Below are 55,062 nucleotides of genomic sequence, written 5' to 3'. Positions count from 1 at the left end.
GGCGTGATCATCCCCAGCGTCAGGTTGACGATGACGACGATCGCGAAATGCAGCGGGTCCACGCCCATCAGGGTGGCCATCGGCGCCAGGATCGGCACCAGGATCATCACGCCGGGCAGCGGCTCCATGAAGATGCCGAACAGCAGCAGGAAGAGGTTCACCGCCAGCAGGAACATCAGCGCCGACAGGCCCAGCGAGCCCAGCCATTCCCCGGCCGCCTGCGGCACCTGCAGCACGGTCAGCACATAGCCGAAGATGTTGCTCATGCCGATGATCATCATGACGCTGGCGGTCATCACGCAGGTCCGCACCAGGATCGTCGGCACGGCCGACCATTCCAGCGTGCGGTACAGGTAGCGGCCCACCAGCAGCGCATAGACGGTGGCGACCGCGGAGGCCTCGGTGGGCGTGAAGACGCCGCCATGGATGCCGCCGATGATGATGACGGGCATCAGCAGCGCCGGCGCCGCGTGCAGCGTGATGCGGGCGAAGGCGGCCGGCCCCGGCCGCGCCTCCAGCCCCGCATAGCCACGGCGGGTGCTGATGGCGTGGTTGGTCAGCATCATGGCGCCGGAGATCAGGATGCCCGGCACGATGCCGGCCATGAACAGCCCGCTGACCGTCACCGAATTATCCGTCAGCGCATAGACCACCATGATGATGGAAGGCGGGATGATCGGACCGACGATGGCCGCCGAGGCGGTCAGCGCCGCCGCATAGCCGGCCGGGTAGCCGGCTTCGCGCATCATCCGCGTCACCACCGCGCCGGGCCCCGCCGCATCGGCCAGCGCGCTGCCCGAGATGCCGGAGAACAGGGTGGAGGTGATGACATTGGCATGGCCCAGCCCGCCGCGGGTGCGGCCGACGCAGGCGCCGGCGAAGCGCAGCAGCACATCGGTGATGCGCCCGCCGGTCATCAGCTCCGCCGCCAGGATGAAGAAGGGGATCGCCAGCAGCGGGAAGCTGTCCAGGCCGGAGAAGATCTGCTGCGGCACCAGCAGCAGGTCGGCCAAATCCTCCCACCAGATCACCGCGGCGCCGGCCATGCCCATGGTGAAGGCGATCGGGATGCCGAGCGCCATGGTGCCGAAGAAGACAAGGGCGAGCAGCGTCATAGGGACCCCATCTCCGCCGCGCGCACCTGCGCCGCCTCGTCCCGGGGGCGCAGCACGAAGCGCGGCGCCATCAGCGCCAGGTGCAGCAGCATCAGCGCCGTGCCGACCGGGATCGCCAGGTAGACCAGCCCCATGGACAGCCGCAGCACCGGGCTGCGCTGCATCATGGCGAAGTCGGCATAGTTGATGCCCAGCACCAGCAGCAGCCCCAGGAAGCCGGCGATGGCGGCCAGGATGAGGGCGCGCAGCCACCGCGCCGCCGGCTCCGGCAGCGCCTCCGGCAGCAGGTCCACGGCGATGTGCGCGCCCTCGCGCAGCGCCAGCCCGGCGGCCAGGAAGGCCAGCCAGATCATCATGTAGCGGCTGGCCTCCTCGGCCCAGGCGAGCGAGACGCCGAAGCCGTAGCGCAGCACCACATTGGCGAAGACCAGGGCGCAGGCGGCCACCAGCAGCGCCGCGCAGAGGAAGCGGTTCAGCCACAGCAGCCCGGATTCGAACCGCCTCATGGGTCGGTCCGCCGCAGCCGCAGCGCCGCCTTCATGCGGCCCAGCCTTTCCTCCGCCGCCGGCGGCGAGAGCAGCGCGGCGGCGACCGCCAGCGCATCGCCCAGCACCAGGTGCACGAGTCGGGAGACCATGGGGGTGTGCAATTCCGTGTTCTCCTCCACCGCGCAGGGGATGAGCAGGGTGGCCTGGGCGGCGAGCGGCGAGGCCGGGCGGGTGATGGCGATGACGGTGGCCCCCGACGCGGCAGCCAGCGCCGCCACCTCCACCAATTCGCGGGACCGCCCGGTGTGGGAGACGCAGAGCGCCACGGCATCGCCATCCAGCGTGGCGGCGGCCATGGCCTGCATGTGCGGGTCGTGCCGGGCGACCACGCCGCGGCAGACGCGGAACAGCTTGTGCGCCAGATCCTCTGCCACCGCGGCGGAGGCGCCGAAGCCCCAGATCTCCACCCGCGCGGCGCGCACCAGGGCCAGCGCGGCGCGCTCGATGGCGGCGGCATCGAGCGCGGCGCGGGCTTCCGTCAGGGCGGCGATGGCGGTGTCGAAGACGGCGCCGGCGGCCTCCGGCACGGGCGTTCCGGGGCCGATTCGCCGGTGCATCCGCGCACCGCCGCCTTCGGAGCGGGCCAGCGCCAGGCGAAGATCGGCGAATCCCTCAAGGCCGAGGGAGCGGCAGAAGCGGACGACGGTGGGCTCGGAGACCCCGGCGCTGCGGGCCAGGGTGGCGAGGGTCGCGTTCATGGTGCCGCCGGGATCGGCGGACACCAGCTCCGCAACCTTGCGCTCGGCCGGGCTCAGCCGGTCCAGCAGGTGGGCGATCCGCTCGCGCACCGTTCCCTCCGCTTTGTTGTAGCTTTACTACAACAGCGGGCGGGCGGGGCGCAAGATGGTGGCGCGGATCAGGCCAGGCGCGTCATCGCCTCGGCCGTCGCCTGCAGGCGCAGCGCTGCCTCCCGCGCCAAGGCAGTGTCCTCGGCGGCGTCGCTCAGCCGTTCCTGCAGGGTGCGGCTGCTGGCGCCGAGCCCGGCGACCGCGGTGCCGAGGGCCGCCATCTCGGCGCGGAAGGCGGCGATGGCCTCGCGCTGCTCGGCCAGGGCGGCGTCGAGATTGCGTAGTGCGACGCGCAAGCGGCGTTCCTGGCTGTTGGGGAAGGTGAGGATGTCCGCGCCCGCTTCGGCCGGAGCCTGTTCATCTTCCTGCATGGTCTGCCTCCGGCGTGGTGATGTGTTGCCGAGAGCTTAACAAGTCCAGAATTTGATACAAGCCAATTCTTTTGCACAATCGCGCGCGCTCACCCCGCCAGCAGCGCCCCCGCCAGCAGGCAGAAGCCGGCCCCGCCGGAAAGCCACCAGCGCAGCCGCATGTAGGGCTGCGGCAGCAGGCCGGCCCGCATCCCGCGCTGTTCCACCGCGGCGGTGGCCAGGATGCCGGCGGCCAGCAGCGCAAGGCCAGGTTGCAGCGGCAGCAGCAGCGCCAGCCAGGCCAGCAGGGCGGGCACCACGCCGAGCACGAGCCGCGCCGGGTCCGCCGGCCCCGGCGCCGCCAGCGCCAGCCCCCAATGCACCGCGCCGAGGAAGGCCAGGATGGTCGCGCCATAGGCGGCCAGCGCCGGCCCGGCCTGGGGAAAGCCCGCCGCCAGCGCCAGCGCCAGCAGCAGGAAGGGCAGCAGCCCGGCGGCGCCGAGCGGCCGGGCGAGGGGGTGCAGGGTCTGGGTCATCGCCCGCATGTGCGGCCGATCCCTGCGCTGCAAAGCCCTTTCCGGTTTGCGCAGCCCCAGCCAGTCGCTACATCCGGGCCTCCACCGGAAGAAGGAGCCCATCCGCGATGGCCATCGGCCTCGAATTGCTGCTGATCCTTTTGCTGGTGCTGCTGAACGGCGTCTTCGCGATGAGCGAGCTGGCGATCGTCTCCTCGCGCCGGGTCAGGCTGGCGGCCATGCACCGGCGCGGCCATGCCGGGGCCGTGGCGGCCCAGGCCCTGGCGGATGATCCGCAGCGCTTCCTGCCGACGGTCCAGGTGGGCATCACCATGGTGGGCGTGCTGGCCGGCGCCTTCGGCGGCGCCCGGCTGTCGGAAACCCTGGCCCGCGGAATCGCCGCCATCCCCGGCCTGGCCAGCGCCGCCAGCGAGATCGCCTTCACCCTGGTGGTGGTGCTGATCACCTATCTCAGCCTGATCCTGGGCGAGCTGGTGCCGAAGCAGATCGCGCTGCGCAATCCGGAACGCGTGGCCGTGCTGGTGGCGCGCCCGCTTTCCGCGCTGTCGCGCATCACCGCGCCGATCATCTGGCTGCTCTCCACCTCCTCCGCCCTGGTGCTGCGGCTGTTCGGCAAGCACGAGGCCAGCCGCAACCAGGTGACGGAGGAGGAGGTGAAGGCGGTGGTGGCCGAGGGCGCCACCTCCGGCGCCATCGAGACGGAGGAGCGGCACATGATCGAGCGCGTGCTGCGCCTGGCGGACAAGCCGGTGCGCGCGCTGATGACGCCGCGGACGGAGCTGGAATGGCTGGACCGCACGGCGGGGCCGGAGGACATCGCGGCCCGGCTGCGCGCTTCCTCCGTCACGCGCTTCGTGGTGGCGGATGGACGGGTGGACAATGTGGTGGGCGTGGTCGCCGCGAAGGATCTGCTCGACCAGCTGCTGGAGGGCGCGCCGATGTCCGTGGCCCGCGCGCTGCGCCAGGCGACGGTGCTGCCGGACACGCTGAGCGCACTCGATGCGCTGGAACGCCTGCGCGGCGACCCGATCGGCATGGCGCTGGTGATGGACGAATATGGCAGCTTCGAGGGCGTGGTCACCGCCTCCGACCTGCTGGAGGCGATCGTCGGCGAACTGGGCGCGCCGCAGGCCGATCCCGGCCACCCGGCCGTGGTGCGCCATGATGGCAGCCTGCTGCTGGAAGGCATGATGCCCTCCGATGAGCTGAAGGCGCGGCTGGACCTGCCGGACCTGCCGCAGGAGGGCACCTACCACACCGTGGCCGGCCTGATGCTCGCCCTGCTGCAGCGCGTGCCGAAGGAAGGGGACCGGATTTCCTGGGCCGGCTGGCGCTTCGAGATCATCGACATGGATGGGCGTCGCGTGGACAAGGTGCTGGCGGCGAGGGAGGAAATTCCCTCCTTCTAGGCCCCCAGGCTTTCTAGGCCCTCAGGCGCCGGGCGCATCGGGGCAGTGCCCCGACCCGGCGGCTTGGCTCGCCGTAGCGGCGGCGGCGGCCCTTCGGCCGCTCGCCCGCCTCCGGTGGGCGCGGGTTCAGCCGGTCTCGGCTGGAAGCTACTTCGCGCCGGCCCGCCCCTTGGCGATCGGCGCGATGAATTGCGGCTCCGTGTCCCAGGGGAACAGGATCCAGGTGTCCTGCGACACCTCCGTGATGAAGGTATCCACCGTCGGCTTGCCGTTCGGCTTGGCGTAGACGGTCGCGAAATGCGCCTTCGGCAGCAGCGCGCGGACCAGCCGCGCCGTGGTGCCGGTATCCACCAGGTCGTCCACCAGCAGCCAGCCTTCGCCGCCCGATTCCAGGGCCGCGGCGGCGGGCTTCACCACGCGGGGATCGCCGCGCTGCTCCTCGTCATAGGTCACCACGGACACGGTCTCGATCAGCCGGCAATCCAGCTCGCGCGCGATGATCGCGGCCGGGATCAGCCCGCCGCGGGTGATGGCGACCATGCCCTTCCACGGGCCGCGTTCCACCAGCCGCCAGGCCAGCGCCTTGGCGTCGCGGTGCAGCTGGTCCCAGGTCACCGTGTAGTAGCGCGGCGCCATGATGCTCGGTCCTTGGTCAGGCGGGGTCACGGGGTGGGGATCAGAACAGCTTGCCGCCGTCCGGCACCTTCAGGTCCGGCCGCAGCAGCACCACCGCGCCATTGTCGTCCGGCAGGCCGAGCACGAGGATCTGGCTCTCGAACCCGGCGATGCGGCGCGGCGGGAAGTTCACCACGGCCACCACCTGGCGGCCGATCAGCCGGTCCGGCGTGTAGTGCACGGTGAGCTGGGCGGAGGATTGCTTCACCCCGATCTCGCCGCCGAATTCCACCCAGAGGCGGATCGCGGGCTTCCGCGCCTCCGGGAAGGGCTGGGCGTCGATGATGGTGCCGACCCGAATGTCGACCTTTTCGAAATCGGCGAAGGCGATCTGGTCCATGGGCCTTCCTAGACCGCCCGCGCGCCGCCGAAAAGTGTGCGCCTGAAACCCGGCCGCCACCCCCTTGCCTCCGCCGGCGGGTCAGCGCATGGGCAAAAGGGCCGCAACGGAGGAGGAAACCCATGCTGCCCGTGACCCCGAGCTTCCGCCTGGACGGCCTGCGCGCCCTGGTCACCGGCGCCAGCAAGGGCATCGGCCGCGCCGGCGCCGTGGCGCTGGCCACCGCCGGGGCCGATGTGGTGGCCGCCGCCCGCAGCCTGGAGGAGCTGGAGGAATTGTCTGCCGCACTCGGCGCCGCCGGCCTCGCCTGCCGCGCCGCGCAGCTGGATGTCACGGACCGCACCGCGGTGCGCGCCCTGGTGGAGGCCGCCGGCCCCTTCGACATCCTGCTGAACAATGCCGGCACCAATATCCGCCAGCCCTTCCTGGAGGTCCCGGACGAGTCGCTGGACCGGCTGCTGGACCTCAACATCCGCGCCATGTTCACGGTCGCCCAGGCGGTGGCGCAGGGCATGGTGGAACAGGGCCGGGGCGGCGCGATCATCAACCTGTCCTCGGTCAACGGCCATGTCGCCGGCGCCAACCGCAGCGTCTACACCGCCACCAAGCACGCCATCGAGGGCCTGACCAAGGCCATGGCCTTCGAGATGGGGCCGCACGCCATCCGCGTGAACGCCATCGCCCCCGGCTTCGTGGAAACCCCCCTGACGCGGGACTTCCTGGCCGACGAGAAGATCCGCACCAGCCAGATCCGCCGCATGCCGCTGGGCCGGATCATGACGGTGGAGGACATCATGGGCGCCATCGTCTTCCTTGCCGCCCCCGCCAGCGCCATGGTCACCGGCACCTCCCTGGTCATCGACGGCGGTTTTCTCACCCAGTAGGACAATCCGCCCGGCGCATCCGCTTGCGCCGGCCCGGCGGCCAGGACATGCCTATCCACTCCCAGAGGGTTCCCGATCGATGAAGCGCGACTTCCACGCCCCCGGCCGCAGCGCCGTCTATGCCGCCAACGGCATGGCCGCCACCTCCATGCCGCAGGCGACGCTGGCCGCGCTGGATATCCTGCGGTCTGGCGGCAATGCGCTGGACGCGGCGATCGCCGCCGTCGCGGTGCTGGGCGTGGTGGAGCCGCAATCGACCGGCATCGGCGGCGACTGTTTTTGCCTCTATGCCCCGGCCGGGACCGGCCAGGTCATCGCGCTGAACGGCTCGGGCCGCGCGCCGATGGGGGCGACGCCGGAGGCGCTGCGCGCGGCGGGGCTGACGGCGATGGTGCCGACCTCCGCCCATTCCGTCACCGTCCCGGGCGCCATCTCGGCCTGGGAGACGCTGAACAAGGCGCATGGCCGCAAAGGGCTGGACGAGCTGCTGGCACCGGCCATCCGCTATGCGGAGGAGGGTTTTTTCGTGTCCGGCCGCGTGGCGTCGGACTGGGAGTCGTCCGTCGGCAAGCTGGCGAAGCACGCCGGCGCGGCCAGGTATTTCCTGAAGGACGGCGCGGCGCCCAAGCTCGGCGACAAGTTCGTCAACCCGGCGCTGGGCGCCACCATGCGCGCCATCGGCCAGCACGGCGCGAAGGCCTTCTATGAGGGCGCGATCGCGGCCGACATGGTCGCCACGCTGCGCGCCGCCGGCGGCACCCATACCGAGGCCGATTTCGCCCGCGGCGCCACGGTCGCCGAATTCGTCGACCCGATCAGCCGGGCCTGGCGCGGCATGGAGGTCTTCCAGTGCCCGCCGAACGGGTCGGGCCTGCTGGTGCTGATGATCCTGGGCATGATCGAGAAGCTCGGCACGGCGGAACAGGGCTTCCTGAGCCCGGAGCGCTTCCACCGCCATATCGAAGCCGCGCGCCTCGCCTATCGCGACCGCGACGCCTTCCTGGCCGACCCGTCCCAGGTCGAGGTGCCGCTGCAAAAACTGCTGTCGGAGAACTACATCACCGACCTCGCAAAGCTCATCGGCGACGACAAGGCGATGGCCGAGCTGCCGGAGGCCGGCCATGCCGACTGGCAGAAGCACAAGGACACGGTCTACCTCTCGGTCGTCGATAAGGACGGCAATGCCTGCTCCTTCATCAACTCGCTCTTCGAGGGTTTCGGCTCCGGCATCTATGCCGAGAAGGCCGGCGTGATGCTCCAGAATCGCGGCTTCGGCTTCCGCCTGCAGGAAGGCCACCCGAATTGCATCGCGCCCAACAAGCGCCCGATGCACACCATCATCCCCGGCATGGTGATGAATAACGGGGAAGCCATCATGCCCTACGGCGTCATGGGCGGGCATTACCAGCCGATGGGCCAGTCCATGTTCCTGGCCAACCATTTCGAGTATGGCCTGGACGTGCAGGAGGCGCTCGATGCGCCGCGGCTGTTCCCCTACCAGGGCAAGGTGCAGGTGGAGCGCGGCATCCCCGCCAGCGTCATCGACCGGCTGGCCCGGCTGGGCCATGCGGTGGCGCTGATCGACAAGCCCCATGGCGGCGGCCAGGCCATCCTGATCGACCGCGCCAGGGGCTGCCTGGTCGGCGGCTCCGACCCGCGCAAGGATGGCTGCGCCCTGGGCTACTGAACCGGCTTCCCTGCCTGATTTCGCGCCGCACGCTGCACAGGAACCGACCCGTGACCGAACCCTGCGATCTCTCCGCCGTCGAGGCCCGCCGCCTGATCGGCACCCGCAAGCTTTCCCCGGTGGAGTTGCTGGACAGCTGCCTCGGCCGCATCGCCGCGGTGAACCATGCGGTGAACGCGATGGTGGCCCTCGATGAGGACCGCGCCCGGGCGGCGGCGAAGAACGCCGAGGCGGCGGTGATGAGCGGACAGAAACTCGGCCCGCTGCATGGCCTGCCGATCGGCATCAAGGACCTGGAGGAAACGGCGGGGCTGCGCACCACCTGGGGCAGCCCGATCTTCAAGGACCACGTGCCCACCAAGGACGAGGCGATGGTCGCCAACATCCGCAAGGCGGGTGCCATCGTCATCGGCAAGACCAACACGCCGGAATTCGGCGCCGGCGCGAACACCCGCAACACGGTCTACGGCGCCACCGGCAACCCCTTCGACTCGACGCGCTCCGCCGCCGGGTCCTCCGGCGGGTCCGCCGTGGCGCTGGCCTGCGGGATGGCGCCGATCTGCTCCGGCAGCGACACCGGCGGTTCGCTGCGCAACCCGGCGGCCTTCAACGGAATCGTCGGCTACCGGCCGTCGCCCGGCCTGGTGCCAGCGGAACGCCGCGGCCATGGCTGGTCCGCCCTGCCGGTGCTGGGGCCGATGGCGCGCAATGCCACCGATGCGGCGCTGCTGCTGTCCGCCATGGCGGATGACGATGCGGTGGACCCGCTGGCCTATACCCTGCCGGGCCGGCGGGTGCGTGGCGGGGATCGCGACCTGTTCCCGCCTATGGCGCTGGACCTCGGCACCCTGCGCGTCGCCGCCACGCCGGATTTCGGCATCGCGCCGACGGAACGCCACATCCGGGACGTCTTCGCCAGCCGCGTCGCCGCGCTGACCCCGCTGTTCGGCCGTGTGGAGGCGGCAACCCCCGACTGCCGCGGCACCGACGAGGCCTTCGAGGTGCTGCGCGCCGCCAGCTTCCTGTCCGCCCATGCCGAGAAGGTGCGCACGCGGCCGCAGGATTGCGGGCCGAACATCATCGCCAATGTCGAGGAAGGGCTGCGCTACAGCCTGGCCGATTATGCCCGCGCGGCCAGCGAGCAGACGCGCCTGTACCGCGGCTGGCAGCACTTCTTCCGCGATCACGACATCCTCATCAGCCCGGCCATCACGATCAGCCCGCGCCCCTGGACCGAGCTGTACCCGGCCGAGATCGACGGCCAGCCGACCCGCACCTATTTCCACTGGCTGTCGCTGGCCTATGCGGTGACGCTGGTGGGCCACCCGGCCATCAGCCTGCCGCTGGGCCTGGACAAGGCCGGCATGCCCTTCGGCCTGCAGATCGTCGGCCCGCGCGGCGGCGATGCGCTGGTGATGGCCGTCGCCGCGGCGATCGAGGCGGCGGTGGCCGGCGATCCGGCGCTGCGCCGGCCGGTGCCGGACATCGCGGCGCTGCGGGCTGCCCCGCCGATCTCCGGCATGGCGCATTTCCGCACCTGGGGCTGAGCGGGGGCAGCACCCGGCCCCGGCCCGCTGCCCCGGCTTCTACCAGCGACGATAGCCACGGTTGTAGCCATAGCCGTGGCCGTAATAGGGCCGCGCATGGCCGTAGGATGGCCGGCCGTGATAGCCGCGGTTGTAGTGGCCGTGATTGTCGCTGGCGGAGGCCAGGGCCGCCACGCCGAGCGCGGCGCCGGCGCCCAGCGCGATGGAGGCCGGGACGTTCACCGAGCCATCCGGATTCTGGCAGGCGCCCAGCAGCAGGGCAGCGGTGAGGGCAAGGGCGGGCAGCACGCGCATGGTCTGGTTCCTCCGTCAGCCTCCACTATGGCGACGGGGCGGGGCGCCGGCAGGGCGGCTTTGTGACCCTGGCGAGGCGCCTGTTGCGCGGCATTGCAGCCCCCGGCCCCGCCGCCCTGTCGCGCGCGGCGTCAGCCCTTGGCGCTGGAGAAGGCGTTGAAGGTCTGCAGCGTGTAGGTGTCCTTCACCCCCGGCACGCTCTGCACCCGCTCCACCACGAACAGGCCGATATCCTGGTCCGGCTCCAGGTAGAACTTGCCCAGCAGGTCGTACTGGCCGCTGGTGGAATGCATCTCGGACAGTTCCGGGATGCCGTCCGCCATCTCCCGCGCCACGCGGTAGGCCTGGCCCATCTCGCACTTCACCATGACGAAGATGGCTCGCATCGCCGCTCACTCCCGCGCTGATCCAGGCGGCAGATTGGCGCGGCCGGGCGGTGGCGGGAAGGGGGCTCCGCCGCTGTCCCGCACCATGCCCGCTGGGCAGGCATGGCATTTGCATGTCACCCTCGCATCTTCCCCGGTCCCTGCTTGCGGAATCCCGCATCGCGGGTCATTTGCGGAACACCGTCGCCGCCTTCCCGTGGCGGCGCGACCGGTGACGAACGGTAACAGTATCTTGCCCGGCGATGGTGCCGCGGCGAGAAGACGGCGGGCAGAACTGGGGTTGCATGCGCACATCCTCCCAACTTGCCGTAATGGCCCTGATCGTCGGGCTCGGCACGGCATGGCACGTTTTCGGCGAGAAGGTCGGCCTGCCGCGTCCGCTGGCGCTGGTCGGGCTGGAGGCCGCGGCGCCCGGCCCAGCCCAGCGCGGCGGCGCGGGCGGCCCGGTGGGCGTGGCCGTGGCCCCGGTTCGGGTCGCCGCGGTGGTGGACCGGACGGAGGCGGTGGGCACGGTGCGCGCCCGCAATGCCGTGACCGTCACCGCCAAGGTGACCGGCATCGTCACCCGGATCCGCTTCGAGGAAGGCCAGATGGTGCGCGAAGGCGACCAGCTGGTGGATCTGGAAGCCGCCGCCCTGCGGGCCGAGCTGGACCAGGCCCGCGCCCTGCATGACGACGCCCGCAGCCAGGCGCAGCGCGCCCGGCAGCTGCAGCCCGGCCAGTCCATCGCCGCGCAGCGGCTGGAAACGCTGGAAGCCCTGGCGCGCCAGGCCGAGGGCCGGGTCCGCCAGACCGCGGCGCGGCTGGAGGAACTGCGTGTCGCCGCCCCCTTCGCCGGCCGTGTCGGCCTGCGCCAGGTCTCGGTCGGCGCGCTGTTGCAGCCGGGTACGGTGGTGACCACGCTGGACGATATCGAGAAGGTGCGCGTGGAATTCGCCGTGCCGGAGGTGTTCCTGGCGCGCGTGCGCGTCGGCAGCCAGGTGACCGCGCGCAGCAGTGCCTTCGGCGATCGCCGCTTCACCGGCACCGTCGCGGTGGTGGACACCCGCATCGACACCAGCACCCGCACCGTCCGCGTGATCAGCGAGTTCGACAACACGGATGAGGCGCTGAAGCCCGGCCTGTTCATGACCGTGGAACTGGTGCTCGCCACCCGGCCCAACGCCCTGCTGATCCCGGAGGAGGCGATCGACCCGCTGGGCGGCCGCGCCTTCGTCTACGCCATCCGCGACAACCGCGCCCGGCGCCTGGAGGTCCGGCTGGGCCAGCGGCTGAGCGGGGAGGTGGAGGTGGTCTCGGGCATCGAGGCCGGCGATGTCGTCGTGGTCCGCGGCCTGCAGCGCCTGCGCAACGACGTCCCGGTGCGGGTGACCGAGACGCTGACGCGGCCGACCTCCTGATATCCGCCCCGTGACCCTTGGCCGGGGCATGACCCGGCCGGATTGAACCTTGCGACCGCCCCCGCCGCGATCCCGGCCGGGGTTCCAGACAGGGATGCGCGCCATGGTGCTCTCGGACGTTTCCATCAAGCGACCCGTCTTCGCCATGGTGATCAGCCTGCTGCTGATCGTCCTCGGCATGGCCTCCCTCGCCAAGCTGCCGATCCGCGAATACCCGGCCATCGACCCGCCCATCGTCTCCGTCACCACCACCTATCTCGGCGCCTCCGCCGCCGTGGTGGACACGCAGATCACCGAGATCATCGAGGCCGCGGTGGCCGGGATCGAGGGCATCAAGCTGATGTCCTCCACCTCCCGCGACGAGCGCAGCCAGGTGACGATGGAGTTCCAGCTCTCGCGCGACATCGACGCCGCCTCGAACGATGTGCGCGACCGCGTGGCCCGCGCCCTGGCGCGGCTGCCGGAGCAGGCGGATGCGCCGATCGTGCAGAAGGTGGATGGCGATGCCCGGCCCATCCTGTGGGTGGCGCTGGTGTCGGACCAGCTGAGCGGCATGGAGCTGACCGAACTGGCCCGCACCCGCTTCGCCGACCGGCTGGCGACGGTGGAGGGCGTGGCGCAGGTGCTCGTCTCCGGCGAGCGCAAGCCCTCCATGCGCATCTGGCTCGACCGCCAGGCGCTGGCCGCGCGCGGCCTGACGGTGCAGGACGTGGAGGATGCGATCCGGCGCGAGAATGTGGAGCTGCCCGGCGGCCGCATCGAGGGCCAGGCGCGGGAGCTGACGGTCCGCACCGACACGCGCATCGGCACGCCGGACCAGTTCCAGCAGGTGGTGCTGGCGCGTAACGCCAATGGCCAGGTGCTGCTGGGCGACGTGGCGCGGGTGGAGGTGGCGCCGGAGAACACGCGCGGCGAGTACCGCATCAACGGCAAGCCCGGCGTCGGCCTGGGAATCCAGCGGCAATCCACCGCCAACACGCTCTCGGTCGCCGATGCGGTGAAGGCGGAGGTGGAACTGATCCGCGCCTCCATCCCCGGGGGGGTGGAGGTGGTGATCGGCTACGACGAGAGCACCTTCATCGCGCAGTCGATCTACGAGGTGGAGCACGCGCTGATGATCGCGCTGATCCTCGTCGTCGTCGTGATCTTCTTCTTCCTGCGCTCCTTCCGCGCCACGATCATCCCGGTGGTCGCCATCCCGGTGTCGATCATCGCCTCCTTCATCGCGCTGTCGGCGCTGGGCTTCTCGCTCAATGTGCTGACGCTGCTGGGGCTGGTGCTGGCGATCGGCCTGGTGGTGGACGACGCCATCGTGGTGCTGGAGAACATCCACCGCCGCATCGAGGAGGGGGAGGCGCCCCTGCTGGCCGCCCTGCGCGGGGCGCGGGAGATTGCCTTCGCGGTCATCGCGACGACGCTGGTGCTGATCGCGGTGTTCGTGCCGCTGTCCTTCATGGGCGGCAATACCGGGCGGCTGTTCACCGAATTCGGCTTCGCGCTGGCCGCTTCCGTGGTGTTCTCCGGCCTGGTGGCGCTGACCCTGACACCGATGATGTGCTCCAAGCTGCTGAAGCCGCATGAGGGCGATTCGCGGCTGATCCGCTGGACCGAGCCCTTCTTCCTGGGCATGAACTGGCTGCTGCGCAGCAGCCTGTCCCGCGCCCTGGCCGCGCCGGTGCTGACGCTGGGCGCCGTGGTGGCGCTGACCGGCCTCGGCGCGGTGCTGTTCCTGGCGCTGCCGAAGGAATTCGCGCCGACCGAGGATCGCGGCGTCATCATCATCCCGACGACCGGGCCGGAAGGCGCCTCCTTCGCCTATACCCGCGAACATGTGCAGCGCATCGAACGCGTGGTGCAGCCCTTCGTCGAGAGCGGGGAGGTGGCTTCCCTGTTCGCGACGGTGGGCGGCTTCCAGCGGCCGGCGCAGGCGAATGTGGCCAACATCTTCATGCGCCTCGCGCCCTGGGACCAGCGGTCGCGCAAGCAGCAGGCGATCGTGGCGCAGGTGATGCCCGGCCTGCTGGCGATTCCCGGCGTGCGCGCCTTCGCGCTGAACCCGGGTTCGCTCGGCCAGCGCGGCTTCCAGCCGCCGGTGCAGTTCGTCATCGGCGGGTCCGACTACGCGACCCTGGTGGCGTGGCGCGACGCCTTCCTGCAGGCGGCGCGGCAGAACCCGCGGCTGCTGAACCTGAACAGCAACTACATCGAGACCAAGCCGGAAATCCGGGTGGAAATCGACCGGCGCAAGGCCGCCGAGCTCGGCGTTTCCATCCAGTCCATGGGCCGTACCATCGAGACGATGCTCGGCTCCCGCCAGGTCGGCACCTATGTCGAGGGCGGGCAGGAATACCAGGTGCTGCTGCAGGCGCGGGAGGAAGACCGCGCCAGCCCCTACGATCTGCAGAACATCTTCATCCGCACCAGTGCCGGCGGCCAGCTGGGCCTGATCGCCGGGTCCGGCTCCTCCCAGGGGGGGCTGGTGCCGCTGTCCAATGTGGTGACGTTGACCGAGCGCGCCCGGCCGCAATCCCTGGCGCGGGAGGATCGGGTGCGCGCCATCACCATCAGCGCCTCGCTGGCCCCCGGCTATTCGCTGGGCGAGGCGCTGGCCTTCATGGAAGGCGTCGCGCGGGAGGTGCTGCCGGGCGAGGCGCGCATCAGCTATCGCGGCCAGAGCCTGGAGTTCAAGGAAAGCTCCGGCGCGCTCTATGTCACCTTCGCGCTGGCGCTGCTGGTGGTGTTCCTGGTGCTGGCGGCGCAGTTCGAGAGCTTCATCCACCCCTTCATCATCCTGCTGTCCACCCCGCTGGCGGTGACCGGCGGGCTGATCGCGCTGATGGTGACGGGCCAGTCGCTGAACGTGTTCAGCCAGATCGGCATGATCCTGCTGATCGGGCTGATGGCGAAGAACGGCATCCTGGTGGTGGAATTCGCCAACCAGCTGCGCGACCGCGGTCTTTCGGTGCGTGACGCCGTGCTGGAATCCTCGGTGGTGCGGCTGCGGCCGATCCTGATGACCTCCATCGCCACCGCCTTCGGCGCCCTGCCGCTGGCCATGGCGACGGGGGCGGGGGCGGAAAGCCGGCAGGCGCTGGGCGTGGTGATCGTCGGCGGCGTGACCTTTTCCACCTTCATGACGCTGTATGCCGTGCCGGCGCTGTACCTGCTGCTGGCGCCCTTCACCAAGCCGATCGGAGCCATCGCCGAGCGGCTGTCGGAGTTGGAACGCCAGAAGCCGGTGAGCCACCCGGCGCCGGCCGAGTAGCCGCGCCGCATCCCCAGGCGCGCCGGGCGGGGGCGGAGTAGGCGCGCCGCCAAGGGCAGGCTAAATCCCCAGGGACGGAAACCCAGGGGAGCTCAGGCGTGGCGCAGAACGGGATCGAGGCACGGACGGGCGGGCAGTTGCTGGCGGATGCGCTGGTCGCCAATGGCGCGACACACATCTTCGCCGTGCCGGGCGAAAGCTACCTCGATTTGCTGGACGGCCTGTACAACCAGCGCAACCGGGTGGAGCTGGTGACCTGCCGCTTCGAGGCGGGCGCCATCCACATGGCCGAAGCCCATGGCAAGCTGACCGGCAAGCCCGGCGTCGCCATCGTCACCCGCGGCCCGGGCGCCTGCCACGCCGCCATCGGCGTGCATGTCGCCTTCCAGGACAGCACGCCGCTGGTGCTGCTGGTCGGCCAGATCCCGATGAACGAGACAGACCGGGAAACCTTCCAGGAGGTGGATTACCGCCGCTTCTTCGGCCCGATCGCCAAATGGGTGACGCAGATCGACGAAGCCGCGCGGATCCCGGAACTGATCGCCCATGCCTTCGATGTGGCGGTGAGCGGCCGCCCCGGCCCGGTGGTGGTCGCCATTTCCGAGGAAATGCAGAAGCACCTCGCCAGCGTGCCGGATATCGGCCCTTGCCCGGTTATGCCGGCGCATCCGGCCCCCGCCGCGCTGGCGCGCATGATGGACATGCTCGGCCGCGCGGAACGGCCGCTGGCGATCCTGGGCGGCAGCGGCTGGACCGCTGAGGGCCGTGCCGCGATCCGCGACTTCCTGGTGGGCAACGACATCCCCGTCGCCGTGTCCTTCCGCCGGATGGGGCTGTTCGACGGCACCGCCGCGCACTACGCGGGCGACCTTGGCGTCGGTGCCGATGCCGGGCTGGTCGCCAAGGCCCGCGAATCCGACCTGATCCTGGCCTTCGGCACCCGGCTGGGCGAGCCGGTGAGCCAGGGCTACACGCTGTTCGACTTCGCCGGCCGCCAGCCCATCATCCAGGTGCACCAGGACCAGGCGGAGATCGGCCGGGTGCATCGCGTGGCGCTCGGCATCACCGCCGACGTCAACGCCTTTGCCCATGCCGCCGCGGCCTTGCCGCGCATCGAGGCGCCGCGCTGGGGCGCCTGGCGCCAGGCGCTGCGGGCGCAGCGGGAAGCCCAGGCGGTGCCGCCGAGCTACGAGGGGCCGCTGAACCTGGCCGTGGCGCTGCAGGAACTGGAGAAGGTGCTGCCGGCGGATACGATCTACACCTCGGATGCCGGCAATTTCGCCACCTGGCCGAACCGCTTCATGCATGTCCGGGAGGGCCAGGATTTTCTTGGGCCGACCAATGGCGCCATGGGCTACGGCATTCCCGCCGCCATCGGTGCGGCGATCACGCATCCCGACAGGACTGTTGTCTGCTTCGTCGGCGATGGCGGGGCGCTGATGACAGGGCAGGAGATGGCGACCTGCTTCCACCAGGGCGCGGCGCCGATCATCCTGGTGTTCAACAACGGCATGTACGGCACCATCCGCATGTACCAGGAACGCACCTATCCGGGCCGCGTCTCCGGCACCCAGCTGACCAACCCCGATTTCCGCCTGTTCATCGAGGCCTTCGGCGGCCATGGCGAGGTGGTGGAAGCGACGGAGGAGCTGGTGCCGGCCTTCCAGCGGGCCAAGGCCAGCGGCAAGGCGGCGATCATCGAGATCCGCATGAACCCGGAGCAGGTGACCAACCGCGCCACCATCGCGCAGCTGCGCGCCCAGGCCGCCAAGGCCTGACGCCGGGAGGCGGCGGGACCCGGCGCGGGTCCCGCTCCTACCCCAGGCGGATGGTCTCCAGCGCGGCGAAGCTCAGCGTCTCGCCCTTCAGGGTCAGCGAGCCGCTTGCCTCGGTCCGGTTGCCGGCGGCGTCGAAGAAGCCGAACAGGCCATCCCCCAGGCTGCGCAGCTCCAGCCCCCCGGGCAGGTCCAGGCACATCCGCAGCGTGCCTTCGTCCAGCGTGGGCAGGTGCAGCGTGTCCTGGCCCGTGCCGCCCTCGAAGCGGTCGCTGCTATCGCCGGGGCGCCAGATGTAGGTGTCATCCCCGGCACCGCCGAAGGCCTGGTCCGGCGCGCCGTCGCCGGTACCGCCGCTGATCACGTCATCGCCGCCGAGGCCGGCATTGGAGGGGCTGTCGCCATGGATGGTGTCCCGCCCCGCGCCGCCATCCAGCGTGTCGTTGCCGGAGAAGGTCAGCACCGCCGCCGGGTCGCCGCCGATCGCGGCGGCGGCGAAGACATTGTCGCCATGGATCCGGTCGTCGCCCTCGCCGCCCGCGGCGCTGTCATCGCCCTGGCCCATGTAGAGCACATCATTGCCCGATCCCCCGGTGAGGGTGGCATCGGCATCGCCATGGTCGACATGGAACAGGCCCGGCGCCGGCGCCGCATCGGGGTGGTCAGGCGGCGGTGCGCCGCCGGTCACGCGCGCCAGCGCCGCCTCGTCCAGCGTGCGCCTGCCGTGGAATTCCTGGTCCGGCATCGCCGTTCTCCTGCCCTGTCACCCGGACAGCTACAGGCAGGCGAGACCATCGCGCCAGTTGCGCGCCGCCTTTCGTCGCGACAGGTGCCGCCTATGGCTCAGCGCCCGACCGCGTAGCCCTGCATGCCGCGCGGATTGGCGCCGGCGAACAGTTGGCCGTCCGCTTCCTGCCGCGCGCCGGTCAGCCTGCCCTCGGACCAGTCGCCGCCGACATCCACCAGATGCCCGCGCGCGGTCAGCAGGCGGGCCACCTCCGGCGCGTAGCGGCCTTCGAGCACCACCTTGCCGGGGCGGGCGACGCGCGGCCAGAAGCTGCTCGGCCAGTGTTCGGTGTGGAAGGCCGGCGCGTCGATCGCCTGCTGGATGCCCATGGCGTGGTCCACCATGCGGGTGAACATGATGGGCTGCCACTGGTCCTGCTGTTCCCCGCCCGGCGTGCCGAAGCTCATCCAGGGGCGGCCGTCCTTCAGCGCCATGGCCGGGGAGAGCGTGGTGCGCGGCCGCTTGCCGGGCTTCAGGCCGTTCGGCAGGCTCTCATCCAGCCAGAACATCTGCCCGCGCGTGCCGAGGCAGAAGCCCAGCCCCGGTACCGCCGGGGAGGACTGGAACCAGCCGCCGGAGGGCGTGGCGGAGACCATGTTGCCCTGGCTGTCGATGACGTCGATGTGGCAGGTGTCGGCGCCGGAGACGCCGAGCCGCGCAACCGTCGGCTCCCCGGCGCCGGGCGCGCGGGTCAGCATTTCCACCCGGCTGATCGCGTCGTGGTCGACCCAGGGGGTGGCCATGCCGGGCAGGGTGCCGGGGCGGAGGTCGAGGCTGGCGGCCTCGCCCACCAGGGCGCGGCGCTCCGCCGCGTAGTCGTCGGACAACAGATGGTGGATCGGCACGTCGACGAAATCAGGGTCGCCGTAGAAGGCCTCCCGGTCCGCGAAGGCCAGCTTCATGCATTCGATGACGGTATGGGCATATTCCTCGCCCATCGGGTCCATCCCCGCCAGGTCGAAGCCCTCCAGCAGCGCCAGCGTCTGCAGCATGGCGGGCCCCTGGCTCCAGACGCCGCATTTCAGCACGGTGTGGCCGCGGTAGTCGCGCTTCAGGGGCGCTTCCTGGCTGGCACGCCAATGGGCCATGTCGTGTGCCGTCAGCACGCCCTTGTGGCGGCGGCCGGAGGCATCGAGCATCTCGCTGGAAGCGAAAAAATCGCCGATCGCCTCGGCGACGAAGCCGCCATACCAGGCGTTGCGGGCCGCATCGATCTGCGCGATCCGGTCATGGCCCGCCGCCTCCGCCTCCCGCAGCAGGCGTTCCCAGGTGCGGCCCAGGGTGGGGTTGGCGTAGAGGCCGCCGGCGACGGGGCCGCCATTGCGCAGCCAGATTTCCGCCGATGTCGGCCATTCGGACTCGAACAGCGGCTTCACGGTGTTCAGCGTGGCGACCACGCGCGGGACGTAGTGGATGCCGCGATGCGCATAACCGATGGCGTAGGACAGCACGTCGCGCAGCGACCAGGTGCCATAGTCGCGCAGCATCAGCGCCCAGGCGTCGAAGGCGCCGGGCACCATGGCGGGCAGGAAGCCGGTGCCGGGGATCAGGTCCAGCCCCAGCCCCTCCTTCACATGCGCCACGCTGAGCCCCGCCGGCGCCACGCCCTGGCCGCAGATCACGCGCTGCGCGCCGGCCTTGGCGTCGTGCAGGATGATGGGGCAGTCGCCGCCCGGGCCGTTCAGATGCGGCTCCGCCACCTGCAGCGTGAAGCCCGCGGCGACGGCCGCGTCGAAGGCGTTGCCGCCCCGCTCCAGCACCGCCATGCCGACCTGGGAGGCGATCCAGTGGGTGGAAGCGACGACACCGAAGGTGCCGGCGATCTCGGGGCGCGTCGTGAACATTGCGGGACGAATTCCGGTTGGCGACTTGAGGTGGCCGATAGGCGCAGGCAGAAGCGTCACGGTCAATATTGCGGTGCATCAGGACAAATGCTGGTTCCGGTGGTTGGGCCCTCCGGGGCCGGGAAGGACACGCTGATGCAGGCAGCCCGCGCGCGCCTGGCGGGCGATGCGCGCTTCGTCTTCGCGCGCCGCTGCATCACCCGCCCGGCGGAGGCCGGCGGCGAGGACCATCTGCCGATGACGGAAGACGCCTTCCTGGCCGCGCGGGACGCCGGCGCCTTCGCCCTGTGGTGGCCGGCGCATGGCCTGTTCTACGGCATTCCCGTGGCGATGGAGGCGGATCTCGCCGCCGGCCGCGTGGTGGTGGCGAATCTCTCGCGCGCCGTGCTGGCCGAAGCGGCGGCGCGCTATCCGGTACGGGTGCTGAACATCACCGCGCCGCTGCCGGTGCTGGCGGCGCGCCTGGAAGCGCGGGGGCGGGAGGATGCGGCCGACATCGCCGCCCGCCTGGCGCGGGAGGCGGCGCTGCCGGCGGGTCTCGACATCGCCACGGTGCTGAATGACTCGACCGTGGCGGAAGGCGCGGCGCGGGTGCTGGCCACGCTCAGCCAAGCAGCGGCAGACGCTCGGCCAGCAGGAAGGGCGCGCCCGGCCCCGACTGGGTGAACAGGCACAGCTCCGTCACCCGCCGTTCCAGGCCGGGCGCCTCGCCCAGATGCGCGGTGACCGCGGGGCGCACCACCGCCATCTCCTCCGCCGTCAGGCGGCGCGAGAGCGTGACGTGGAACCACCATTCCTCGAAGACGTAGTGGTAGCCCCAGCGGTGCAGATTGGCGCGCTGGCGATCGGTCATGCGTTCCGGCCGGCGGCGGGCGATCTCCGCCGCGTCGGGCGGCAGGCGATGCGCATCCAGCCCGGCGACGCAGGCATCGGCGAAGGCCTGCAAGGCGGGGGAGCGTTCGGTCTCCAGCAGCGCCAGGAAGCCGTGGTGTTCAGCCACCTGCAGCGGCGGCAGGGCAAAGGGCGCGGTGCGCAGCGCCAACGCCAGCGCATCCTGCCGCAGCGCCGCCCAGCTCGTGGCGAGGCGGAAGGGTGGCTTCACCGTGGCGTGCAGGCCGTAGCCGCGCGCCTCCCGGGTGATCTCCGCGATGTCGAGGCCGGGCAGGGCGGGCTGCGCCAGCGTGGCCCCGGTCTCCGCGTCCCGCCCCAGCCAGGCCGAGCCCAGCCGGTGCAACGGGTCGTCCAGCCGCGGCGCCCAGTAGATGGCCGCGCGCATCACGCGATCCGCTCCCCGGCGCGCCACACCTTCCGCACCACGGCGTGGCCCTCATGCGGGCGGATCTGCACCAGGTCGGCGCGCAGCCCGGCTTCCAGCCGGCCCCGATCCGAAAAGCCCGCCATGCGCGCGGCGGTATCCGTGATCATGGCGATGGCCGCCGGCAGCGTCGTGTGGCCCTGGCCGGCGGCGAGCCAGGCGGCCTCCACCATGGCGGGCGGCACATAGTCGCTGGCCAGCACATTCACCGTCTGGTCCTGCATGAGGTCGGAGACGGCGACATTGCCCGAATGGCTGCCGCCGCGGACGATGTTGGGCGCGCCGGCGATCACCTGCACGCCGAGCCTCTTCGCCGCCTGGGCGGCTTCCCGGGTCACCGGGAACTCGCTGATGGTGATGCCGTCCGCGGCATTGCGGGCGATGCCTTCCGGGCTGTCGTCATCATGGCTGGCCAGCGGCAGGTGGCGATGCGCCACGCGGTCCAGCAGCCAGCGGCGGTTCGGCTCCAGCAGCCTTTCCCGAGTCTCCAGCAACTCGATGATGCGCTTGTCGACCTGCTCGGCCGTCTTGCCGTTGCGGATGCGCATCTGGCGGTAGCGCTCCACGTCCCGGTACTGCCCGACGCCCGGCGAGTGGTCCATGAAGCTGACCATGCGCACCAGCGGGTGGTCAGCCGCCATCTCCACCAGTTCGCGCATGTCCGCGGCCGGGATCTCGCAGCGCAGGTGCAGGAAATGGTCGGATTTCAGCAGGCCGGTGCCGGTCAGCGCGTCCAGGTCGTTCATGCCTTCGACGAAGGTCTGGGTGCGGCCGACATCGAAGCCGAGGTCGCCCAGGCAAAGCGCGTCCAGCACCGTGGTCACGCCGGCGGCGGCCGTCTGGCTGTCATGCGCCAGCATGGCGGAGCGCGACGGCCAGCGCGCGGTCGCACGCGGCTGCACCTGGCGTTCAAGATTGTCCGTGTGCACATCGACGATGCCGGGGATCAGGTGGTCGCCGTCCAGATCGATGGCGCCGGGGGCGTGGCTGCGGCCGGGCTGCACTTCCGCGATGCGGTCGCCGCGCAGCACCAGCGTGCCGTACAGCACCTCATTCGCCAGGACGAGTTGCGCGTTGGTCAGGATGGTCTCGGGGGTCATGCGGCGTCCTGCATGGGGTGGACCTCGAAGAGCCGGTCGGCCACGAGGTCGCGAATCTCGGTGTCGTGGAAGATGCCGACCAGCGCGGCGCCGCGGGCCTTGGCCTCCGCGATCAGGCCCACCACCACCTGGCGGTTGGCGGGGTCGAGGCTCGCGGTCGGTTCGTCCAGCAGCAGCACCGGGTAGTCGGCGGCGAAGCCTCGGGCCAGGTTGATACGCTGCTGCTCGCCGCCGGAGAAGGTGGCCGGCGGCAGGTCGTGCAGCCTTGACGGAAGGTTGAGCCGGGTGAGCAGGGCGCTGGCGCGGGCGCGCGCCGCCTCCGCCGGCACGCCGCGGGCGCGCAGCGGTTCCGCCACGATGTCGCGGGCGCCGATGCGGGGGATGACGCGCAGGAACTGGCTGACATAGCCCAGCGTGTCGCGCCGGATCTCCCGCACGAGGCGCGGATCGGCAGCGGCGAGGTCCACCGGCGCGCCATGGTGGCGGATCAGGATGCGCCCGGCGCCGACGCCGTAATTGCCGTAGAGGCAGCGCATCAGCGTGGATTTGCCGGCCCCGGAAGGCCCGGCCAGCGCCACGCATTCGCCGGGCGCCACGCTGAAATCCACGCCGTCCAGCACGGGGATGCGGACATCGCCCTGCAGGTGAAGGCGAAACGCCTTGGACAGGCCCTCGGTGGCCAGGGAGAAGCTCATGCCGCCAGCACCGAGGAGACGAGAAGTTGCGTGTAGGGGTGCTGCGGGTCGTCCAGCACCCGGTCGGTCAGCCCGCTTTCCACCACCACGCCATGCCGCATCACCAGCATCCGGTGTGCCAGCAGGCGGGCGGCGGCGATGTCATGCGTGACGATCAGCACGGCGAGGCCAAGGTCCGCGACCAGGGCGCGGATCAGGTCCAGCAGCCGCGCCTGGACGGAGACATCGAGGCCGCCCGTCGGCTCATCCATGAAGACCAGCTTTGGCAATGTCACCAGCGTTCTGGCAATCTGCAGGCGCTGCTGCATGCCGCCGGAGAATCTCGCCGGGACCTCGTCCATGCGCGCCGGGTCGATCTCGACGCGGGTCAGCCAATGGGAGGCTTGTTCCCGGATGTTGCCGTAATGGCGGGCGCCGGTGGCCATCAGGCGTTCACCGATGTTGCCGCCGGCCGAGACCGCCATGCGCAGCCCATCGCGCGGGTTCTGATGCACAAAACCCCATTCGGTGCGCATCAGGCGGCGGCGCGCGGCCTCCCCCATGCCCAGCACATCCTGGCCGAGATAGGAAACCTCGCCGCCATCGGGGCGCATCAGGCCGGAGAGAACCCGGAGAAGCGTGGTCTTGCCGCTGCCGGATTCGCCGACGATGGCAACGACCTCACCCGGGTGGATCTCAAGGTCCACGCCATCCAGCGCGGCCACGCGGCCGAAGTGGAGGGTGAGGTCCCGAGCCGTCAACAAGGGGGCGGTCAGCAGGGGCGTGCTCATTCCGCCGCTTCCCTCACCGCCTGCCGCTCCGTGCAGAAATCCGTGTCGGAGCAGACGAAGATCCGGCCGCCGACATCATCCGTCAGCACCTCGTCCAGATAGGTGTCGCGCGACCCGCAGAGTTCGCAGGTCTGCGGCGCGCGGATGGGGCGGAAGGGGTGGTCGTCGAAATCCAGGCTCTTGACGGAGGTATAGGGCGGCACCGCGTAGATGCGCTTCTCCCGCCCGGCGCCGAACAATTGCAGCGCCGGCATCTGGTCCATCTTCGGGTTGTCGAAGGCCGGGATCGGGGAGGGCGACATCAGGTAGCGGCCATTGACCATCACCGGGTAGCTGTAGCTGGTGGCGATGTGGCCGTGGCGGGCGATGTCCTCGTACAGCTTCACATGCATCAGCCCGTAATCGGCCATGGCGTGCATGCGCCGCGTCTCCGCGATGCGCGGCTCAAGCCTTCCCAGCGGCTCCGGGATCGGCACCTGGTAGACCAGGATCTGGTCCTCCCGCAGCGCGCGTTCCGGGATGCGGTGGCGGGTCTGGATGATGCTGGCTTCCGCCGTGCGCTCCGTCGTCGCCACGCCGGCGACGCGGCGGAAGAAGGCGCGGATGGAGACCGCGTTGGTGGTGTCGTCGCTGCCCTGGTCGATCACCTTCAGCACGTCGGTCGGGCCGAGGATGGCGGCGGTGACCTGGATGCCGCCGGTGCCCCAGCCATAGGGCAGCGGCATCTCGCGCGACCCGAAGGGCACCTGGTGGCCGGGGATGGCGACGGCCTTGAGAATGGCGCGGCGGATCATCCGCTTCGTCGATTCATCCAGATAGGCGAAATTGTAGCCGGGATCGTGGCTCATCGCCCGGCCTCCACGCTGGCCCGCATGGTGCGGACATTCTCCAGTTCCGACTGGAAATCGACGTAGTGCGGCAGCTTCAGGTGCTCCACGAAGCCGGTGGCCTCCACATTGTCGCAATGCGACAGCACGAATTCCTGCTGCTGCGCCGGCGCCGTCGCGGCCTCGCCCAGCTCTTCGGCCCGCAGCGCGCGGTCGACCAGGGCCATGGACATGGCCTTGCGCTCGCCATGGCCGAAGACCAGGCCGTAGCCGCGGGTGAATTGCGGCGGCTCCGTGCGGCTGCCCTTGAACTGGTTCACCATCTGGCACTCGGTGACGGTGATGTCGCCGAGATCGATCTCAAAGCCCAGCTCCGGCGGGGTGAAGCCCACGGCGACTTCGCCCATGCGGATCTCGCCGACGAAGGGGTGGTTGCCGCCATAGCCGCGCTGGGTGGAGTAGCCGAGGGAGAGAAGGAAACCCTCGTCGCCACGCGCCAGCGCCTGCAGCCGCAGCGGCCGGTCGGCGGGGAAGGAAAGGGGCTCCCGCGTCAGGTCGCCCGGCTCCGCCTCCACCGGCGCTTCCCGCTGCATCAGCCCCTCGCGCGCCAGCATTTCGGTCACGCGCGGCGAGGGGGCGGTGCTCGCCTCGGCTTCCGGTGCCCCGCCTGGCGACCCGCCCGCGGCAGCCAGACAAAAATCCAGGAGGCGGTGGGTGTAGTCGAAGGTGGGGCCGAGCACCTGGCCGCCGGGCAGGTCCTTGTAGGTGGCGCTGATGCGCCGCTGCAGCGCCATGGCGTTGGTGTCGAGCGGCGTGCTAGCGCCGAAGCGGGGCAGGGTGGTGCGGTAGGCACGCAGCAGGAAGGCGGCCTCGATCAGGTCGCCGCGCGCCTGCTTCACCGCCAGCGCCGCCAGCCCCCGGTCGTGGCAGGAGCCTTCGGCCATCACCCGGTCCACCGCCAGGCCGAGCTGCGCCTCCACCTGCGCCGCCGTCAGTTCCGGCAGGTCCGGATTGCCGCGGCGAACCTCCGCCAGCCAGGCATGGGCGGCGCCGATCGCACGCTCACCGCCCTTGGTCGCAACATACATGGCTCAGCCTTCCTCGATCGCGACGCTGCGCGGCAGGGCGGCGATGGCGTCCCCGGCGCAGAGCACCACGTCCACGCCGCAGGGGGCGCGGCGGCGGTTGGCTGCCCAATCCGCCAGGAAGCCCGGCGGGGCGCCGGTGACGCGCAGCGCCTGGCTGTCCCGGATGCCGGGGCCGGAGAGGCGCCAGCCCGGCGCCGATTCCAGCGCCGCGACGTCCAGCAGCAGCGTGGCGCCACGCTCCGGCTCCTCCTCCGTGCCAGGGAACAGGTCGCCCAGCCGGGCGGCGGGGTCCAGCACGAAGGCGGCGGCGCCGGCGGCGGCAAAGGGGGCGCCGCAATGGAAGCGAACCCAGGCCTCGGCCTCCGGGCCGGCGGCCAGGCACAGCGGCGTGCCGGAATCGGCCAGGGTCAGCAGCAGCGCGGCGGCGGCGGGCGACAGGCCCGGCGGCGGCTCCGGCAGCGGCGGCAGGCGCTGCACCTGGCCGGGGCGGCTCATCGCCGCCAGCACGGCGCGGAAGGCGGCCTGGGCGTCCAGCACCGGGTCGGCGAAGCCGGGAAATCCCGTCCCGCTCATCGCATCTGGGTCATGGTGAAGAACTCCACGCGGGTGGCGGCGGCACGCCGCGCCTGGGCTTCGCGCCGCGCCGCCTGGGCCGCAGCCAGCGGCGCGATCACCGCCGATTCGATCGCCGGGCGCCGGGCGGGGTCCTGCAGCAGCGCATCCAGCAGCGCCGCCAGCTCCGCCTGCCGGGCATCGCGGCCGGCGACGTAGCCATGGCCGACTGTGCCATCCTCCAGCCGCACGGCACAGCGCGTGACGGTCATCTCGCCGAGGTTGAAGGGCGCGCCGTCGCCCCCGGCGCGGCCGCGCACCATCACCAGGCCGGTCTCCGGCCCGCGCAGGCGGCGATGCGGCGGCGGCGCGGGCAGCGCTTCCAGCCGCCCGGCGATATCGGCGGCGGCGGCGCGGGCCAGGATCGACATCCAACGCTGCCGGCTGGCGGTCTCAACCTCGGGGGGGCTGCTCATCTGGGGCGTCTGGACCATCTCGATGTCTGCGGACTGGCCCGGAAGGGAGGACCATCGAAGGGGCGATCATCTGGCGATCATCTAATGTATAGACAACTAGTCATCTGCCCCGGTAAGGTCAAGCAAAACTCGCATGGGGCGCCGGCAAGGGGTTTGAAGTTTGCATGACGGAACGCAGCAGCAGGAGCCAGGGCGCATGAGCGGAAGCGGGCAGGGAGAGGATGCGCCGCAGCCGGGGCTGACGCTGGCGCGGGGCCAGGGCATCGCGCTCTGGCGGCAGATTTCCCAGCGCCTGGAACGCGACATCGCCACCGGCGCCCACAAGCCCGGCGGCCGCCTGCCGACCGAGGCGGAGCTGGCGAGCGAATACCGCGTCAACCGCCACACGGTCCGCCGCGCGATGGAGGAGCTGGAAGGCCGCGGCCTGGTCCGCATCGAGCAGGGCCGCGGCAGCTTCGTGGCCGAGGATGTGGTGGATTACCGGCTCGGCCCCCGCACCCGCTTTTCCGAGAACATCCGCCGGCAGAACCGCGAGCCGGGCGGCCGCGTGCTGCGCATCGTCGAGATCGCGGCGGAGACCGGCCTGGCCGAGCAGCTCGGCATCCGCCGCGGCCGCCCGGTGCTGGTGGTGGAGCGCATGGGCCTGGCCGATGGCCGGCCGCTGGTGCTCGGCACCCACCATTTCCCCGCCTCCCGCTTCGGCCGGATGGCAGAGCTGCTGCGCGCCAACCCCTCCATCACCGCCGCGCTCGCCGCCTGCGGCGTGCCGGATTACCGTCGCCGCGTCACCCGCATCACCGCCCGCCTGCCGACGCCGGAGGAGGCGGACCTGCTGCAGCAATCGCGCAACCGGCCGGTGCTGGTGGCCGAAGCGGTGAACACCGATCCGGAGGGCGAGGTGGTGGACGTCACCTTCAGCCGCTATGCGGCCGGCCGGGCGCAGCTTGTCGTGGAGTCGTAGATGGAATCCTGGTCGATCGAGGGCGGCACCGCACTGCTGGAGGGTGCCCTGCGCCAGGCGGCGGTGGCGCTGGCCGGCGGCATGGTGGCCAGCGGCCCCGGCGCCGATGCCCGCCGCTTCGATGCGACGGGGCTGCTGGTGCTGCCGGGGCTGGTCGACATCCATGGCGATGCGCATGAGCGCCAGATGCAGCCGCGCCCCGGCATCGGCTTCCCGCCCGGCCTCGGGCTGCGCGATTCGGCGGCGCAGCTGCTGGCCGCTGGCATCACCACCGCCTGCCTGGGCGTGACCCTGTCCTGGGAGCCGGGGCTGCGCGGGATCGAGGCCTGGCGCGCCACCCTGACCGCCGCCGAGGCGGCCCGCCGGGCCGGCGCCACCGACCTGCGCATCCATTGCCGCTTCGAGGCCGACAATCTCGACGCGCTGGAGGAGCTGCTGGCCGACATGGCCGCCGGCCGCGTCGCCCTGCTGGCCTTCAACGACCACACGCCCGGCATCGTCCGCCGCCTGCCGGACCCGGCCAAGGCCGCCGCCTATGCGCAACGCGCCGGGGTGACGGTGGAGCACTTCGCCGCGCTCGCCCACCGCGCCGCCGCCCGGCGTGGCGAGGTGCCGGCCGCCCAGGCGCGGCTGGCCGGTGCCGCCCGGGCCGCCGGCATTGCCATGCTCAGCCACGACGATGCGACGCCGGAGACCCGCGCGCATTTCCGCGGCCTCGGCGCCGCGGTCTGCGAATTCCCCATGTCCGAAGCCGTGGCCCAGGCGGCGCGCGCGGCCGGGGAGCATGTGGTGATGGGCGCGCCCAATGTGGTGCGCGGCGGCAGCCATATGGGCTGGGGCAGCGCCGCGCCGATGGCGGAGGCCGGGCTCGTGACCATCCTGGCCAGCGACTATTACTGGCCCGCGATGCTGGAGGCCGCCTTCGTCCTGGCCGGCCGCGGCGTGCTGGACCTGCCCGCCGCCTGGGCGCTGGTCTCCGCCAACCCGGCGGAGGCGGCGGGGCTGGCGGATCGCGGGCGGATCGCGCCCGGGCTGCGCGGCGATCTGGTGCTGGTGGAGCCTGACCGCCGCGCGCCGGTCGCCACCTTCTGCCAGGGGCGGCTCGCCTGGCTGGCGGCGGGGCAGGCGGGGCGGCTGGGCTGAGCGAGCCCGTCCGGCTTGCGCCGATGCGATTTGCGGATGGCGGTCATCCCAGGCGATGATTCGCCCTGGTGATGCCGCCGGTCCATCTGGTGCATCGAACCAGGAGGAGCGCCCCGCATGTCCATCGCCACCGACCCGACCGACCCGCTGCCCCCGGGCCTCGAGACCGTCATCCTGCCGCGCACCCACGACATCGGCGGTTTCGAGGTGCGGCGCGCCCTGCCGGCGAAGGAACGGCAGATGGTCGGCCCCTTCATCTTCTTCGACCAGATGGGCCCGGGCGAGTTCCTGACCGGCAAGGGCGTGGATGTCCGTCCGCACCCGCATATCGGCCTGTCCACCGTGACCTACCTGTTCGAGGGCGAGATCCTGCACCGGGACAGCCTGGGCACCGAACTGCCCATCGCGCCCGGCGACGTGAACTGGATGACCGCCGGCCAGGGCATCGTGCATTCGGAACGCACGGCGGCGCCGCGCCGGGTGGCGCCGCACCGGCTGTCCGGCATCCAGTCCTGGGTCGCCCTGCCCAAGGCGCATGAGGAGACGGCACCGGCCTTCGTGCACCATGGCAGCGCCAGCCTGCCGACGCTGGACGCGGAGGGGGTGAAGCTGCGGCTGGTGGCGGGCGCCGGCTGGGGGCTTTCCTCCCCGGTCGCGACGCTGTCCGAGCTGTTCTACGCCGATGCGGTGCTGGCGCCGGGCGCGCAGGTGCCGATGCCGGACCTGCAGGAGGAGCGCGGCGCCTATGTCTTCGCCGGCAGTGTCGAGGTGGCCGGCCAGGTCTTCGAAGCCGGGCGGATGCTGGTGTTCCGCGCCGGGGACCGCATGGCGCTGAAGGCCGGGGCGCAGGGCGCGCGGCTGCTGCTGCTGGGCGGGGCGGCCATGGACGGGCCGCGCTACCTGTTCTGGAATTTTGTCAGTTCTTCCCGTGACCGGATCGAGCAGGCCAAGGTGGATTGGGCGCGGGATCGCTTCGGCACGCCGGTGCCGGGCGAGACGGAATGGATCCCGCTGCCGGAGAAGAAGGTGGTGCGCGCCGGGGAGGGCGCGCCCACCAGCTAAGCCGGGGCTACTCGGCAGCCCGCGCGAAGGGCGCGGGCGCCAGCTTCAGCCGCTCCACCCAGGCGCGGCTGGTGGCGATGGCCTCGGGGAAGGCGCTGCGGTAGCGGTGGTTGACCTCGACATCCGCCACCAGATCCTCCGGCCACTCGCAGCCCTCGGCCAGCGCCGCCCAGGGGATGCTGCCCCAGCCCATCGGCAGGTGCAGGTCGCCGACGCCGAAGGCCAGCATCTCGGTCACCGTGTAGGTCCAGAAATCGTTCGGCCGGCCGAAGCTGTCATGCAGGTGCAGGTGGCGCGACAGCGGCGCCAGCGCCTGGGCTTCCTCCAGGAAATCCGCGCCCCACTGGCCGCAATGCAGCCAGCCATGGCTGATGTCGAAGGTCGCCATGACGTTGGGATGCGCGATCGCCCGCAGCTCCCGCGCCAGGCGGCCGGGCAGGGCGGTAGCCTTGATGCCGGTGAACTCGAAGATGTTCTCGACGCAGAGTGTCACCCCATGGTCGCGGGCGACATCGCCCATGCGGGAGAGATGTTCCCGCTGGCGGTCGAAGGCGGCCTCGATGCCGGCCGCCTGGCTGGTGGGAACGAAGCCCGAATGGATCACCAGGTTGCGGCATTCCAGCGCCGCCGCGGCCTCGATATTGGCACGCAGCACCTCCAGGTGCAGCGGCAGGCGGAAGGCCTCCTCCATCAGGTTGATGCCGAGATGGCCGTGCAGCACGTAGCCCAGGGGGCGGTCGGCGCAGATCCGCCGCACCGCCGCCAGGCGCCGCGGCTGGATGCGGCCGCCGAAGATCACATCCAGCGCATGCAGCGGCAGTTCCGCCATCGCCACGCCCAGCGCCTGCGCGTCATCCAGGGCGGCGGGCAGGTCGGCCCAGTCGGGGTCCTTCACCTGGATGGTCAGCGAAAGCGGCGGGGTCATGGGCAGGACCTCTCTGAGGAAGACGCGCCAGTCTAGCCTGACGGCTTGGCGGCGGGCGGGCGGCGCCGTGAAGCCTGGATGAAAGCCATTTGTTCATGGTTCGTTCGGTGCCGGGTCACCCCCTGGCCAGCGCCTTGTCGCACTACAACACGATTGTGTCGTGCTACGACATCCGCGATCCTGGCCGCCGCGACACGCGGCAAGAGGCTGCCGGCGGAAGGCAACACCAGGGAACGTTCAGTGAACGCTCGCCCCCGAGGGCTCAGCCGCCGGCCGCAGCTTCGGCCGCCTTCACCGCCTGCCATTCGGCCTCCATCGCCGCCAGCCCGGCATCCGCCGGCGCCTGGCCGCGCGCGGCCAGGCGCGCCTCCATCTGGTTGAATCGACGCTCGAACTTCGCATTGGCGCCGGCCAGGCAGGCTTCCGGGTCCAGTTCCAGCTTGCGGGCCAGGTTCACCATGACGAAGAACAGGTCGCCCAGCTCATCCGCCTGGCGCGCCCGGTCCATGCCCGGCAGCTCGGCGCGCAACTCCGCCGCTTCCTCCTCCAGCTTGTCCAGCACCGCCGGGGCGTCCGGCCAGTCGAAGCCGACACGGGCGGCGCGGCGCGCGATCTTCAGCGCGCGGGTGAGGGCGGGCAGCCCCACCGGCACCCCGGCCAGCGTGCCGGCCTCGGCCCGCGCAGCGCGCTCGGCGGCCTTCTGCGCCTCCCAGGCGCGCTCCTGCATGCCGGCGTCGCGGGCGGCGGCCTCGCCGAAGACATGCGGGTGGCGGCGGATCATCTTGGCGGCGATCGCCTCCGCCACCTGGGCGAAACCGAAATGGCCGGCCTCCTGCGCCATCTGCGCGTGGTAGACCACCTGCAGCAGCAGGTCGCCCAGCTCGTCCAGAAGCTGGGGGAAATCCGGGCCGCGGGCGATGGCGTCCGCCACCTCATAGGCTTCCTCCACGGTGTAGGGCGCGATGGAGGCGAAATCCTGCACCTGGTCCCAGGGGCAGCCATCGGGGGCGCGCAGCCGGGCCATGATGGCAAGCAGGCGGGCCAAGGCGGCGCCGGGGTCGGAATCGGTCATGGGGGAAGGGCTCCTTGCTGGCGGCATCCTGGCGCAGGCGCGCGGCGCGGCAAGGCGTCGGGGATTCATCCCCGGAACCAGGCGGCGGCGACACCGGTCGGACACAGGCTTATCCCCATGCGGAATTGCCGCATAAGGTATATTATGGAAAGAAAAACCGCTGGGGATAAGTCGGGGAGAAGTCCGGATCCGGGATGAGGATCGCCAGCAAACCGGGGGTGCGCTGGAACGGAGGGCGAACGCTCAGCCTTCCGCCACCTCCAGCACCATCCCGTCATGCGCCGGCTCCACGCCCGCCGGCAGCGCCTCGCGCAGCGCCGCGTAATCCAGGTCGATGCCCATATGCGTCAGCACCGTGCGCCGCGGCCGCATCCGCGCCACCCAGTCCAGCACCTGCGCCACATGCGCATGCACCGGATGCGGCCGGCGCTGGAAGCAGCCGACCACCCAGGTGTCCAGCCCCTCCAGCCCCGCCAGGCTCTCCTCCGGCATCGCCACCACATCGGTGGAATAGGCGAAGCGGCCGATGCGGAAGGCAAGCGTTTCCATCACCCGGTGATCCTGGCGCAGCACCTGCACCGGCATCCCTGCCATCGCCACTGTCTCGCCCACCAGAACCGGCCGCGGTGTCAGCGCCGGTCGGTAGAAGCCGGGCGGCGTCGGCGGGCGGAAGGCGTAGTCGAAGCGCTGGGCGAGCAGCGCCAGCGTCTCCTCGGTGCCGAAGGCGTCCAGCGCGGTGCCGCGCAGCCGGTTCACGCTGCGCAGGTCGTCGATGCCCAGCACATGGTCGGCATGGGCATGGGTGAAGGCCACGGCATCAATCGTTGCGATACCGCAAGACAGGAACTGCTGCCGCAGGTCCGGCCCGGCATCGATCAGCAATCGGCGCCCGGCCGCATCCTCGACCAGGGCGGAGGTGCGGCTGCGCCGGTTGCGCGGCTCCGCCGGGTCGCATTCGCCCCATTCGCCAGAACCGCCCGGCCCGCCCAGCTGCGGCACGCCGGCGGAGCCGCCGCAGCCCAGCAGCGTGACCCGCACGCTACCGAGCCCGGCTGAACAGGCGGCGGAAATTCCCCGTTGTCAGCGCCGCCAGCGCCTCCAGGCCGAGCCCCCTCACCTCGGCCAGCCTGGCCGCGGTGTGCACGGTATAGGCCGGCTCGCAGCGCTTGCCGCGCAGCGGCACGGGGGCGAGGTAGGGGCTGTCCGTCTCCACCAGCAGGCGCTCCGCCGGCACTTCCGCCGCCACCGCACGGATGGCGTCCGATTTCGGGAAGGTCAGCATCCCGCTGAAGGAAATGTAGCCGCCCAGCCGCACCGCCGTCCGCGCCAGCTCGGCGCCGGAGGAGAAGCAGTGCAGCAGGAAGGGAAACGTCCCGGCCGCATCCTCCTCCTCGAGGATGGACGCGATATCGGCATCCGCCTCGCGCGCATGGATCACCAGCGGCAGCCCGGATTGGCGGGCGGCGGCGATGTGGCGCCGGAAGCCCAGCTTCTGCGCCTCCCGCGGGGCCTTGTCGTAGAAATAATCCAGGCCGCTTTCGCCGATCGCGACCACCTTGGGGTGATCGGCCTCCGCCAGCAGGGTCTCCACGCTCGGCACCTCGCCCTCGCCGGCATTGTGCGGGTGGATGCCGACGGCGGCGAAGACGTTGTCGTAGCGGTCCGCGATCTCCCGCACCGTCGTGGCGCCGGGGCCGATGCGGGTACCGATGGTCACCATCACGCCGACGCCGGCCGCCCGCGCCCGGGCCACGACATCCGCCTGCTCCGCCCCCTGGAAATGGTCCAGGTGGCAATGGCTGTCGACGATCAGCATGCTCAGGCGGCCTGTTCGATCTTGCGGAACAGCGGCTCCGGCGGCGGCAGCGCCAGGCCGCCGGGCAGCTTCGTGGACAGGGCGTCAAGCCCCCTCGCCGCCTCCGGCAAGCCCAGCTGGTCCAGCAGCTTGGCCATGGTCCCGGGCATGAAGGGCTGCAGCAGGGTGGCGAAGACGCGCAGCGCGTCGTGCAGATGGCGCAGCACGGCCAGGCCGCGCGCCGGGTCGGTCTTCTTCAGCGCCCAGGGCGCGGCGACCGTGATGTAGCCATTGGCATCGCGCACCGCGGCCATGATGGCCTCCAGCGCCAGGTGGAATTCCTGCCGGTCCAGATGCGCGCCGACCACGCCGGGCAGCGCCGCGACCTGGGCGGCCAGTGCGGCATCGGCCTCGGTCGGCGCGGTGGCCTCCGGCAGCACGGCGTCGGCGTTGCGCTGGATCAGCGACAGGGTGCGGTTCGCCAGGTTGCCCAGCGCATTGGCCAGCTCGCCATTCAGCCGGTTGACCAAGGCGGAGCGGGAGAAATCGCCATCCTGGCCGAAGGGCACTTCGCGCAGCAGGAAATAGCGCAGCGGGTCCAGGCCGAATTCCTCGACCAGCGCCACCGGGTCGATGACGTTGCCGAGGCTCTTCGAGATCTTCTGCCCCTCATTGGTCCACCAGCCATGCGCGAAGACGCGCTTGGGCGCCGGCAGCCCGGCGGCCAGCAGGAAGGCCGGCCAGTAGATGGCGTGGAAGCGGAGGATATCCTTGCCGACGAAATGCACCTCTGCCGGCCAGAGCTGCCACTCGGGCGCGGCTTCGTCCGGGTAGCCGAGCGCGGTGATGTAGTTGGTCAGCGCGTCGATCCACACATACATCACATGCGCATCGTCGCCCGGCACCTTCACCCCCCAGGTGAAGGAGGTGCGGGAGATGGACAGGTCCGAAAGCCCCGATTTCACGAAGGCCACCACCTCGTTCCGCCGGCTGGCCGGCAGGATGAAGTCGGGGTTGGCGTCGTAGTAGGCCAGCAGCTTGTCGGCCCAGTTGGACAGGCGGAAGAAGTAGGAGGGCTCCTTCACCCATTCCACCGGCGCGCCGGAGGGGGCGTATTTCACGCCGTCACGCTCCACCAGCTCATCCGGCCCGTAGAAGGCCTCGTCGCGCACCGCGTACCAGCCCTCATAGGCACCAAGGTAGATCTCGTCATTCTCGACCAGCTTCGTCCACAGCGCCTGGCAGGCACGCTTGTGGCGTTCCTCCGTCGTGCGGATGAAGCCGTCGTTCGAAAATCCCATGGTGGCGGTGAGGTCGCGAAAACTCTGGCTGACCTTGTCGGTGAAGGCCTGCGGGTCCATGCCCGCATCCTGCGCCGCCTTCTCCACCTTCTGGCCGTGCTCATCCGTGCCGGTCAGGAAGTACACCCGCCGCCCCTGCAGCCGCCGCCAGCGCGCCAGCACATCGGCCGCGAGCGTGGAATAGGCGTGCCCGACATGCGGTTTGTCGTTCACGTAATAGATCGGCGTGGTGATGTAGGAGCTTGTTGTCACGGCTTTGACATCCGATATCGCGGTCAGCGCGCCCATTCACCGCCGGGGCGGCGTGAGCCAGAGAAGCGCGGTCAGGACCGCCTGCTTGCGGTCCAGGCTGAGCACATCCGTCTCGGCTGCGAGTTGTCCCAGCCTATCCCACAGGGTCGACCACTCGGCAAGCGCGCGGCCCTCCAGCCAGGGGGCCGCCCCCTGCCCGCGCGCCGCCTGGCGCACGGCGGCGGAGAGGGCGCCGCGCAGCAGCGCCATAAAAGTGGCGAAGCCGCTGCCGTCGCGCTTCGCCGCCACCGCCTCGGCCACAGGGTGCCAGTGGCGGCGGCCGGCCAGGTCGGCCAGCACCTGGTCGACCAGCGCCTGCATCGCCAGCCCCTCGCCTTCCGCCAGCGCCACCGCCTGCCCGGCCGAGCCCTCGGCGATCCGCCCCAGCGTTGCGCGTTCCGTGGTGGAGAGGCTGGGCAACAGCCGCATCAGCAGCGGGTCGAGGTCGGCCGGCGCCAGGGGCGCCAGGTCCAGCCGGCGGACGCGGCTGCGGATGGTGGGCAGCAGCCGGTCGGGTGCCGCCGTGGTCAGCACCAGCACGGCGCGCGGCGGCGGTTCCTCCAGCGTCTTCAGCAGGGCATTGGCGGCTTCCGGGCGCATCAGCTCCGCCCCATCCACCAGCACGAAGCGCCAGCCGCCCTCGGCCGGGGTCATCGCCAGGAAGCGGATGGCATCCCGGGAATCCTCCACCCGGATCACCCGCTTCACCCCGCCCTCCCCGGTATTCGGGCGCAGCGCGCGCAGATCGGCATGGGCGCCGGCCAGGATGCGGCGGAAGGTCGGGTGCCCGGGGTCGAGGTGCAGCGGCGCCGAGCCGGCAGGCAGCCCGCCCTCGGCCCCGCCGGCCAGCAGCCAGCGGCCGAAGCGGTAGCCCAGCGTCGCCTTGCCGATGCCGGGCGGCCCGGCGAGCATCCAGGCATGGGGCAGACGGCCGGACCGGGCGGCGCGTTCCAGCACCTGCGCCGGCCCGGCATGGCCGAACAGATCGACCATGCCGCGCACCGGAAGGTCCGGATCCTCCTCGAATTCCTGGACCTTGGGCATGCGCGGGGCGCGGCTCATGGCAGGCGGGCATCCACCAGGGACGCGATCGCCGCCGCCACCGCCCCCGGCGGCCGCGCCGCATCCACCACGGCGCAGCGCCCGGGCGCCGCCGCGGCGATGGCCAGGAAGCCCTCCCGGATGCGCTGGTGGAAGGCCTCGTCCAGCCGCTCATAGCGGTCCGCCGCCACGCCGCGCGCCCGGGCCCGCGCCAGCCCCGCCGCCACCGGCACATCCAGCACCAGGGTCAGGTCCGGCGCCTGGCCTTCCAGCGCCACCGCCGCCAGCGCCTCGATCGCCGCGGCGGGAACGCCCTGGCCATGGCCCTGATAGGCGCGGGTGCTGTCGACGAAGCGGTCGGAGATCACCCAGATGCCGGCCGCCAGCGCCGGGCGGAGGGTGGAGACCAGATGGTCGCGCCGCGCCGCGAAGACCAGCAGCGCCTCCGCCACCGCATCCAGCCCGGCCCCGCCCAGCAGCAGCCGGCGCATCGCCTCCGCCCCCGGCGCGCCGCCGGGCTCGCGGGTCAGCAGCACCGGCAGGCCGCGGGCCGCCAGATGATCCGCGAGGCGCTGCGCCTGGGTGGATTTCCCGGCACCCTCCCCGCCTTCGAGGGAAATGAAACGGCCCTGATCGCGCATGGCCCTATCTCGCCGCGAAACGGCGCCGGCTCAACCCCGCAGGGCGGTCTTCGGTGGTCAGCCGGCGAACCAGCGCCCGATCACGGCGGGAATGCGCGGCAGCAGGCCCAGCCGGTCCACATCCGCCCCCGCGATCAGCGGCACCGTCATCTCCGGCACGCCCTGGCCGGCGATCAGCAGCGTGCCGATGCCCTGCCCCTTGCTGACCGGCGCCGGCACCGGTGCGTCGTAGCGCACCCGCACCTCCAGGTTGCGGCGCCATTGCCGTGGCAGGGTCAGCACCAGGTCGCGCCCGGCCACCAGCGGCACGGTGGCGCGGTCGCCGAGATAGACCGGCACCTCCTCCACCGTATCGGCGGCGCGGAAGACGACGACGTTCTCGAATTCCCGGAACGCCCATTCGAACAGCCGCTCGCTCTCCTCCGCCCGTGCCCGCATGGTGGGCAGGCCGTTCACCACCAGGATCAGCCGCCGCCCGCCGCGGATGGCCGAGGCCGTCAGGCCGTAGCCGGCTTCCTCGGTATGCCCGGTCTTCAGCCCATCGGCGCCCGCCACGCGGCTCAAGGCCGGGTTGCGGTTCTCCTGGCTGATGTCGTTCCAGCGGAAGCTGCGCTCGTTGTAGTAGCCGTAATATTCGGGGAAATCATGGATGATCCGGCGCGCCAGATGCGCCAGGTCGCGGCTGGTCATCCGGTGATCCGGGTCCGGCCAGCCCGTCGCGTTGCGGAAGGTGCTGTCGCGCAGGCCGATCCGCCGCGCCGTCTCGTTCATCAGCTCGGCGAATTGCGTCTCGGACCCGCTGATGCCTTCCGCCAGCACGATGCAGGCGTCGTTGCCGGACTGGATGATGACGCCGCGGGCCAGGTTCTCCACGCTGATGGTGTTGCCGACCTCCACGAACATCTTGCTGCCGCCCATCCGCCAGGCCTTCTCGCTGACCGGCAATTGCTGGTCGAGCCGCAGGCGGCCGTTCTTCAGCAGCTCGAACACCACATACATGGTCATCAGCTTGGACATGGAGGAAGGCGGCATGCGCTCCTCCGCCGCCTTCTCCAGCAGCACCGCGCCAGTGTCATAGTCGATGATCAGCGCATGGCGGGCAGCGGTATCGAGCGGCCCCAGCGGCGTATTGGCGGGGCTGGTCGGCGCTGGGGCGGGGCGGGCCGCCGGCGTCGCGCCACGGCGCTGCGCCTGCGCCGCCGGCGTCGCCAGGCCCATCCCGGTGGCGAGGCCGGCAGCGGCCCCCATCATGTCTCGGCGGCGCATCGGCAGCCTCCCTGTCCCAGGCGGGGCGCCAACCCCGCGAATCGGCCTCAATCGACCAGTATTCGTGCTTCGGATACGCCCGCGCGCAGCGTTCCCTCAAGCGCCCTGTCGGCCTCCGCCACGCTGGCGAAGGGGCCGAGGCGCACGCGGTAGCTCGGCTGGGCGCCGCGGCCACGGCCGCCGAGTGCCTCCACCCGCGCGCGCAGCCCGAACAGCCGCGCCGCCTGGCGCTCCGCCATGTCGCGGCGGGAGAAGGTGGCGGTCTCCACCCAGAGCCGGCCGGGCTGCGCCGGTACCCGTTCCAGCCGCTCCGCCAGTCGCAACGGCGGTGCCGCGGCCGTGGCGGCCGCCAGGGCCGCACCGGCCTGCCCGGCACCCGGCAGCGGCCGCGCCGCCCGCAGCCGCCCGGCCTGGGTGGCGCCTGGCGGCGGCGCCAGCGCCTCCTGCTCCACCGTGCCCAGCGGGGCCGCCTCGATCCGCAGGGGCGCCGCCTCCGTCGTCGGCAGCCCGGCGGCCAGGGCGCGGGAGGGCTCGCCCACCACCTCGATCCGCACCTGCGCCGCCCCGCCGGGGGGCACGCCCAGCAACTGCGCGGCCCGGCGCGACAACGCCACCACCCGTCCGGGGTTGGCCGGCCCGCGGTCGTTCACCCGCACCGTGGTGCGCAGCCCGGTCTCCAGGTTGGTCACCATCAGCAGCGCCGGCATCTGCAGGGTGCGGTGCGCGGCGGACAGCGCCGCCGGGTCGTGGATCTCGCCGTTGGAGGTGCGCCGCCCGGCGCGGGCATCGGCGGCAACGCTGGCCAGGCCCGTGGTGTCCAGCGCAAAATCCTCGCGCGGATAGGACCAGACGCCGCCCATCTGGTAGGGCTCCCCCACCGTATAGCGCGGCTGCGCCTGTTCCGCCGGCCGACGCGGGCCGCAACCGGCCAGCACCGCCAGCGCCAGCGCCGCCGGAAGCCCGATGGTGGCCAGGCGCATCAGGCGACGCGGTCCGACAGCAGCCCGACGGCCAGCGCGTAGTAGTTGGACGGGTTGTAGCGCCGGATGACGTTGAAGTTGTGGTAGATGAGGAAGGCCTGCCCGCTCGGCCCCGGGATCAGCACGGCGGCCGGCATGTCCAGCATCGGCAGCGGCACGCCATCCGGCCGGCGCACGCCGGCGCGCACCCAGTCCCGCAGGGGCCGCATGTTGTCGCGCCGCGCCTGGTCGGGGTCGAACCCGGCCGGCAGCACCACCTCCCGCCCCCACAGCTCATCGTCCCGCCAGCCGGAGCGGGACAGGTAGTGGCCGATGGAGCCCAGCGCGTCCTGGCGGTTGTCCCAGATGTCGCGCCGGCCGTCGCCATCCATGTCCACCGCCAGACGGTCGAAATTGCTCGGCATGAATTGCGGGTGGCCCATGGCGCCGGCCCAACTGCCGCGCATGCGCGCCGGCGCCACATGGCCGGCTTCCAGGATCTTCAGCGCGGCGATCAGCTCGTTGCGGAAATAGCTGGCCCGGCGCCCGTCCCAGGCCAGGGTCGCGAGCGACTGGATGACGCTCATATTGCCGGTGAAGCCGCCGTAATTCGTCTCCAGCCCCCAGATGGCGGTGACGATCCGTGGCGAGACGCGGAAACGGCCCTGCACCGCCTCCAGCGTCGCCCTGTTGTCGGCGAAGGCGCGGCGCCCGGCCTCGATGCGTTGCTGCGACAGCCGCGCATCGCGGTACTGCTCCCAGGTCTGGGTGAATTCCGGCTGCCGCCGGTCCAGCTCCAGTACCCGCGCATTCGGCTGCAACCCGGCGAAGGCGCGGTCGAGCGTCATGGCGGAGACGCCGGCGCGCCGCGCCTCGCCGCGCATGCCATCGAGGAAGCTCTCAAAGCTCTGGCTCGCCGCCTGCGCCCGCCCGGCGAGCAGCAGGGTGGCGGCAGAGAGGAGGAATCGCCGGGTGGCTGTCATGCCCGGTGCTTGCCACAGCCGGGGGTGGCGGGGCAACGCAAGGTTGCGACGGCCACCGCCTCAACCCGCGGCGGCCGCCATGGCCGCCGCCCGCGCCTGCAGCCGCGCCCGGCGGCGCCCGGCCTCCGGATCGGTCAGAAGGCCGTCGCGCTTGCGCAGCCGGCCATCGACGATCACGGTTTCGACATCCCCCGGCCCGGATTGCAGCAGCACCAGCCCGGCCGCGTCGCCAAGCGGTGCGGTCAGCGGCGAATCGGCACGGACCAGGATCACATCCGCCCCTTTGCCGGGGGTCAGGCTGCCGGTGATGCCGTCCAGGCCGAGCCCGGCGGCGCCGCCCAGCGTCGCATGGTGCAGCATCTGCCGCGCGGTCAGGCGCGGCGGCGTGGCGACGGTGCCGGTGGCGGCGATGCTCTCCAGGTTCATCCGGTGCATCTCGGCCGCCATGGCGACGCGCAGCTGCGGCAGCAGCCCGCCGCCGACCATGGAGGGGATGTCGGTGCCGACCGAGACGCGCATCCCCGCCGCGGCAGCGCGGAACAGGGACGGATGGCCATGGCCCATGCGCAGTTCCACCTCCGGCGTGGAACACAGCATCACGCCGCGCGCCGCGGCCAGCCGGTACTCATCCGGCTCATGGTTGTTGGCGTGGATGATCTGCAGCCGCTCGTTCAGCAGCCCGGCGGCGTCCAGCTGCGCCAGCAGGCGCGGCTTGCGGTTGGCATAGATGCTGGCGCCGGTGTGGATGGCGATCGGCACGCCGAGTTCCGCCAGCCGCCGCATATCCGCCAGGGCCGGCGCCAAAGGCGCGAAGTCCGGCCCCTGCAGGCAGGTCCAGATCCGCACCAGCCCCGCCGCCCGCCGCGCCAGCAGGCGGCGCGCATGGTCGAGCATCCGCGCCTGGATCGGCCCGGCCTCGGCGCCCTGCGGCACCGGCGGCGCGGTGTAGGCCAGCACGGCGCGGATCCCGGCCGCATCCAGCCCGGCCAGGGCGGCATCGGCGTGGTCCGGGCTCATCGTCTCCCGGCTCCAATCCATCACCGTGGTGACGCCGGCCGCGATCTGCTCCTGCGCGCCCACCTGGTCGGCCAGGGCCACGTCGTCCGGAGTCATCCGGTTGGAATGGCGCAGCACGATGGTCTGGAAATAGCCGACGAAGGAATGCTCGGTGGACAGGCCGCGCTGCATGGTCTGTGCCAGGTGGATATGGCCGTTCACCATGCCGGGCAGGGCAATGCGCCCCGCCCCCTCCAGCACCAGCGCCCCCTCCGGCCCGGCGATCTCGGGCGCCACGGCGCGGATCCGGCCGGCTTCGATCAGGATGTCGCCGCGCGGCAGGTCGCCGATCGCCGGGTCCATGGACAGGATATGCGCGCCGCGCAGCAGGATGGGCTGGTCCGGCGCCGGCAGGGGCTGGGCGGCCGCGGGTTGCGCGGCGGACGGCCGAGGCGCGACCAGGGGGGCGGCGCCCAGCGCGGCGGTGCCGGCGGCCATCAGGCGGCGCCGGCCGAGGCCGGCGGCTTCGGGGGTCTCGGTCATGGCTTGGCTGTTCCTTCCCGCGGCCCCTTCCGGGGCTTGGGCAAAGGCTGCCTGCAATCGTTTGCATTTTCAACCGGAATGCAGCGAGCGGCCACCCTGCCAGGGCGCGCCGCCCGCCGGTCAGAACCGCGCCGTGAGGCCGATCGAGCCGAAGGCCTGCAAACCGCCGGTCTGGCCGTAGAATTCCTCCGTCCGCCAGGTGTGGGTGTAGGCCAGGCGGAAGCCCCGCCAGTGCACGACGACGCCTGCGGAGGCATCGCCGACCAGGGGGCGCCGGTCCACCGAGGGGCTGTCCTGCCAGGTGTTGCCGTCCAGGAAGATGTCGCGCGCCACGGCACGGCCCTGGCCGCCGGCGAAGACATACCAGCCGAAGGTCTCACGCGGCTGGAAGAAGGCGGAGCCGACCAGCGCCGGGCGGATCCGGGGCGGGCCGTAATCCGCGTCCAGCCCCTGGCCCAGCCGGAAGATCGCCCCGGCCCCGGCATAGGTGGCGACATTGCCGAGCGAGACGGAGACGGAGGGCAGCAGATCCGCCTCCAGCCCGCCGGCTTCCCAGGGCGCACTGCGCAGCGTGCGCTCGAACACCAGGTTCACCGCCGGCTCGTCCCGCAACTGGCTGTCCCAGCCTTTCGCGGTATCGACCCGGATGGCCTCATGCACCGTGTTCTGCACGAATTCGCCGCCGGCGGAGGGGCCGACGACGCCCACCTGCAATTCCAACGTGCCGAGCGAGGCGCCGGAATCGCGCTGCAGCACCAGCGCGCCATACAGCAACCCGGCATAGGGCCGGTCGCGCGGGTTTGGCACCGCAATCTGGGTGTCCTCCGGCGTGTAGATCGCGTGCACCAGCCCGGCACCCCAGCGGACGGAGCCGGGGCCGAGCAGCGCCGTCGCCCGCTCATCCATCCAGCGCAGCAGGCCGGGCAGTTCGGCGGAAGGCGAGCGCCAGACCAGCTGCAGGCCGCTGGTGTAGTTGCGGTCGGTGCCGCCCAGCGTATCGTTCTCGTAGTTGAAGGTCAGGCCGCCCTGCGGGTCCGGCGGGGGTGGCAGCGGCGCCTCCCCCTGGCGCGGCAGGACCTGCCCCAGGGCATCGGGCGCGGTGCCGGGCAGCGCCAGGGGCGAGGCGGCGAGCAGGAGGAGCGGCAGCAGACGTCTGATCATGGGCGCATCTATCGCGCGGCGCCGGCGCCGTCCAACCGGCGCCGGGCCGCAACCGGCCCGGATACCGGCTTCAATTTCGCGGCATCAGGCCCCGACCATGTGCAGGCTGGCGGGTTCCGCGGTGGTGGCGGTGACGGTCACCCAGTCATGCCCGCCGACGAAGCGGCCCACCTGGCGCTCATTCACCCCCAGCAGCGCGAAGCCGGCCGCTTCCGCCATGGCGGCGAAGCCGCGGGCGTTGAAGGCCCACAGATGCTGTTCCGCCGGGTAGATCGCCTGCAATTCCTGCAGCGGGGACCCCACAACCAGCATCCCGGGCTGCATCAGCCGGTAGTCGCGCAGCACCGCCAGCGGGTCCGGGCAATGTTCCAGCACCTCGAAGGCGGTAACCAGGTGGATGCGGCGGCCGGCGGCCAGGGCCTGGGCTTCCGCCACGTCGCCCACTTCGAACCGGCAATGTGCATTGCCCAGATTGCCGGCCACCACCCGGGCGCGCTCGATCGCCGGGGCGTTGAAGTCGAAGCCCAGGAAGCTGCACCGCCCCTGGATGTTCCGCGGCGGCTGCACGCCGTTCATGATGACGCCGTAGGAACAGCCGGCATCCACCCAGAGGATCTCCTCCCCCGGGAAGCGGTCGCCCAGCAGGCGCAGCGCCAGTTCGATCTCGCGCGCCGCCATGTTCAGCCTCGTGGCGTGGTCCAGCCCGCCGCGCATGGTGTCGAGGCCCGTCACCAGATCGGCGGCAATGGGCTGGGCGGCCATGCCGCGGGCTTCGGACCGGTAGAAATCGATATATTCACGGAACGGCTTCGCCGGCTTCGGGTACAGCGGCGGCCGCGCCGCCTCCCGCCGCAGCCGCAGCGCCAGCCGCGCGGTGGCGTTGCCGGCCATGTCGAAGCGCACCCAGCCGGCCAGGATGGCGGTGATGCGGAAGGCACATTCCTGCGCCGCCAGCGCCGCCTGCCACGCTGCCACCGGGGCCGCGCCGGGGCCGGTGGCGGCCACCAGCTGCCGCATCAGCGCCGCCAGCCGGTCCGTCAGCGTCGGATCGACCAGCCCGGTCAGGCTGTCCGGCCGCTGCAGCAGCCGCTGCACCCGCGCCTCCAGCAGCGCCGGCGGGGGGGCGCCGCGCGCCGCGTCCAGCAGCAGGGTCGCCAGCAGGTCCTGGCATCGGGTCCCGCCATCCAGCAGCGCCTCCATCCCCTGCAAGGTCCGGTCGAGCTGCTCCAGCAGGTAGTCCGGGCCGAATTCGCTGCGCTGCACGGCCAGCCGTTCCGGCACCGTGGTGGCAATGCGTTCCAGCAGCAGCATGAACGCCTCCACCCGGGCCTGGCCAGCCTGCCGCCGCATGGCGGCCAGGTTCACCACCAGGATGCCATTGGTGCAGCCGACCAGGTGCAGCCAGGGCGCCAGCAGCGGGTTGGCCACCAGCGTGCGCAGGCGGAAATCCTCGGCGCAGGCCAGCAGCAGCACCGCCTCCTCGTAGCGCGCGGCCACCGCCGCCAGGGGCGCGCCGCGGCCCGGCAACTCGAACAGCGTGGCCACCACGGCCAGCCGCCCGCCCGGCGCCGGCCAGGCCAGCGGCCGGCCGCGCTCCAGCGGCTGCAGGAAGCCCTGCATGGCGGCGGGCCAGACATGGTCGGGCGCCGCCATCTCCAGCAGCCCGCGCAGCAGCGGCAGGTCCAGGCTGAGGTTGCGCTGCACCGGCGGGGGCTCCGCCTCCGCCGGGTGATGCGGCACATGGTCCAGCAGCGCCTCGGGCGAGGCCGAGGCCCAGGCCGCGCCGGGCCAGAACAGCGCCCCCAGCGTCGCCGGGCCGCGCAGCGCTTCCGCCACCGGCCCCAGCGTGATCTCGCCGATCGCCAGCCCCTTCTGGCGCAGGTCGTCGATGCTCGGGTCCACATCGTGGTGCGAGCGGGTGAAGGGCACCTCGATGGCCAGTTCGCGGCGCCCGTCGCCGGCATCCGGCAGGTCGAAGCGCGCCCGCAGCAGCGGCGAGCCCTGGCCGTGTTCCACCTGCGGCGGCGCGCTGGGTGCCACGCCGTCCAGCGTCAGCGCCACACCCTCCACCGCGCCCCAATCCAGCACCGAGACCAGCCGCATCGTCAGTTCCACCGCGTGCAGCTGCGGTGCGCGCAGGCGGACCGTGGCGCGGCGGCCGGGGCCGGTCCAGCGCGAGAGGGTCTCGCCCTCCCCTTCCCGCACATGCCAGCCGGTGCCGTCCAGCGCCTGGTCCATGCCGAAGCGGGTGGTGCCGCCCTCCAGCACCGTGGTCACCAGCGCCGGGTCAGGCCGGTAGTAGCTGCGCGACCGCCGCGGGATGCGCGGGCCCGCGATCAGCCCCTGCGCCGTGTCCCACAGCTTCTGGTCGACGCTGTTGTACTCCGCGATCAGCGCCTCCACCTCCGGCGTCAGCGGTGGCAGCGGCGCGTCGGGGGCGACGTTCAGCGGCCGCACGGAATCCGGCGGCGACCAGCCATAGGCCTCGGCGATCTGCGCCATGCCCTCATCCAGCCGGTCGGCGGTGGTGATGACATCGTGGCTCGCCAGATTGGCCAGTGCGGTCTGCAGCAGCGTCGCCTCGTCCATCGTCTCGCTGCTGGCGTGGCCGGCGATCATCCGCGCCTGGGCGTTGCGGAAATGCGGCTCCGCGAAGCGCAGCCTGGCCTCCAGGAACTCGCCCAGCGACAGCTCCCGCGCCGCCTGGTAGGCGGCCCGGTAATCCTCGCCCAGATCCACCATGCTGGCATCGACGCTGCGCCGCCAGTGGCGGTACTGGCTGATCAGCCGCGCCCGCGGCTCTCGCAGCACGGTGACGATGAACAGCCTCTCTCCCGGCGGCAACGCGGCGGCGATCGCATCCAGCTTGTCCTGGTCCAGATGGCTGCCGATGCCGAGCGCCCGGTATGGCGGGACGATCTGCGCCAGGATCGGGTCCGCGGCGCCGGAGGTCAGCGCCATGCGCAGCGTGCCGGCGATCTCCCTGGCCGCGAAGCGCTGCGCCAGCGCCGCGCCGAAGGCGGTGCCGGCGGTCTTCGGGATGTGCAGGAAGGCGAGCCGCAGCCCGGCGGCCCAGCCGCCGGCGCGCTCGCCGGCCTCGCTCAGCAGGTCATCCTGTGCGCGCAGCGCAGAGACGGGAGCATTCATCGAAAGGGGTCCTCCTCGGTCTTGATCCAGACATAGTCGCCATGCGGCGCGGTCTCGCGCATTGCGGCGTGGGTCATCGGCGGCGAGACATGGATGCCGCCATCGCCGGCCAGCACCGGCTGCACCAGCCGGGCGCGGTAGCCGAGCGCCGCCAGATGCCCCCACACCGCATCGAAGGCGGCGCGCAGCCGCGGCGTGCCGTGGCGGTAATGCCCGGCGGTCCATTCGGTGATCAGCTTCAGCCGCGGCGAGGCGCGCAGCGTCTGCAGCGCGCCGAGCAGGGCGAAGGGCTCCGAGCCCTCGATGTCGAGATGCAGCAGGTCGAGCTTCGGCAGGGCCAGCTGCGCCACCACCGCGTCGATGGTGGTGCTGCGCGCGGTGAAGGGCAGCATCAGCCCCATGCCCTTGATCCAGCGCCCGCCCCCGTCCAGCAACTGCCCGACGCTGTCGGCCGTCCACAGCGCCTCGGCCAGGTCGCGGCGCGCGCCGTCCGCGGGCGGGGCCTGCGTCGGCCCGAGCACGGCGCCGCCGCCGAGGTATTGCGGGTCGAAGTGGAAGGCCACCGCTTCGTCCGCCACCTCGGCCAGGGCACGGGCGATCACCTCGGTGTTGTCGATGGTGCCGTTCCAGTAGAGCGACTTCATCAGGAAGGGCAGGATGTGCGGGTTGGGCTCGATGCCGATCACCCGGCCCGTGGCGCCCACCATCCGCCCGGCGAGGCAGACGAAATAGCCGAAATTGGCGCCGGCATTCAGGTAGATGTCGCCCGGCCGCAGCAGTTCCTGCACCAGCCGCGTGGTCCAGGCCTCATGCACCCCGTCGCGCGTCACGCCGATCGCGACATCGAGGTTGAAGGCCGGCACGACCATGAAGCCGCCCCAGCTGGACTCCACCAGCAACTCCCCGGGCCCGAGTGGCACGACGCGCCGTGGCCGCTGCAGATCGGGCATGGCGGTGGCGGGACTGCGCGCGAGGTGGCTCATGCGAGATGCTCCCGAAGTGCCCTGAGGGCGATGAGGCCGACGAACCAGGCCAGCAGCGCAGCGGCCAGGACGGTCAGCGTGTTGGTGATGCGCGCGGGGTAGATCGCGCTCTCCGGCGCCACCGGCCGCACCACCGGCGCCAGGTAGACCTGCTGGCGGGAGGCCTCGGCCCGTGCGCGTTCCAGCGCCGCCATGGCCGATTCATAGGCGCGCTGGGCGAAGATCGCCTCCGTCTCCACCGCCTCGAAGCCGCCGATGCTGCCGGACAGCGCCGCGCCCTCCGGCGCCGCTTCCGTCAACCGCGCCTGCACCGCGGCGATCTGTTCCTGCGTGCCGCGGATATTGCCCAGCAATTGCAGCACCGGCGTCGCGCTGTCGCTCATCACGCCGCGCAGCGTGGCGAGCTGCGCCTGCATGGCGATGAGCTCCGCCTGCAGGCGCACCAGATGTTCCGAATAGGCCTGCGCGTTGCGCCGCGGGTCCATCACCTGGCGGCTTTCGCGAAAATCCTGCACCGCCTGCCGCGCCGTGGCGAAGCGGCGTTCCGCCTGCGCCACGTCGCGTTCCGCCGCCGCCATCACCTCCGCCCGGCTGCGCGCGGACATGTCGTTGACCAGCGCCTCGGACGCCGCTTCCACCGCCTGCGCCAGCGCCAGGGCATCGGCGGCCGAGAAGGCCCGCACCTCCACCGTGACGATGCCGCTGGCGCGGTCGAAATAGGGCTGCACCTGGCGCCGCCAGGCACGCAGCGCCACTTCGATCGGCGCCGCCGGGTCCAGCCGCGCCAGCGGGTCCGCCGCCGCGGCGCCGAGGATGCCGCGCACATCGGCATGGCGTGCCACGGCCTGGATGGCGGCGCGGGATTGCAGGTGCTGCACCACGGCATAGGCATCCGTGTTGCCCGCCGCCGCGCCCGCCAGCATCCCGGCCGGCAGCGTCGCCCGTGCCGGGTCGGCCGGGCGCACGGCGAAGCGGATCTCCACCGCGAACTGATCCGCGGCGCCATAGACCTGCCAGGTGCCGAAGCCGATCGTCGGCGCCACCACCAGCAGCAGGAAGCCGAGAAGCGCGCCGATGCCGCGCCGTGCCTTGCGCGGCGCCTTGCGCGGCGGCGACGGCTTGGCCGGCGGCGGGCGATCGGCCGGCTGCACCCTGTCCAGCACCGGCGCGGGCCGGGCCACGGTCTCAAGCATCCGCCACCCCCATGAGGTCTGCATAGCGTTCCAGCGCCTCATCCACCGTGTCGAAGGGGATGAGCGCGCCGCCGGACAGGATCGCGCAGCAATCGCAGAGGCTGCGGATCGTGTGGCTGTTGTGCGAGACGAGGATCAGCGAGGCATGGCGCAGCCTTTCGCGAAAGGCGGCGACGGAGCGGGCGCGGAAGCGCGCATCCCCGACCTCGGTGATCTCGTCCACCAGGTAGACGTCGAAATCGATGGCGAGCGAGGCGCCGAAGGCGAATTTCGCCATCATGCCGCTGGAGTAATGCTCCAGCGGCGCGTCCATCTCCGCCGCCATCTCGGTGAAGTCCGCCACCGCCGCCACCACGCCGCGCGGGTCCAGCCCATAGACGCGGGCGAGGAAATGCAGGTTCTCCCGCCCGCTGAGCTGCGGGTGGAAGGTGCCGGCGAAACCCATGGGGAAGGAGACGCGGCCATGCCGGTGGATGCGCCCGGCATCCGGCGGCTCCGTCCCCGCGATCAGCCGCAGCAGCGTGGATTTGCCGGCGCCGTTCGGCCCCAGCACGCCCACCTTCAGCCCGGCGGGGAAGGCGAGCGTGGCGTCGCGCAGGATGTCGCGCCGGCCGCCATCGGCGGTGCGGTAGCTCTTGCTGACGCCTTCCAGCACCACCATCACAGCGCCCCCTTCATGCCGGCCGCCGCATCTGCCGCGCCGTGGCGGCGAACAGCGCGGTGCCGGCCAGCAGGGCGCCGATGGTCCACTGGAACAGATAGGGGATGTCGAGGAACGGGCTCTCGTAGCCGTGGAAGTAGCTCTGCCGCATCCATTCGGTGACATGCACCAGCGGGTTCAACAGGATCAGCCGGCGGATGTCCTCCGGCATGTCCAGCGGATGGTAGAAGACGCCGCAGGTGAAGTATTGCAGCCGCAGGAAGCTCGGCCACAGCTTCTCCCAGGCCGAGGTGTAGCTGGACGCCACCATGTTCACGCAGGCGATGCCGAAGGCGAACAGGAACAGCATCAGATAGGCGCCGACCATGCCGGCCGGGTCCTCCGGGATGCGGCCCACGCCAGTGGCGATCAGGAAGCCGAAGGTGATGCCGGCCACGACGAGGTCGGTGACGGCGGAGAGCACCGCCTTCGCCGCCAGCACGTCGAACAGCCCCACCGCCGGCACCAGCAGCAGCGCGCGGTTCGCCGCCGGCAGGTCCATCGCGCGTTCCGTCATATGCGCGAAGAACAGGAAGGACAGCACGCCGGTCATGTAGAAGGTCAGCATCGCGTCGCCGATCGGCGGCTGGCTGTCATGGCCGAGGAAGAAGAAGACCGCGCTCAGCAGCAGCACATGCGACAGCGGCTCCACCAGCGCCCAGGCGTAGCCGAGCCGGCTGGCGGAGAACATCGTCCGCGTCTCCCGCAGCAGCAGCGCGTCGATGATCCGCGCCCGCGCCGCCAGCCCCTGGCCAAGCGGCGCGGCGGTCGGCGCGGCGAGGTCCGGCGGCACCTGCGCCCAGCCGGCCGGCTGGCGCGGCGCCAGCCTCGTCACCCCGTCGGCAGCCGCCCTGCCCGGCGCTGCCGGCACCTCCGCCGCATGGGCGGTGCGGATCTGCTCAGCATGCGGGGCGTGCAGCGTGGACAGCCGCGCGGCGCGGTTGGCGGCGGCGATCGCTTCCGCGGTCTGGCCGAGGTCGAGCAGCCCGGTGGAGGCGAGCCGCCAACCCTGATGCGAATCGGGCGCCGCGCCGATGGCCCTGCCGGCCGCCAGCAGCGCCGGGCCGGGCTGGCCGGCGCGCAGCAGCAGGCCGGCCAGATGTTCCATCGGCTCCGGCTGCTGCGGCGCGGCTTCCGCGGCGATGCGCGCGGCCTCCAGCGCCTCCGCCTCCCGCCCCAGGAGCATCCAGGTGCCGGACAGGGCGCGCGCCACCAGGGCGCTGCTGGCCGCCCCCTGCCAGGCCGGGCGCAGCAGCGCCTCCGCCAGCCGGTGCCGGCCGGCCACCAGCACCAGGGAGGCGAAATGCACCCGCGGCCCCTCCGCCGCCGGCTCCGCCGCGGCGGCGGCCAGGGCCGCGACCAGGTCCGGCCCGCCTGCCGCCCGCGCCAGGCCCAGCTGCGCCAGCGCCGCCGCCATCCCCGCCGCATCGGCGGCCGCCAGCAGGCCCGGCAGGTCGGCCCGCCGGTCCAGCAGCAGCGCGGCCAGCAGCGCCTCGGCCGGCGGTGGTGCCGGCCAGCCCTGGTACATCGCGGCGGCCGAGGCCGGCAGGCCGGCTTCGATCGCGGCGGCGACGGCCTGGAGCGGGAGCCGGGCGTTTTGCGCGGCCATCGTCGCGCGTCCTACTCGGCTGGCACGCGGGTTGCGGGCAGCGTTTCGCTGGCGGGTGCCGCGGGCTCGGCGGGGCGCTCGGGCGGCGCCATGCCGGGCGGCAGGCTGACCCGCAGATAAAGCGCCGCGTTGCTCTGGGTGTCATAGACCAGGCGGTGGCTGGTGGAGGGCGGCGGCCCGGCTTCGATCCGCTGGGCCAGCTCGGCGAAATTGCCGATGTCGAAGAACTCCACCCGGTTCGGGTGGTAGCGGGCATATTGCAGGAAGGCCCGGGTGCGGGAGGCGATGACGCGACAGCCCATCTCCACCGCCATGGCGATCGGCCCGCTGCTGGACTGCCCGACCTCGAGGTAGGGCAGCACCACGCTGTCGCACAGCGCCATGGCGGCCATGAATTCGCTGTCGCTCAGCACGCCCATGAAGTGCACGCGGTGGTGGAGATCCTGCGGGTGCCGGGCCAGCAGGTCCTTGGCGGACCCGTCCAGCGCCAGGCTGGTGGCGCCGCTGCCGGCCAGCAGCGTGTCCAGCAGGCTCTGGCCGATATGGCCCTTGTCCAGCAGCCGGGTGATGTAGGGGTCGCGCGGCTGGTGGCGGGCGATGGCCTGCGGGTGGATGCCGCCGAAGACCAGCAGATGGTGGTCCTCCGGCAGGTAGCGCAGCGCCTCCATCGCCGTCTCGAACCCCTTGTAGGGCGACAGGAAGCCGAATGTGCCGATCAGCTTCGCCTCCGGCGGCAGCTGGGCGACGATCGGGAAGTCGGCGCGGCGGGCCTGGGCGCGGATCTGCGCCGCCGGCCCGGCCGCCACGAAGGAAAGCGGGTGGTGGTGCACCTCGCGCAGCCGGTGCACGTCCTGCAGCAGACGCATGTCGCGCTTGGTGTGGGTGATGATGCGCACCGGCTTGCGCCGCTGCTGCCGCCGCAGCTCACCATAGACGCCCTGGGACAGCAGGTGGGAACGGCCATTGTCCAGCAGCGTCGCCATCGCCCCCACCAATTCCATGCGCTTCAGGCGGCCCATCACCTCCTGCAGCGGCATCCAGATCTCATCGAGGATGGTGTGGAAGGTGACGGAGACGGCGGGGGCGGCGCGCACCAGCCAGCGGAATCTTCTCAGTATTTGGGACTGGGTCCGGCCGAGCGTGCCGTACTCCAGTTGGATGTTGACGCTGTCGAATTCACGGAGACGCAGCGCTATTTTTTTGATGTGCTGGTCCGCCAGCTTCTGCACCCGGCGGTGCGGGCTGCGCAGCAGATACTGGTCGAGGTCGAACACCTCCACCTGCATCACCGGCCGCAACTGCTGCTCCAAAGCCCTTGTGTAGCCTGCGATTCCGCAAAGCTCATCATAGGTGCTGACGATCGCGAGGCGCGGATTTTGCGCCATGCGGTGACCCGTGGGACGGGTTTTCGATCCGATGTGCACAGCCGATGCGTTCCTGTTTGCGTTTGTTCAGCAACTCAGGGTAGATCGATACACGTTTGCGTCAACGATGTCCAATAGTGTGGGTGCCGTCTTCAGCAACCGGGACGATAAAATGCTGATGATTAACACGCGAAGGTTGACATTTTTTGAGACGCTTCCCAGCCGGGCGGACTCGCCATGAGCACGGAGGTCCTCGCCCTGCTGCGCGACGTCACGCGCGCCCCGCCAAGCCGGCCACCCGCGCCGCTTCCCCGGCCCGGCCCGGCCCGGCCGGCGCTGGCGCGCCCGCCAATCTGGCTGGACCTCTCGCGCCTGCTGTGGCGTGTCTTCCGCGGCACGCTGACCGGGGTGGACCGGGTCGAGCTCGCCTATGCCGAGCATCTGCTGATGCTGGCCGGCGACCGGCTGCGCTTCGTCGCGCATGACTATCGCGGCGGCTTCGGGCTGCTGCCGCACCGCCGCACCGCCGCCCTGGTGCGCGCCATCGGCCCGGCCTGGGAGGATGGCTCCCTGCCCCGCCTGGCGCCGCGCGCCCTGGCGCTGTTCGCCGGCAGCGTGCTGAACCTGCGGCGCGTGCCCCCGGCCGGGCCCCTGCGGCCGGTCTACCTCAATGTCTCGCACCACCCGCTGGCCAAGACCGCGGCAGTGGGCGCCCTGCTGCGCCGGTCCGGCGCGGCGCTGGTGCCGCTGGTGCACGACCTGATCCCGCTGGACTGGCCGGAATACGTGCCGGCACCGGAAACCCTGCGGCACCGGGCACGGCTGCGCACCATCGCGGACCATGCGGAAGGGGTCATCGCCAATTCCGCCGCCACCGCCGCGGCGCTGCGCCCGCTGCTGCCGCCCGCGCTGCCGATGCTGGCGGCGCCGCTCGGCGTGGTGCCGCGCCGCGCCGCGCCCCTGCCGCCCGTGCTGCAGGATGGCAGGCCCTTCTTCCTGTGCCTCGGCACCATCGAGCCGCGCAAGAACCACCTGATGCTGCTGCATCTGTGGCGGCGCCTGGCGGAGGGCCCCGGGCCGGTGCCGCGCTTGGTGCTGGTGGGCAATCGCGGCTGGGACAATGAGCAGGTGCTGGACCTGCTGGACCGCTGCACCCGACTGGCGCCGCACCTGGCGGAACTTGGCCGGGTGCCGGATGGCGTGGTCGCGGGGTTGATGGACCATGCCCAGGCGCTGCTCATGCCCTCCTTCGTCGAGGGTTTCGGCCTGCCGGTGGCCGAGGCGCTGGCCCGCGGCACGCCGGTGCTGTGCAGCGACATCCCCGCCCATCGCGAGATCGCCGGGCCGGTGGCGGAATATCTGGACCCGCTGAACCTGCCGGCCTGGCTGGCCGCGGTACAGGCCTATGCTGCCCCGCAGGCGCCACGCCGCGCCGCGCAGCAGCGCCGCATGGCTGGTTGGGAAGCGCCGGGATGGCCTGCGCATCTTGACGCGGTGCTCGGCTTCGTCGAGGAGCTGGCCCGTCGCAATGGGCGGCGGGAGGCCGAATGGGCGCAGGCCGCCGCCTGAACCCATGGCCGGGCGCCGCGCTTGGCGCTAACTTGGCCTCCGGGATGGGTGGCCGAGTGGTTTAAGGCAGCGGTCTTGAAAACCGCCGTGGGGGCAACTCCACCGTGGGTTCGAATCCCACCCCATCCGCCAGTTTCGCTCCGGTTCGCACTGCTACGCGGCTTTTCGCTCCACCGCGCCCCCCGATCGTCAATCTTGCCTTTGCTGGTAATAGATACGACTTTCGTCCCAACGCGTGACCATACTGAGTATATCGATTGGCAGCCGAAGCTACGCGTTCTCAAAAGGAAATGGCGTGCGGCGCCAGAAGCGCTGTAGGCGGTGATGGGCGATCGTCCGCTCCTCCATCTCGTGCAGGAACGCGGCGATAGCCGACCGGTCACCAGTCTGCAGCGCGTCCAGAAGTGCTCCACGTCGCTGATGCTCCTGAATGCCAAGGGGCGACGACGGAGTGCCTGTCCTTTCGATATACGCCTTTAGCCTGTCGGCGGCCGTGGCGAAGTCGCCCCGCATCGCAGCCAGCCATCCGTCGATGAGATCGATCGGCCCACTGTCGAAGAGCGATCCACGCAGAGCGCTGACCCACGACAGCACATCGGCGAATTCCCGTACCGAATTCAAGAACGGTGGCACCTTCGCGTTGAAATTGCGCAGCAGATGCGTCTGATATTCCGGCGCAAACATGTCCTGGAGGAGACGCGGGGGACCTTCGCCCTCGCCTCGAACCCAATGTCCGGGCGGCGGCACGCCAATGACGCGTTCGACTTCGAAGCCCCGCCTGTCGCCAAGCGCTGAGGGTGGCGAGAATCGCGAGAGCGGAATCACTGACAACTCCATGTCCGAGCTACCGGCACAGGCTGTCCGGCCAATATAGAGCCCGATGATGGCCGTCTCGATGGGCGGGCGGAACAGCCAGCGGCCGCGTAGCACCAGATCAGGATGCTCGACCAAAATCGGGGCGAAGATTTCGCGAAGCTGCTTCGGGCTGGCCATGCTCAGGGCGTGCGCCGCAGTTCGATGACGAGAACGCGCGGGTTGGCGATGTTGCCGCTCCGTTGGCCGAAAGCATGTGCTGTTGCGTCGATGCGCGCTGCCTGCGCCGCGCTCAACCCGGTCGTCCCAGTCTTGATGTCATAGGCGCAGATTGTGTCGGTTCCCTCGACGCGGTGATAGATGTCGAGGCGCGTTGATCCTGCCGTACCGTAGGGACGGACTAGATTCTCGACCACGGACAGCTCCGATCTGACCACGCTTGAGGCCGTGCCATATTGCCGTCGCAAGCCATGGTGCATCGCCGTGTGGACATCCATTCCCCATCGCTGCGGCGAGCGTCCTTTGCGCGGCACCCCCGCGGCGATCTCGCTCAGTCTTTCCTCGAACTCCGCGGTCTTCGGGCAGAAGTCGCGCACCCGCTGCTCCGAAAGCTGGCCGACCGTGACCCGCACACCGGCCTCATACGCCCGGTGTCATGTTCTGACCTGTGCGTATGCACGCGATGCGATGGTGGTGATCTGTTCTGGCTGTGCGATGAGCCAGTTCCATGCGTCGCAGCAGGCCTCGACGATGGCGTCGTAGCTGTCGAAGACGCGGTTGCTGAGCTTGTTGGAGCGCAGGAAGGCCCAGACGTTCTCGACTGGGTTCAGTTCAGGGCTGTAGGGCGGCAGGTGCAGCAAGGTGACGTTGTCCGGCACGACGAGCCGGCCGCCGGTCTGGTGCCAGCCCGCGCCATCGACGATGAGGACGGCGTGGGCGCCGGCTGCGACGGTGCGGCTGATCTCGGCCAGGTGCAGGGTCATCGCATTGTGGAGTGGCCCCCATCAAACCGGACACGCGGCATGGTTGGCTGACTGCAGGGCGATGAACTCACGGGGCGAGCGCATGCGCAAGCCGGAGTGCGGGTGGAT

Annotated in this window: 51 protein-coding genes, 1 tRNA gene and 1 pseudogene (1 of these 53 only partly in view); 13 read left to right on the top strand and 40 right to left on the bottom strand. The window is 71.5% G+C overall.

Going from position 1 to position 55,062, the window contains the following annotated elements; all coding sequences use genetic code 11:
- The 5 genes from HEQ75_RS11725 to HEQ75_RS11705 all read right to left on the bottom strand — a co-directional run.
- Window positions 1-1,115: the 5' portion of a TRAP transporter large permease gene (locus HEQ75_RS11725; protein WP_168030621.1), read on the bottom strand. The gene continues 172 nt to the left of window position 1, outside the view; the window shows 1,115 of its 1,287 coding nt (coding positions 1-1,115); the start codon lies at window positions 1,113-1,115; its stop codon lies beyond the left edge, outside the window.
- Window positions 1,112-1,621 carry a TRAP transporter small permease gene (locus tag HEQ75_RS11720; protein WP_168030619.1) on the bottom strand — a complete coding sequence of 170 codons (510 nt, stop codon included), beginning with the start codon at window positions 1,619-1,621 and terminating at the stop codon, window positions 1,112-1,114. The genes HEQ75_RS11725 and HEQ75_RS11720 overlap by 4 nt, the downstream gene beginning before the upstream one ends.
- Window positions 1,618-2,451 (bottom strand): SIS domain-containing protein, encoded by an 834-nt coding sequence (locus tag HEQ75_RS11715; protein WP_168030617.1) that lies wholly within the window; start codon window positions 2,449-2,451, stop codon window positions 1,618-1,620. Before HEQ75_RS11715 ends, HEQ75_RS11720 begins: the two co-directional genes overlap by 4 nt.
- A 68-nt stretch (window positions 2,452-2,519) precedes the next feature.
- Entirely contained in the window at window positions 2,520-2,822 is a 303-nt protein-coding gene (locus tag HEQ75_RS11710; protein ID WP_168030615.1) for a hypothetical protein, read from the bottom strand.
- A gap of 89 nt (window positions 2,823-2,911) precedes the next feature.
- Entirely contained in the window at window positions 2,912-3,346 is a 435-nt protein-coding gene (locus HEQ75_RS11705) for a DUF3429 domain-containing protein (protein WP_209318502.1), read from the bottom strand.
- 98 nt (window positions 3,347-3,444) lie between these two features.
- On the opposite strand from HEQ75_RS11705, the gene HEQ75_RS11700 reads away from it, so the two are divergent.
- Window positions 3,445-4,746: a hemolysin family protein gene (locus tag HEQ75_RS11700; RefSeq protein ID WP_209318501.1), complete on the top strand. Its 1,302-nt coding sequence runs from the start codon at window positions 3,445-3,447 to the stop codon at window positions 4,744-4,746.
- 147 nt (window positions 4,747-4,893) lie between these two features.
- Here the strand turns inward: HEQ75_RS11700 and gpt are convergent, their stop codons facing one another.
- Together gpt and HEQ75_RS11690 are read right to left on the bottom strand one after the other, a co-directional pair.
- The gene (gene gpt / locus HEQ75_RS11695) at window positions 4,894-5,382 is read right to left on the bottom strand and encodes a xanthine phosphoribosyltransferase (protein WP_168030613.1); all 489 of its coding nucleotides are present in this window, start codon (window positions 5,380-5,382) and stop codon (window positions 4,894-4,896) included.
- Between the two features lie 40 nt (window positions 5,383-5,422).
- Complete coding sequence (locus HEQ75_RS11690; RefSeq protein WP_168030611.1) at window positions 5,423-5,761, bottom strand: tRNA-binding protein; 339 nt, start codon at window positions 5,759-5,761, stop codon at window positions 5,423-5,425.
- Window positions 5,762-5,883: 122 nt separating this feature from the next.
- Between HEQ75_RS11690 and HEQ75_RS11685 the strand changes: the two genes are divergently transcribed.
- The 3 genes from HEQ75_RS11685 (at window position 5,884) to HEQ75_RS11675 (ending at window position 9,879) form a co-directional block, all read left to right on the top strand.
- Window positions 5,884-6,645 (top strand): SDR family NAD(P)-dependent oxidoreductase, encoded by a 762-nt coding sequence (locus HEQ75_RS11685; protein WP_168030608.1) that lies wholly within the window; start codon window positions 5,884-5,886, stop codon window positions 6,643-6,645.
- Between the two features lie 79 nt (window positions 6,646-6,724).
- Window positions 6,725-8,332 carry a gamma-glutamyltransferase gene (gene ggt, locus HEQ75_RS11680; RefSeq protein WP_209318500.1) on the top strand — a complete coding sequence of 536 codons (1,608 nt, stop codon included), beginning with the start codon at window positions 6,725-6,727 and terminating at the stop codon, window positions 8,330-8,332.
- A gap of 50 nt (window positions 8,333-8,382) precedes the next feature.
- Window positions 8,383-9,879: an amidase gene (locus tag HEQ75_RS11675; protein ID WP_168030606.1), complete on the top strand. Its 1,497-nt coding sequence runs from the start codon at window positions 8,383-8,385 to the stop codon at window positions 9,877-9,879.
- A gap of 39 nt (window positions 9,880-9,918) precedes the next feature.
- On the opposite strand, the gene HEQ75_RS11670 is transcribed toward HEQ75_RS11675, so the two are convergent.
- A complete protein-coding gene (locus tag HEQ75_RS11670) occupies window positions 9,919-10,173 on the bottom strand; it encodes a hypothetical protein (RefSeq protein WP_168030603.1) in 255 nt (84 codons plus the stop codon).
- 131 nt (window positions 10,174-10,304) lie between these two features.
- The gene (locus HEQ75_RS11665) at window positions 10,305-10,559 is read right to left on the bottom strand and encodes an Lrp/AsnC ligand binding domain-containing protein (RefSeq protein ID WP_168030600.1); all 255 of its coding nucleotides are present in this window, start codon (window positions 10,557-10,559) and stop codon (window positions 10,305-10,307) included.
- A 311-nt stretch (window positions 10,560-10,870) separates the two neighbouring features.
- On the opposite strand from HEQ75_RS11665, the gene HEQ75_RS11660 reads away from it, so the two are divergent.
- The 3 genes from HEQ75_RS11660 (at window position 10,871) to HEQ75_RS11650 (ending at window position 17,002) form a co-directional block, all read left to right on the top strand.
- Window positions 10,871-11,959, top strand: a complete 1,089-nt coding sequence (locus HEQ75_RS11660; protein ID WP_168030597.1) for an efflux RND transporter periplasmic adaptor subunit — start codon at window positions 10,871-10,873, stop codon at window positions 11,957-11,959.
- Between the two features lie 103 nt (window positions 11,960-12,062).
- Window positions 12,063-15,224: an efflux RND transporter permease subunit gene (locus tag HEQ75_RS11655; protein ID WP_168030595.1), complete on the top strand. Its 3,162-nt coding sequence runs from the start codon at window positions 12,063-12,065 to the stop codon at window positions 15,222-15,224.
- A 98-nt stretch (window positions 15,225-15,322) separates the two neighbouring features.
- The gene (locus HEQ75_RS11650; RefSeq protein ID WP_168030593.1) at window positions 15,323-17,002 is read left to right on the top strand and encodes a thiamine pyrophosphate-dependent enzyme; all 1,680 of its coding nucleotides are present in this window, start codon (window positions 15,323-15,325) and stop codon (window positions 17,000-17,002) included.
- 37 nt (window positions 17,003-17,039) lie between these two features.
- Here the strand turns inward: HEQ75_RS11650 and HEQ75_RS11645 are convergent, their stop codons facing one another.
- Window positions 17,040-17,744, bottom strand: a complete 705-nt coding sequence (locus tag HEQ75_RS11645) for a calcium-binding protein (RefSeq protein ID WP_168030590.1) — start codon at window positions 17,742-17,744, stop codon at window positions 17,040-17,042.
- Window positions 17,745-17,842: 98 nt separating this feature from the next.
- On the bottom strand, window positions 17,843-19,630 hold the full coding sequence (locus HEQ75_RS11640) for a gamma-glutamyltransferase family protein (RefSeq protein WP_168030587.1): 1,788 nt from the start codon (window positions 19,628-19,630) through the stop codon (window positions 17,843-17,845).
- Between the two features lie 135 nt (window positions 19,631-19,765).
- Here HEQ75_RS11640 and phnN point away from each other — a divergent pair, with 135 nt between their 5' ends.
- The gene (gene phnN / locus HEQ75_RS11635) at window positions 19,766-20,296 is read left to right on the top strand and encodes a phosphonate metabolism protein/1,5-bisphosphokinase (PRPP-forming) PhnN (RefSeq protein WP_235961519.1); all 531 of its coding nucleotides are present in this window, start codon (window positions 19,766-19,768) and stop codon (window positions 20,294-20,296) included.
- Here phnN and HEQ75_RS11630 read toward each other — a convergent pair.
- The 8 genes from HEQ75_RS11630 to phnG are packed head-to-tail and all read right to left on the bottom strand — an operon-like array spanning window position 20,235 to window position 26,453.
- Entirely contained in the window at window positions 20,235-20,906 is a 672-nt protein-coding gene (locus HEQ75_RS11630; protein WP_168030581.1) for a DUF1045 domain-containing protein, read from the bottom strand. The two genes, phnN and HEQ75_RS11630, sit on opposite strands and share 62 nt — an antisense overlap.
- Window positions 20,906-22,045: an alpha-D-ribose 1-methylphosphonate 5-triphosphate diphosphatase gene (locus HEQ75_RS11625; RefSeq protein ID WP_168030579.1), complete on the bottom strand. Its 1,140-nt coding sequence runs from the start codon at window positions 22,043-22,045 to the stop codon at window positions 20,906-20,908. Before HEQ75_RS11625 ends, HEQ75_RS11630 begins: the two co-directional genes overlap by 1 nt.
- Complete coding sequence (gene phnL, locus HEQ75_RS11620; RefSeq protein WP_168030575.1) at window positions 22,042-22,740, bottom strand: phosphonate C-P lyase system protein PhnL; 699 nt, start codon at window positions 22,738-22,740, stop codon at window positions 22,042-22,044. Before phnL ends, HEQ75_RS11625 begins: the two co-directional genes overlap by 4 nt.
- The gene (phnK, locus tag HEQ75_RS11615) at window positions 22,737-23,510 is read right to left on the bottom strand and encodes a phosphonate C-P lyase system protein PhnK (RefSeq protein WP_168030573.1); all 774 of its coding nucleotides are present in this window, start codon (window positions 23,508-23,510) and stop codon (window positions 22,737-22,739) included. Before phnK ends, phnL begins: the two co-directional genes overlap by 4 nt.
- A complete protein-coding gene (locus HEQ75_RS11610; protein WP_168030571.1) occupies window positions 23,507-24,358 on the bottom strand; it encodes an alpha-D-ribose 1-methylphosphonate 5-phosphate C-P-lyase PhnJ in 852 nt (283 codons plus the stop codon). The genes phnK and HEQ75_RS11610 overlap by 4 nt, the downstream gene beginning before the upstream one ends.
- Window positions 24,355-25,425 carry a carbon-phosphorus lyase complex subunit PhnI gene (locus HEQ75_RS11605; protein WP_168030569.1) on the bottom strand — a complete coding sequence of 357 codons (1,071 nt, stop codon included), beginning with the start codon at window positions 25,423-25,425 and terminating at the stop codon, window positions 24,355-24,357. The genes HEQ75_RS11610 and HEQ75_RS11605 overlap by 4 nt, the downstream gene beginning before the upstream one ends.
- 3 nt (window positions 25,426-25,428) lie before the next feature.
- The gene (phnH, locus tag HEQ75_RS11600) at window positions 25,429-25,998 is read right to left on the bottom strand and encodes a phosphonate C-P lyase system protein PhnH (RefSeq protein WP_168030567.1); all 570 of its coding nucleotides are present in this window, start codon (window positions 25,996-25,998) and stop codon (window positions 25,429-25,431) included.
- The gene (phnG, locus tag HEQ75_RS11595; protein ID WP_168030564.1) at window positions 25,995-26,453 is read right to left on the bottom strand and encodes a phosphonate C-P lyase system protein PhnG; all 459 of its coding nucleotides are present in this window, start codon (window positions 26,451-26,453) and stop codon (window positions 25,995-25,997) included. The genes phnH and phnG overlap by 4 nt, the downstream gene beginning before the upstream one ends.
- Before the next feature lie 196 nt (window positions 26,454-26,649).
- Between phnG and phnF the strand changes: the two genes are divergently transcribed.
- From phnF to HEQ75_RS11580, 3 genes are all read left to right on the top strand, one after another.
- Window positions 26,650-27,414, top strand: coding sequence for a phosphonate metabolism transcriptional regulator PhnF (phnF, locus tag HEQ75_RS11590; protein WP_168030562.1), 765 nt, complete (start codon window positions 26,650-26,652; stop codon window positions 27,412-27,414).
- Window positions 27,415-28,557, top strand: a complete 1,143-nt coding sequence (locus HEQ75_RS11585; RefSeq protein WP_168030560.1) for an alpha-D-ribose 1-methylphosphonate 5-triphosphate diphosphatase — start codon at window positions 27,415-27,417, stop codon at window positions 28,555-28,557.
- Between the two features lie 117 nt (window positions 28,558-28,674).
- Window positions 28,675-29,619, top strand: coding sequence for a pirin family protein (locus HEQ75_RS11580; protein ID WP_168030558.1), 945 nt, complete (start codon window positions 28,675-28,677; stop codon window positions 29,617-29,619).
- A 7-nt stretch (window positions 29,620-29,626) separates the two neighbouring features.
- On the opposite strand, the gene HEQ75_RS11575 is transcribed toward HEQ75_RS11580, so the two are convergent.
- The 18 genes from HEQ75_RS11575 to HEQ75_RS11490 form a co-directional block, all read right to left on the bottom strand.
- Window positions 29,627-30,544 carry a sugar phosphate isomerase/epimerase family protein gene (locus HEQ75_RS11575; protein ID WP_168030556.1) on the bottom strand — a complete coding sequence of 306 codons (918 nt, stop codon included), beginning with the start codon at window positions 30,542-30,544 and terminating at the stop codon, window positions 29,627-29,629.
- Between the two features lie 262 nt (window positions 30,545-30,806).
- Window positions 30,807-31,616 carry a nucleoside triphosphate pyrophosphohydrolase gene (gene mazG, locus HEQ75_RS11570; protein ID WP_168030554.1) on the bottom strand — a complete coding sequence of 270 codons (810 nt, stop codon included), beginning with the start codon at window positions 31,614-31,616 and terminating at the stop codon, window positions 30,807-30,809.
- Between the two features lie 243 nt (window positions 31,617-31,859).
- Window positions 31,860-32,654 (bottom strand): MBL fold metallo-hydrolase, encoded by a 795-nt coding sequence (locus HEQ75_RS11565; RefSeq protein ID WP_168030552.1) that lies wholly within the window; start codon window positions 32,652-32,654, stop codon window positions 31,860-31,862.
- Window position 32,655: 1 nt separating this feature from the next.
- Window positions 32,656-33,432 carry a TatD family hydrolase gene (locus HEQ75_RS11560; RefSeq protein ID WP_456237389.1) on the bottom strand — a complete coding sequence of 259 codons (777 nt, stop codon included), beginning with the start codon at window positions 33,430-33,432 and terminating at the stop codon, window positions 32,656-32,658.
- Window positions 33,433-33,434: 2 nt separating this feature from the next.
- Complete coding sequence (gene metG / locus HEQ75_RS11555) at window positions 33,435-34,964, bottom strand: methionine--tRNA ligase (protein WP_328733642.1); 1,530 nt, start codon at window positions 34,962-34,964, stop codon at window positions 33,435-33,437.
- 36 nt (window positions 34,965-35,000) lie between these two features.
- Window positions 35,001-36,065, bottom strand: coding sequence for a DNA polymerase III subunit delta' (locus tag HEQ75_RS11550; RefSeq protein ID WP_235961518.1), 1,065 nt, complete (start codon window positions 36,063-36,065; stop codon window positions 35,001-35,003).
- Window positions 36,062-36,685 carry a dTMP kinase gene (tmk, locus tag HEQ75_RS11545; protein WP_168030548.1) on the bottom strand — a complete coding sequence of 208 codons (624 nt, stop codon included), beginning with the start codon at window positions 36,683-36,685 and terminating at the stop codon, window positions 36,062-36,064. Before tmk ends, HEQ75_RS11550 begins: the two co-directional genes overlap by 4 nt.
- Before the next feature lie 57 nt (window positions 36,686-36,742).
- A complete protein-coding gene (locus HEQ75_RS11540; RefSeq protein ID WP_235961517.1) occupies window positions 36,743-37,951 on the bottom strand; it encodes a D-alanyl-D-alanine carboxypeptidase family protein in 1,209 nt (402 codons plus the stop codon).
- A gap of 47 nt (window positions 37,952-37,998) precedes the next feature.
- Window positions 37,999-38,931, bottom strand: coding sequence for a septal ring lytic transglycosylase RlpA family protein (locus HEQ75_RS11535; protein ID WP_168030546.1), 933 nt, complete (start codon window positions 38,929-38,931; stop codon window positions 37,999-38,001).
- Window positions 38,931-39,893, bottom strand: coding sequence for a lytic murein transglycosylase (locus HEQ75_RS11530; RefSeq protein WP_168030544.1), 963 nt, complete (start codon window positions 39,891-39,893; stop codon window positions 38,931-38,933). The genes HEQ75_RS11535 and HEQ75_RS11530 overlap by 1 nt, the downstream gene beginning before the upstream one ends.
- Window positions 39,894-39,953: 60 nt before the next feature.
- Entirely contained in the window at window positions 39,954-41,432 is a 1,479-nt protein-coding gene (locus tag HEQ75_RS11525) for an amidohydrolase family protein (RefSeq protein ID WP_168030542.1), read from the bottom strand.
- A gap of 120 nt (window positions 41,433-41,552) precedes the next feature.
- Window positions 41,553-42,593 (bottom strand): lipid A deacylase LpxR family protein, encoded by a 1,041-nt coding sequence (locus HEQ75_RS11520; RefSeq protein WP_168030532.1) that lies wholly within the window; start codon window positions 42,591-42,593, stop codon window positions 41,553-41,555.
- Between the two features lie 84 nt (window positions 42,594-42,677).
- On the bottom strand, window positions 42,678-45,740 hold the full coding sequence (locus tag HEQ75_RS11515; protein WP_168030530.1) for a methyltransferase domain-containing protein: 3,063 nt from the start codon (window positions 45,738-45,740) through the stop codon (window positions 42,678-42,680).
- The gene (locus tag HEQ75_RS11510; RefSeq protein ID WP_168030528.1) at window positions 45,737-46,723 is read right to left on the bottom strand and encodes an FkbM family methyltransferase; all 987 of its coding nucleotides are present in this window, start codon (window positions 46,721-46,723) and stop codon (window positions 45,737-45,739) included. Before HEQ75_RS11510 ends, HEQ75_RS11515 begins: the two co-directional genes overlap by 4 nt.
- The gene (locus HEQ75_RS11505; protein WP_168030526.1) at window positions 46,720-47,916 is read right to left on the bottom strand and encodes a hypothetical protein; all 1,197 of its coding nucleotides are present in this window, start codon (window positions 47,914-47,916) and stop codon (window positions 46,720-46,722) included. The genes HEQ75_RS11510 and HEQ75_RS11505 overlap by 4 nt, the downstream gene beginning before the upstream one ends.
- Window positions 47,909-48,577, bottom strand: coding sequence for an ABC transporter ATP-binding protein (locus HEQ75_RS11500; protein WP_168030524.1), 669 nt, complete (start codon window positions 48,575-48,577; stop codon window positions 47,909-47,911). Before HEQ75_RS11500 ends, HEQ75_RS11505 begins: the two co-directional genes overlap by 8 nt.
- A gap of 13 nt (window positions 48,578-48,590) precedes the next feature.
- The gene (locus HEQ75_RS11495) at window positions 48,591-50,225 is read right to left on the bottom strand and encodes an ABC transporter permease (RefSeq protein ID WP_168030522.1); all 1,635 of its coding nucleotides are present in this window, start codon (window positions 50,223-50,225) and stop codon (window positions 48,591-48,593) included.
- An 11-nt stretch (window positions 50,226-50,236) separates the two neighbouring features.
- The gene (locus HEQ75_RS11490) at window positions 50,237-51,610 is read right to left on the bottom strand and encodes a glycosyltransferase family protein (RefSeq protein WP_168030520.1); all 1,374 of its coding nucleotides are present in this window, start codon (window positions 51,608-51,610) and stop codon (window positions 50,237-50,239) included.
- A 216-nt stretch (window positions 51,611-51,826) separates the two neighbouring features.
- Here HEQ75_RS11490 and HEQ75_RS11485 point away from each other — a divergent pair, with 216 nt between their 5' ends.
- A complete protein-coding gene (locus tag HEQ75_RS11485) occupies window positions 51,827-53,158 on the top strand; it encodes a glycosyltransferase family 4 protein (protein ID WP_168030518.1) in 1,332 nt (443 codons plus the stop codon).
- A gap of 42 nt (window positions 53,159-53,200) precedes the next feature.
- Window positions 53,201-53,290 (top strand) — tRNA-Ser (locus HEQ75_RS11480).
- Window positions 53,291-53,428: 138 nt separating this feature from the next.
- On the opposite strand, the gene HEQ75_RS11475 is transcribed toward HEQ75_RS11480, so the two are convergent.
- The 3 genes and pseudogenes from HEQ75_RS11475 to HEQ75_RS11465 all read right to left on the bottom strand — a co-directional run.
- Window positions 53,429-54,151: a hypothetical protein gene (locus HEQ75_RS11475; protein ID WP_168030516.1), complete on the bottom strand. Its 723-nt coding sequence runs from the start codon at window positions 54,149-54,151 to the stop codon at window positions 53,429-53,431.
- A gap of 2 nt (window positions 54,152-54,153) precedes the next feature.
- Window positions 54,154-54,603: a hypothetical protein gene (locus tag HEQ75_RS11470; protein WP_168030514.1), complete on the bottom strand. Its 450-nt coding sequence runs from the start codon at window positions 54,601-54,603 to the stop codon at window positions 54,154-54,156.
- Between the two features lie 21 nt (window positions 54,604-54,624).
- Window positions 54,625-54,957 (bottom strand): annotated as a pseudogene (locus tag HEQ75_RS11465) (transposase); the annotation flags it as partial.
- Window positions 54,958-55,062: the final 105 nt, after the last annotated feature.

Source organism: Falsiroseomonas selenitidurans (assembly GCF_012103215.1).
Taxonomy (GTDB): Bacteria; Pseudomonadota; Alphaproteobacteria; order Acetobacterales; family Acetobacteraceae; genus Falsiroseomonas; species Falsiroseomonas selenitidurans.
The sequence above is the reverse complement of the archived record's forward strand: the minus strand, read 5'-3'. Positions and strand labels throughout refer to the sequence as shown.

What these genes read in the sequence shown, in the direction of transcription:
- HEQ75_RS11655 (WP_168030595.1), top strand. Translation starts at nt 12,063, where the DNA reads ATGGTGCTCTCGGACGTTTCCATCAAGCGACCCGTCTTCGCCATGGTG.
- phnG (WP_168030564.1), bottom strand. Translation starts at nt 26,453, where the DNA reads ATGAGCAGCCCCCCCGAGGTTGAGACCGCCAGCCGGCAGCGTTGGATG.
- HEQ75_RS11515 (WP_168030530.1), bottom strand. Translation starts at nt 45,740, where the DNA reads ATGAATGCTCCCGTCTCTGCGCTGCGCGCACAGGATGACCTGCTGAGC.
- HEQ75_RS11670 (WP_168030603.1), bottom strand. Translation starts at nt 10,173, where the DNA reads ATGCGCGTGCTGCCCGCCCTTGCCCTCACCGCTGCCCTGCTGCTGGGC.
- HEQ75_RS11640 (WP_168030587.1), bottom strand. Translation starts at nt 19,630, where the DNA reads ATGTTCACGACGCGCCCCGAGATCGCCGGCACCTTCGGTGTCGTCGCT.
- HEQ75_RS11530 (WP_168030544.1), bottom strand. Translation starts at nt 39,893, where the DNA reads ATGACAGCCACCCGGCGATTCCTCCTCTCTGCCGCCACCCTGCTGCTC.
- HEQ75_RS11605 (WP_168030569.1), bottom strand. Translation starts at nt 25,425, where the DNA reads ATGTATGTTGCGACCAAGGGCGGTGAGCGTGCGATCGGCGCCGCCCAT.
- HEQ75_RS11705 (WP_209318502.1), bottom strand. Translation starts at nt 3,346, where the DNA reads ATGCGGGCGATGACCCAGACCCTGCACCCCCTCGCCCGGCCGCTCGGC.
- HEQ75_RS11520 (WP_168030532.1), bottom strand. Translation starts at nt 42,593, where the DNA reads ATGATCAGACGTCTGCTGCCGCTCCTCCTGCTCGCCGCCTCGCCCCTG.
- HEQ75_RS11535 (WP_168030546.1), bottom strand. Translation starts at nt 38,931, where the DNA reads ATGCGCCTGGCCACCATCGGGCTTCCGGCGGCGCTGGCGCTGGCGGTG.
- phnH (WP_168030567.1), bottom strand. Translation starts at nt 25,998, where the DNA reads ATGAGCGGGACGGGATTTCCCGGCTTCGCCGACCCGGTGCTGGACGCC.
- HEQ75_RS11610 (WP_168030571.1), bottom strand. Translation starts at nt 24,358, where the DNA reads ATGAGCCACGATCCCGGCTACAATTTCGCCTATCTGGATGAATCGACG.
- HEQ75_RS11700 (WP_209318501.1), top strand. Translation starts at nt 3,445, where the DNA reads ATGGCCATCGGCCTCGAATTGCTGCTGATCCTTTTGCTGGTGCTGCTG.
- phnL (WP_168030575.1), bottom strand. Translation starts at nt 22,740, where the DNA reads ATGAGCTTCTCCCTGGCCACCGAGGGCCTGTCCAAGGCGTTTCGCCTT.
- HEQ75_RS11625 (WP_168030579.1), bottom strand. Translation starts at nt 22,045, where the DNA reads ATGACCCCCGAGACCATCCTGACCAACGCGCAACTCGTCCTGGCGAAT.
- HEQ75_RS11580 (WP_168030558.1), top strand. Translation starts at nt 28,675, where the DNA reads ATGTCCATCGCCACCGACCCGACCGACCCGCTGCCCCCGGGCCTCGAG.
- HEQ75_RS11475 (WP_168030516.1), bottom strand. Translation starts at nt 54,151, where the DNA reads ATGGCCAGCCCGAAGCAGCTTCGCGAAATCTTCGCCCCGATTTTGGTC.
- HEQ75_RS11645 (WP_168030590.1), bottom strand. Translation starts at nt 17,744, where the DNA reads ATGCCGGACCAGGAATTCCACGGCAGGCGCACGCTGGACGAGGCGGCG.
- mazG (WP_168030554.1), bottom strand. Translation starts at nt 31,616, where the DNA reads ATGACCGATTCCGACCCCGGCGCCGCCTTGGCCCGCCTGCTTGCCATC.
- phnN (WP_235961519.1), top strand. Translation starts at nt 19,766, where the DNA reads ATGCAGGCAGCCCGCGCGCGCCTGGCGGGCGATGCGCGCTTCGTCTTC.
- tmk (WP_168030548.1), bottom strand. Translation starts at nt 36,685, where the DNA reads ATGCGCGATCAGGGCCGTTTCATTTCCCTCGAAGGCGGGGAGGGTGCC.
- HEQ75_RS11585 (WP_168030560.1), top strand. Translation starts at nt 27,415, where the DNA reads ATGGAATCCTGGTCGATCGAGGGCGGCACCGCACTGCTGGAGGGTGCC.
- HEQ75_RS11560 (WP_456237389.1), bottom strand. Translation starts at nt 33,432, where the DNA reads ATGCTGATCGTCGACAGCCATTGCCACCTGGACCATTTCCAGGGGGCG.
- HEQ75_RS11665 (WP_168030600.1), bottom strand. Translation starts at nt 10,559, where the DNA reads ATGCGAGCCATCTTCGTCATGGTGAAGTGCGAGATGGGCCAGGCCTAC.
- HEQ75_RS11550 (WP_235961518.1), bottom strand. Translation starts at nt 36,065, where the DNA reads ATGAGCCGCGCCCCGCGCATGCCCAAGGTCCAGGAATTCGAGGAGGAT.
- phnK (WP_168030573.1), bottom strand. Translation starts at nt 23,510, where the DNA reads ATGAGCACGCCCCTGCTGACCGCCCCCTTGTTGACGGCTCGGGACCTC.
- HEQ75_RS11575 (WP_168030556.1), bottom strand. Translation starts at nt 30,544, where the DNA reads ATGACCCCGCCGCTTTCGCTGACCATCCAGGTGAAGGACCCCGACTGG.
- HEQ75_RS11710 (WP_168030615.1), bottom strand. Translation starts at nt 2,822, where the DNA reads ATGCAGGAAGATGAACAGGCTCCGGCCGAAGCGGGCGCGGACATCCTC.
- HEQ75_RS11500 (WP_168030524.1), bottom strand. Translation starts at nt 48,577, where the DNA reads ATGGTGGTGCTGGAAGGCGTCAGCAAGAGCTACCGCACCGCCGATGGC.
- HEQ75_RS11525 (WP_168030542.1), bottom strand. Translation starts at nt 41,432, where the DNA reads ATGACCGAGACCCCCGAAGCCGCCGGCCTCGGCCGGCGCCGCCTGATG.
- HEQ75_RS11495 (WP_168030522.1), bottom strand. Translation starts at nt 50,225, where the DNA reads ATGGCCGCGCAAAACGCCCGGCTCCCGCTCCAGGCCGTCGCCGCCGCG.
- HEQ75_RS11720 (WP_168030619.1), bottom strand. Translation starts at nt 1,621, where the DNA reads ATGAGGCGGTTCGAATCCGGGCTGCTGTGGCTGAACCGCTTCCTCTGC.
- HEQ75_RS11490 (WP_168030520.1), bottom strand. Translation starts at nt 51,610, where the DNA reads ATGGCGCAAAATCCGCGCCTCGCGATCGTCAGCACCTATGATGAGCTT.
- gpt (WP_168030613.1), bottom strand. Translation starts at nt 5,382, where the DNA reads ATGGCGCCGCGCTACTACACGGTGACCTGGGACCAGCTGCACCGCGAC.
- HEQ75_RS11685 (WP_168030608.1), top strand. Translation starts at nt 5,884, where the DNA reads ATGCTGCCCGTGACCCCGAGCTTCCGCCTGGACGGCCTGCGCGCCCTG.
- HEQ75_RS11505 (WP_168030526.1), bottom strand. Translation starts at nt 47,916, where the DNA reads ATGCTTGAGACCGTGGCCCGGCCCGCGCCGGTGCTGGACAGGGTGCAG.
- HEQ75_RS11660 (WP_168030597.1), top strand. Translation starts at nt 10,871, where the DNA reads ATGGCCCTGATCGTCGGGCTCGGCACGGCATGGCACGTTTTCGGCGAG.
- HEQ75_RS11630 (WP_168030581.1), bottom strand. Translation starts at nt 20,906, where the DNA reads ATGCGCGCGGCCATCTACTGGGCGCCGCGGCTGGACGACCCGTTGCAC.
- HEQ75_RS11510 (WP_168030528.1), bottom strand. Translation starts at nt 46,723, where the DNA reads ATGAGCCACCTCGCGCGCAGTCCCGCCACCGCCATGCCCGATCTGCAG.
- HEQ75_RS11485 (WP_168030518.1), top strand. Translation starts at nt 51,827, where the DNA reads ATGAGCACGGAGGTCCTCGCCCTGCTGCGCGACGTCACGCGCGCCCCG.
- ggt (WP_209318500.1), top strand. Translation starts at nt 6,725, where the DNA reads ATGAAGCGCGACTTCCACGCCCCCGGCCGCAGCGCCGTCTATGCCGCC.
- HEQ75_RS11540 (WP_235961517.1), bottom strand. Translation starts at nt 37,951, where the DNA reads ATGCGCCGCCGAGACATGATGGGGGCCGCTGCCGGCCTCGCCACCGGG.
- phnF (WP_168030562.1), top strand. Translation starts at nt 26,650, where the DNA reads ATGAGCGGAAGCGGGCAGGGAGAGGATGCGCCGCAGCCGGGGCTGACG.
- HEQ75_RS11690 (WP_168030611.1), bottom strand. Translation starts at nt 5,761, where the DNA reads ATGGACCAGATCGCCTTCGCCGATTTCGAAAAGGTCGACATTCGGGTC.